The 46,628-nt window shown below is 70.9% G+C and carries 43 protein-coding genes and 1 pseudogene; 33 read left to right on the forward strand and 11 right to left on the reverse strand.

All coding sequences use genetic code 11. The annotated features are described in order from the left end of the window. Nucleotides 1-112 precede the first annotated feature (112 nt). On the reverse strand, nucleotides 113-826 hold the full coding sequence (gene trhA / locus ABTY20_RS21580) for a PAQR family membrane homeostasis protein TrhA (RefSeq protein WP_351998632.1): 714 nt from the start codon (nucleotides 824-826) through the stop codon (nucleotides 113-115). A 327-nt stretch (nucleotides 827-1,153) separates the two neighbouring features. Here trhA and ABTY20_RS21585 point away from each other — a divergent pair, with 327 nt between their 5' ends. Beyond that, nucleotides 1,154-2,974 (forward strand): phosphoenolpyruvate carboxykinase (GTP), encoded by a 1,821-nt coding sequence (locus tag ABTY20_RS21585; protein ID WP_351998633.1) that lies wholly within the window; start codon nucleotides 1,154-1,156, stop codon nucleotides 2,972-2,974. A gap of 486 nt (nucleotides 2,975-3,460) precedes the next feature. On the opposite strand, the gene ABTY20_RS21590 is transcribed toward ABTY20_RS21585, so the two are convergent. The 3 genes from ABTY20_RS21590 to ABTY20_RS21600 form a co-directional block, all read right to left on the reverse strand. Further along, the gene (locus tag ABTY20_RS21590) at nucleotides 3,461-3,994 is read right to left on the reverse strand and encodes a hypothetical protein (protein ID WP_351998634.1); all 534 of its coding nucleotides are present in this window, start codon (nucleotides 3,992-3,994) and stop codon (nucleotides 3,461-3,463) included. A gap of 161 nt (nucleotides 3,995-4,155) precedes the next feature. Further along, nucleotides 4,156-4,581: an SCO4983 family protein gene (locus tag ABTY20_RS21595; RefSeq protein ID WP_351998635.1), complete on the reverse strand. Its 426-nt coding sequence runs from the start codon at nucleotides 4,579-4,581 to the stop codon at nucleotides 4,156-4,158. 115 nt (nucleotides 4,582-4,696) lie between these two features. Beyond that, on the reverse strand, nucleotides 4,697-5,908 hold the full coding sequence (locus tag ABTY20_RS21600) for a pyridoxal phosphate-dependent aminotransferase (RefSeq protein ID WP_351998636.1): 1,212 nt from the start codon (nucleotides 5,906-5,908) through the stop codon (nucleotides 4,697-4,699). Between the two features lie 300 nt (nucleotides 5,909-6,208). On the opposite strand from ABTY20_RS21600, the gene ABTY20_RS21605 reads away from it, so the two are divergent. Continuing rightward, complete coding sequence (locus tag ABTY20_RS21605; protein ID WP_351998637.1) at nucleotides 6,209-7,141, forward strand: S1 family peptidase; 933 nt, start codon at nucleotides 6,209-6,211, stop codon at nucleotides 7,139-7,141. A 25-nt stretch (nucleotides 7,142-7,166) separates the two neighbouring features. On the opposite strand, the gene ABTY20_RS21610 is transcribed toward ABTY20_RS21605, so the two are convergent. Further along, nucleotides 7,167-8,777 carry an N-acyl-D-amino-acid deacylase family protein gene (locus ABTY20_RS21610; RefSeq protein ID WP_351998638.1) on the reverse strand — a complete coding sequence of 537 codons (1,611 nt, stop codon included), beginning with the start codon at nucleotides 8,775-8,777 and terminating at the stop codon, nucleotides 7,167-7,169. Nucleotides 8,778-8,788: 11 nt separating this feature from the next. After that, a complete protein-coding gene (locus ABTY20_RS21615) occupies nucleotides 8,789-10,054 on the reverse strand; it encodes an amino acid deaminase (protein WP_351998639.1) in 1,266 nt (421 codons plus the stop codon). Between the two features lie 136 nt (nucleotides 10,055-10,190). On the opposite strand from ABTY20_RS21615, the gene ABTY20_RS21620 reads away from it, so the two are divergent. The 5 genes from ABTY20_RS21620 (at nucleotide 10,191) to ABTY20_RS21640 (ending at nucleotide 14,714) form a co-directional block, all read left to right on the forward strand. Beyond that, on the forward strand, nucleotides 10,191-11,267 hold the full coding sequence (locus ABTY20_RS21620) for a sugar kinase (RefSeq protein WP_351998640.1): 1,077 nt from the start codon (nucleotides 10,191-10,193) through the stop codon (nucleotides 11,265-11,267). Continuing rightward, nucleotides 11,264-12,022: an IclR family transcriptional regulator gene (locus ABTY20_RS21625; RefSeq protein ID WP_351998641.1), complete on the forward strand. Its 759-nt coding sequence runs from the start codon at nucleotides 11,264-11,266 to the stop codon at nucleotides 12,020-12,022. Before ABTY20_RS21620 ends, ABTY20_RS21625 begins: the two co-directional genes overlap by 4 nt. Before the next feature lie 13 nt (nucleotides 12,023-12,035). Then, entirely contained in the window at nucleotides 12,036-12,446 is a 411-nt protein-coding gene (locus tag ABTY20_RS21630) for a RidA family protein (RefSeq protein ID WP_351998642.1), read from the forward strand. Between the two features lie 123 nt (nucleotides 12,447-12,569). Continuing rightward, nucleotides 12,570-14,057: a GntP family permease gene (locus ABTY20_RS21635; RefSeq protein WP_351998643.1), complete on the forward strand. Its 1,488-nt coding sequence runs from the start codon at nucleotides 12,570-12,572 to the stop codon at nucleotides 14,055-14,057. 84 nt (nucleotides 14,058-14,141) lie between these two features. Then, nucleotides 14,142-14,714 (forward strand): hypothetical protein, encoded by a 573-nt coding sequence (locus ABTY20_RS21640; protein WP_351998644.1) that lies wholly within the window; start codon nucleotides 14,142-14,144, stop codon nucleotides 14,712-14,714. A 9-nt stretch (nucleotides 14,715-14,723) separates the two neighbouring features. Here the strand turns inward: ABTY20_RS21640 and ABTY20_RS21645 are convergent, their stop codons facing one another. Next, nucleotides 14,724-16,064 carry a M14 family metallopeptidase gene (locus ABTY20_RS21645; protein WP_351998645.1) on the reverse strand — a complete coding sequence of 447 codons (1,341 nt, stop codon included), beginning with the start codon at nucleotides 16,062-16,064 and terminating at the stop codon, nucleotides 14,724-14,726. A 184-nt stretch (nucleotides 16,065-16,248) separates the two neighbouring features. Here ABTY20_RS21645 and ABTY20_RS21650 point away from each other — a divergent pair, with 184 nt between their 5' ends. Further along, complete coding sequence (locus ABTY20_RS21650) at nucleotides 16,249-17,577, forward strand: Nramp family divalent metal transporter (protein ID WP_351998646.1); 1,329 nt, start codon at nucleotides 16,249-16,251, stop codon at nucleotides 17,575-17,577. Nucleotides 17,578-17,650: 73 nt separating this feature from the next. Here ABTY20_RS21650 and ABTY20_RS21655 read toward each other — a convergent pair whose 3' ends face one another. Next, a complete protein-coding gene (locus tag ABTY20_RS21655; protein WP_351998647.1) occupies nucleotides 17,651-19,360 on the reverse strand; it encodes a chitinase in 1,710 nt (569 codons plus the stop codon). A gap of 403 nt (nucleotides 19,361-19,763) precedes the next feature. On the opposite strand from ABTY20_RS21655, the gene ABTY20_RS21660 reads away from it, so the two are divergent. From ABTY20_RS21660 to ABTY20_RS21725, 14 genes are all read left to right on the forward strand, one after another. Further along, nucleotides 19,764-20,597, forward strand: a complete 834-nt coding sequence (locus tag ABTY20_RS21660; RefSeq protein ID WP_351998674.1) for a hypothetical protein — start codon at nucleotides 19,764-19,766, stop codon at nucleotides 20,595-20,597. An 81-nt stretch (nucleotides 20,598-20,678) separates the two neighbouring features. After that, a complete protein-coding gene (gene cpaB / locus ABTY20_RS21665; RefSeq protein WP_351998648.1) occupies nucleotides 20,679-21,386 on the forward strand; it encodes a Flp pilus assembly protein CpaB in 708 nt (235 codons plus the stop codon). Nucleotides 21,387-21,395: 9 nt separating this feature from the next. After that, nucleotides 21,396-22,649 carry a CpaE/TadZ family protein gene (locus ABTY20_RS21670; RefSeq protein WP_351998649.1) on the forward strand — a complete coding sequence of 418 codons (1,254 nt, stop codon included), beginning with the start codon at nucleotides 21,396-21,398 and terminating at the stop codon, nucleotides 22,647-22,649. 4 nt (nucleotides 22,650-22,653) lie between these two features. Further along, nucleotides 22,654-23,046 carry a pilus assembly protein gene (locus ABTY20_RS21675; protein WP_351998650.1) on the forward strand — a complete coding sequence of 131 codons (393 nt, stop codon included), beginning with the start codon at nucleotides 22,654-22,656 and terminating at the stop codon, nucleotides 23,044-23,046. 1 nt (nucleotide 23,047) lies between these two features. Then, entirely contained in the window at nucleotides 23,048-23,431 is a 384-nt protein-coding gene (locus ABTY20_RS21680) for a TadE/TadG family type IV pilus assembly protein (protein WP_351998651.1), read from the forward strand. 12 nt (nucleotides 23,432-23,443) lie between these two features. Then, complete coding sequence (locus ABTY20_RS21685; RefSeq protein WP_351998652.1) at nucleotides 23,444-24,781, forward strand: TadA family conjugal transfer-associated ATPase; 1,338 nt, start codon at nucleotides 23,444-23,446, stop codon at nucleotides 24,779-24,781. 11 nt (nucleotides 24,782-24,792) lie between these two features. Continuing rightward, the gene (locus tag ABTY20_RS21690; RefSeq protein ID WP_351998653.1) at nucleotides 24,793-25,737 is read left to right on the forward strand and encodes a type II secretion system F family protein; all 945 of its coding nucleotides are present in this window, start codon (nucleotides 24,793-24,795) and stop codon (nucleotides 25,735-25,737) included. Nucleotides 25,738-25,759: 22 nt separating this feature from the next. Next, nucleotides 25,760-26,647, forward strand: coding sequence for a DUF5936 domain-containing protein (locus ABTY20_RS21695; RefSeq protein WP_351998654.1), 888 nt, complete (start codon nucleotides 25,760-25,762; stop codon nucleotides 26,645-26,647). 18 nt (nucleotides 26,648-26,665) lie between these two features. Further along, nucleotides 26,666-28,171 carry a sensor histidine kinase gene (locus tag ABTY20_RS21700; RefSeq protein ID WP_351998655.1) on the forward strand — a complete coding sequence of 502 codons (1,506 nt, stop codon included), beginning with the start codon at nucleotides 26,666-26,668 and terminating at the stop codon, nucleotides 28,169-28,171. After that, nucleotides 28,168-29,031, forward strand: coding sequence for a response regulator (locus ABTY20_RS21705; protein WP_351998656.1), 864 nt, complete (start codon nucleotides 28,168-28,170; stop codon nucleotides 29,029-29,031). Before ABTY20_RS21700 ends, ABTY20_RS21705 begins: the two co-directional genes overlap by 4 nt. A 187-nt stretch (nucleotides 29,032-29,218) precedes the next feature. After that, nucleotides 29,219-29,416, forward strand: coding sequence for a Flp family type IVb pilin (locus ABTY20_RS21710; RefSeq protein ID WP_351998657.1), 198 nt, complete (start codon nucleotides 29,219-29,221; stop codon nucleotides 29,414-29,416). Continuing rightward, a complete protein-coding gene (locus ABTY20_RS21715) occupies nucleotides 29,416-30,015 on the forward strand; it encodes a pilus assembly protein TadG-related protein (RefSeq protein ID WP_351998658.1) in 600 nt (199 codons plus the stop codon). The genes ABTY20_RS21710 and ABTY20_RS21715 overlap by 1 nt, the downstream gene beginning before the upstream one ends. A 34-nt stretch (nucleotides 30,016-30,049) precedes the next feature. Next, nucleotides 30,050-30,631, forward strand: coding sequence for a hypothetical protein (locus ABTY20_RS21720; protein WP_351998659.1), 582 nt, complete (start codon nucleotides 30,050-30,052; stop codon nucleotides 30,629-30,631). 8 nt (nucleotides 30,632-30,639) lie between these two features. Then, complete coding sequence (locus ABTY20_RS21725) at nucleotides 30,640-31,287, forward strand: OmpA family protein (protein ID WP_351998660.1); 648 nt, start codon at nucleotides 30,640-30,642, stop codon at nucleotides 31,285-31,287. 11 nt (nucleotides 31,288-31,298) lie between these two features. On the opposite strand, the gene ABTY20_RS21730 is transcribed toward ABTY20_RS21725, so the two are convergent. The 3 genes from ABTY20_RS21730 to ABTY20_RS21740 all read right to left on the reverse strand — a co-directional run bounded on the left by ABTY20_RS21730 (nucleotide 31,299) and on the right by ABTY20_RS21740 (nucleotide 33,914). After that, the gene (locus ABTY20_RS21730; protein ID WP_351998661.1) at nucleotides 31,299-31,679 is read right to left on the reverse strand and encodes an ASCH domain-containing protein; all 381 of its coding nucleotides are present in this window, start codon (nucleotides 31,677-31,679) and stop codon (nucleotides 31,299-31,301) included. 270 nt (nucleotides 31,680-31,949) lie between these two features. After that, nucleotides 31,950-32,318, reverse strand: a complete 369-nt coding sequence (locus ABTY20_RS21735) for a DUF192 domain-containing protein (protein WP_351998662.1) — start codon at nucleotides 32,316-32,318, stop codon at nucleotides 31,950-31,952. A 72-nt stretch (nucleotides 32,319-32,390) separates the two neighbouring features. Further along, nucleotides 32,391-33,914: an alpha-1,2-mannosidase gene (locus ABTY20_RS21740; protein ID WP_351998663.1), complete on the reverse strand. Its 1,524-nt coding sequence runs from the start codon at nucleotides 33,912-33,914 to the stop codon at nucleotides 32,391-32,393. Between the two features lie 719 nt (nucleotides 33,915-34,633). On the opposite strand from ABTY20_RS21740, the gene ABTY20_RS21745 reads away from it, so the two are divergent. From ABTY20_RS21745 to ABTY20_RS21795, 11 genes and pseudogenes are all read left to right on the forward strand, one after another. Next, entirely contained in the window at nucleotides 34,634-35,290 is a 657-nt protein-coding gene (locus ABTY20_RS21745; protein WP_351998664.1) for a hypothetical protein, read from the forward strand. Beyond that, complete coding sequence (locus tag ABTY20_RS21750) at nucleotides 35,278-36,306, forward strand: hypothetical protein (RefSeq protein WP_351998665.1); 1,029 nt, start codon at nucleotides 35,278-35,280, stop codon at nucleotides 36,304-36,306. Before ABTY20_RS21745 ends, ABTY20_RS21750 begins: the two co-directional genes overlap by 13 nt. Before the next feature lie 208 nt (nucleotides 36,307-36,514). Beyond that, the gene (locus ABTY20_RS21755) at nucleotides 36,515-36,835 is read left to right on the forward strand and encodes a hypothetical protein (RefSeq protein WP_351998666.1); all 321 of its coding nucleotides are present in this window, start codon (nucleotides 36,515-36,517) and stop codon (nucleotides 36,833-36,835) included. Further along, nucleotides 36,832-38,133, forward strand: a complete 1,302-nt coding sequence (locus ABTY20_RS21760) for a hypothetical protein (protein WP_351998667.1) — start codon at nucleotides 36,832-36,834, stop codon at nucleotides 38,131-38,133. Before ABTY20_RS21755 ends, ABTY20_RS21760 begins: the two co-directional genes overlap by 4 nt. 891 nt (nucleotides 38,134-39,024) lie before the next feature. Next, nucleotides 39,025-39,513 (forward strand): hypothetical protein, encoded by a 489-nt coding sequence (locus tag ABTY20_RS21765; protein WP_351998668.1) that lies wholly within the window; start codon nucleotides 39,025-39,027, stop codon nucleotides 39,511-39,513. 16 nt (nucleotides 39,514-39,529) lie between these two features. Next, a pseudogene (locus ABTY20_RS21770) lies at nucleotides 39,530-39,715 on the forward strand (LLM class flavin-dependent oxidoreductase); the annotation flags it as partial. A 137-nt stretch (nucleotides 39,716-39,852) separates the two neighbouring features. Then, on the forward strand, nucleotides 39,853-40,662 hold the full coding sequence (locus ABTY20_RS21775) for a methyltransferase domain-containing protein (protein WP_351998669.1): 810 nt from the start codon (nucleotides 39,853-39,855) through the stop codon (nucleotides 40,660-40,662). A gap of 789 nt (nucleotides 40,663-41,451) precedes the next feature. Further along, nucleotides 41,452-42,225, forward strand: a complete 774-nt coding sequence (locus ABTY20_RS21780; protein ID WP_351998670.1) for an isoprenyl transferase — start codon at nucleotides 41,452-41,454, stop codon at nucleotides 42,223-42,225. Nucleotides 42,226-42,530: 305 nt separating this feature from the next. Then, the gene (phoH2, locus tag ABTY20_RS21785) at nucleotides 42,531-43,856 is read left to right on the forward strand and encodes an RNA 5'-3' helicase PhoH2 (protein WP_351998671.1); all 1,326 of its coding nucleotides are present in this window, start codon (nucleotides 42,531-42,533) and stop codon (nucleotides 43,854-43,856) included. Nucleotides 43,857-44,275: 419 nt separating this feature from the next. Continuing rightward, entirely contained in the window at nucleotides 44,276-44,974 is a 699-nt protein-coding gene (locus ABTY20_RS21790; RefSeq protein WP_351998672.1) for an aggregation-promoting factor C-terminal-like domain-containing protein, read from the forward strand. A gap of 144 nt (nucleotides 44,975-45,118) precedes the next feature. After that, a complete protein-coding gene (locus tag ABTY20_RS21795; protein ID WP_351998673.1) occupies nucleotides 45,119-46,546 on the forward strand; it encodes an AI-2E family transporter in 1,428 nt (475 codons plus the stop codon). The last annotated feature ends 82 nt before the right edge of the window (nucleotides 46,547-46,628 follow it).

The raw sequence follows: 46,628 nt of genomic DNA on the forward strand, positions 1-46,628 counted from the left end.
CCGGATTCTCCAGCAACCCTCAAACCCCACCCCCAAAACACCGGGGGGGGGCGCCGGGGGGCCGCCCCCGCCCCGCGGGGCCGGCCCCGTCCGGAGGGGCCCGGGGGAGTCGCTACCCGTGCTGGTACGCCACCAGCGAGATGCCGATGTAGTGGGCGATGAAGGCGGCCAGGGTGAGGGAGTGGAAGACCTCGTGGAAGCCGAACCAGCGCGGTGACGGGTTGGGCTTCTTGAGGCCGTAGATCACTCCGCCCACGCTGTAGAGCAGCCCGCCGACGACCACCAGGACGAGCACGGTGACGCCGCCCGTGCGCATGAAGTCCGGCAGGAAGAAGACGGCCGCCCAGCCCATCGCGATGTAGCAGGGCGTGTAGAGCCAGCGGGGGGCGCCGACCCAGAACACCCGGAAGACGATCCCGGCGGCCGCGGCGGCCCAGATGCCCCACAGCAGCCACCGCCCCTTGGAGTCCGGCAGCAGCAGGATGGTCAGCGGGGTGTAGGTGCCCGCGATGATCAGGAAGATGTTGGCGTGGTCGAGGCGGCGCAGCACCCCGTCCATGCGGGGGCTCCAGTCGCCGCGGTGGTACAGCGCGCTCACGCCGAACAGCAGGCAGGCGGTCAGGGCGTAGACCCCGCAGGCCAGACGGCCCCGGGTGGAGTCGGCGAAGGCGGTCAGCGCCAGTCCGGCGACCAGGGCGGCGGGGAACATGCCCAGGTGCAGCCAGCCGCGGAGCTTGGGCTTGACCGGATGCGGGAGGGAAGTCGCCACCGGACCGCGGCCGTCGGCCGGCGGGTCCGTGGGCGCGTCGGGGGCGAACGCAGTCATGTCTCGCATGGTACCTACGGAGCCGTAAGTTATGCCCCGCGGTGACCGGTTGGCTCCGTCGGGCGGCCATCATCTCACGCCGCTCCGCCGGAGCGTCACGCAAAGAAATCGTCAGATGTACCCAACGTACGCGTAAAGAGCCACGAAAAACCGTGGTCATCGTCACGTTGCTCACCTGTGCGGCCCTCTGGACAGATGGGCGCTCTCGTCGGATGATCAAATGAGTGCGGTCGACACCGGATGAGCGCGCAGCGCACCACCGTGAAGCATCCGGGTCGCAGCCCCCACGGGGCCTCCAAACAAAAAATCCCTCATCTAGGAGCAAACGTGGCGCGCGACATCGCGGAACCCGGCGTCCCCACCACCCACCAGGGACTGATCTCCTGGGTCGACGAGATCGCAGACCTGACGCAGCCGGACAACGTGGTCTGGTGCGACGGCTCAGAGGCCGAGTACGAGCGCCTGTGCGAGGAGCTCGTCGCCAAGGGCACCTTCCGGAAACTCGATCCGATCAAGCGCCCGAACTCCTACTACGCGGCCTCCGACCCCACCGACGTCGCCCGCGTCGAGGACCGGACCTTCATCTGCTCCGAGAAGGAGGAGGACGCGGGCCCGACCAACCACTGGAAGGCCCCCGCCGAGATGCGGGAGATCTTCCGGGGCGAGCAGGGCGTCTTCCGCGGCTCGATGCGGGGCCGCACCATGTACGTCGTGCCCTTCTGCATGGGCCCCCTCGGCTCGCCGCTGTCCGCCCTCGGCGTCGAGATCACCGACTCGGCGTACGTCGCCGTCTCCATGCGCACCATGACCCGGATGGGCCGGCCGGTCCTGGACGAGCTCGGCTCCGACGGCTTCTTCGTCAAGGCCGTGCACTCGGTCGGCGCCCCGCTGGAGCCCGGCCAGGAGGACGTCCCCTGGCCCTGCAACAGCACCAAGTACATCTCGCACTTCCCCGAGGACCGCGAGATCTGGTCCTACGGCTCCGGCTACGGCGGCAACGCCCTGCTCGGCAAGAAGTGCTACGCGCTGCGCATCGCCTCCGTGATGGCCCGCGACGAGGGCTGGCTGGCCGAGCACATGCTCATCCTCAAGCTGACCCCGCCGCAGGGCGAGTCCAAGTACGTCGCCGCCGCCTTCCCGTCCGCCTGCGGCAAGACCAACCTCGCCATGCTGGAGCCCACGATCCCCGGCTGGACGGTCGAGACGATCGGCGACGACATCGCCTGGATGCGCTTCGGCGAGGACGGCCGCCTGTACGCCATCAACCCCGAGGCCGGCTTCTTCGGCGTCGCCCCCGGCACCGGTGAGCACACCAACGCCAACGCCATGAAGACCCTGTGGGGCAACTCCGTCTTCACCAACGTCGCCCTCACCGACGACGGCGACGTCTGGTGGGAGGGCATGACCGAGGAGCCCCCGGCCCACCTCACCGACTGGAAGGGCAACGACTGGACCCCCCAGTCCGGTACGCCCGCCGCGCACCCCAACGCCCGCTTCACCACCCCCGCCGCGCAGTGCCCGATCATCGCGCCGGAGTGGGAGGACCCCAAGGGCGTGCCGATCTCCGCGATCCTCTTCGGCGGGCGCCGCGCCAGCGCCGTACCGCTGGTGACGGAGTCCTTCGACTGGAACCACGGCGTCTTCCTCGGCGCCAACGTGGCCAGTGAGAAGACCGCCGCCGCCGAGGGCAGGGTCGGCGAGCTGCGCCGCGACCCGTTCGCCATGCTGCCGTTCTGCGGCTACAACATGGGCGACTACATGGCGCACTGGATCGACGTGGCCAAGGACAAGGACCAGTCCAAGCTGCCGAGGATCTACTACGTCAACTGGTTCCGCAAGAACGACGAGGGCGCGTTCGTCTGGCCGGGCTTCGGCGAGAACTCCCGCGTCCTGAAGTGGATCGTGGAGCGCCTGGACGGCCGCGCGGAGGGCGTCGAGACCCCCATCGGCGTCCTCCCGGCCAAGACCGCCCTGGACACCGAGGGGCTGGACCTCTCCGAGGCCGACCTGGACTTCCTGCTCACCGTCGACAAGGACGTGTGGCGCGAGGAGGCCGCCCTGGTCCCCGACCACCTGGGCACCTTCGGCGACCACACGCCCAAGGAACTGTGGGACCAGTACCACGCGCTGGTGGAGCGCCTGGGCTGACGCCCGCACAGACCCCGCGGCCGGTCGGTATGAGGATGCCCTGACCAGCGATCGTCACGACACGACCGGCCGCGGAACACACCGGCGGGCCCCCGCACAACGGCGTGCGGGGCACCGGGTCCGTCACCGCCCCCCGTCCGCCCCGACGGGTACGGCGGCGACCGGCCCGCACCCGCCCTCTTCGGCACGGCCCGCCCCGCGGGCTCACGAACGTGCCGATGGGGTGCTGAGCGCTCCGGACGGCGGACCACGCCGGCCGGAGCGCTCAGCCCTTCAGCGGCACCGGGTCCGTGCCCGGCGCCGGTTCGGGCAGGCGGCGCCAGGGTCCGGGGGCCGCTCCTCCAGCAGGAGCGGGGCTGCCACGAAGGGGCCGCTCCGACGGCCGCGGTCGACGCCGGGGGGATCGGCCCGGGCATCGAGCCGTGCGGCGACGACGGCGGGCCGGTCGCCGGCGCGAGGACCGGGACCGCCGGGCGCGACCGGCCGTCAGCAGTGGATGCGCAGACGGACGACCATGGTTTCGGGTGCCAGGTCGTCCAGGTAGGCGTTGGCGAGGTCCGGGAGGCCCGTCCCGGACCGGGGGTCCACCGTGACACGGACCCATGCTCCGTCCAGGGTGAGCAGGTGGTCCGTGGGGACCGCCCACTCGGGCCGCCTGTGCCGGTACGGGGTCGGCCCGGCGCGACGGGGGGCGGGGTGTGCGGCCGACCGCGCCGCCCGGGTGCGCATGCCCTGGAAGTCGAGCAGGCCGCGCGGGCCTCCGTCGCACTGCTCCCGTGTCCAGTGACGGGGTCTCCCGGAGGCGTCCCGCGGCGCCCGGACGAGACGGGGGTCGGCCCCACGGCCGGGGAGCACGTCGAACTCCTCGCCCGGCCGGCCGAGCCACCACTGGTCCCATTCGCCTTGGTAGGGCTCGTGGTCACCGTTCATGTCGAAGGGGGCCATGGCGGTCTCGATCGCGGCCCGCAGGTCCCGGTGGGCGTCCGGCGGCAGGCAGACCGTGACCATCTCGTTCGCCATGGGACCCTGTCCTCCGCTCGGTGGTACGGCACGCCGGCGGCCGGGGCGCCGCGCCGGGTGGGCGCCGGGCCCCACCGGGGGCGACGGCTGATGGCGCCCGGTCCGCGCGTCGCTGCGGGTGCACGCGGACCGGGGCCGTTCGGGGGAGCCCCCGCGGGGGCTCAGTGGGAGGACGCGAGGGGGCGCGGCTCCAGGGCCGCGGTGTGCGCGTCCATCCGCTCGGCGGCGAGGATCGCCACCGCCGTGTCGGCGCGGGAGGCGGCGACGACCAGGGCGCGGCCGGCGAGCGCGTGCGCCCGCCGGTGCAGGGCCGCCGCGTTCGGCTCGCGGCCCCTCGTGGTCGCCGACGCGCGGGCCGGCGTACGTCCTCCCCGCAGGCGGGCGACCTCTCCGGCGAGCCGCTCGGCCGCGGTGTCCAGATCGGCCGAGGGCGCCGCCACGCGCAGCTCGTCGGTGACGGCGAGCAGTGCGGCGAGGTGCCCCGCGAGCTGGATGTCCAGCTCTTCCTCGCGGGAGCGGTGGGGGAAGTCGTGGGGGGTGCCGGCCATCGTGCTGTGGACCGACTTGGCACGGATCGGTTCGTACATGGATGGCCTCCTGTGGTGCAACAGGAAACCATCCTAGCTTAGATCCAGTCTAAAGTTGAGTCGCTCATAAGAGGGCCGCCCGCGAGGGGGCCTCAGGGCCGCCCGCGAGGGGGCCTCAGGGCTGGCCGTAGCCGTCCAGGAAGCGGGCGATCCGCCCCACCGCGTCCCGCAGGTCGGTGACCGACGGCAGGGTCACCACCCGGAAGTGGTCCGGCTCCGGCCAGTTGAAGCCGGTGCCCTGGACGACCATGATCTTCTCGCGGCGCAGCAGGTCCAGGACCATCCGCCGGTCGTCCTTGATCTTGAAGACGTCGGGGTCGAGGCGGGGGAACAGGTACAGCGCCCCCTTCGGCTTCACGCAGCTCACGCCGGGGATCTGGGTCAGCAGCTCGTACGCCGTGTCCCGCTGCTCGCGCAGCCGCCCGCCCGGCAGCACCAGGTCGTTGATCGTCTGGCGTCCGCTGAGCGCCGCGACCACACCGTGCTGGCCCGGCATGTTCGCGCACAGCCGCATGTTCGCCAGGATCGTCAGGCCCTCGATGTAGGAGTCGGCGTGCGCGCGCGGGCCCGAGATCGACATCCAGCCCACCCGGTAGCCGGCCACCCGGTACGCCTTCGACATGCCGTTGAAGGTGAGGGTGAGCAGGTCGGGGGCGACCGAGGCGGTCGGGACGTGCTTCGCGTCGTCGTAGAGGATCTTGTCGTAGATCTCGTCCGAGCAGACCAGCAGGTTGTGGCGGCGGGCGATGTCGGTGAGCCCCTTGACCACCGCCTCGTCGTAGACGGCGCCGGTCGGGTTGTTCGGGTTGATGACGACGATCGCCTTGGTGCGGTCGGTGACCTTGCGCTCCACGTCGGCGAGGTCCGGCATCCAGTCCGACTGCTCGTCGCAGCGGTAGTGCACCGCCGTGCCGCCGGAGAGCGAGACGGCCGCCGTCCACAGGGGGTAGTCGGGCGCGGGGACGAGCACCTCGTCGCCGTCGTCCAGCAGGGCCTGCATCGCCATCACGATCAGCTCGGAGACGCCGTTGCCGATGTAGACGTGCTCGACGTCGGTCTCGATGCCGAGCGTCTGGTTGTGCATGACGACCGCCCGGCGCGCGGCCAGCAGGCCCTTCGCGTCGCCGTAGCCGTGCGCCGTCGACACGTTGCGGAGGATGTCCTCCAGGATCTCGGGCGGGCACTCGAAGCCGAACGCCGCCGGGTTGCCGGTGTTCAGCTTGAGGATGCGGTGTCCGGCCGCTTCCAGCCGCATCGCCTCCTCGAGCACCGGGCCCCGGATCTCGTAACAGACGTTGGCGAGCTTGGTCGACTGGATCACCTGCATGCTGGGAGCATACGGCCCGGTATGGCCCTCCGGGCCGTGCTTTCCGCCACGTGGGACGCGTCGTTTCGGGTGGTTGTGTCCGCGGTGGACGTGTCTCCATCACCCTCCCACCGGCCCTCCCGCCGTGCCCCCCGCTTTCTCCCCGGGTCCGGGCGACCCCGGGAGCCGCCGCGCCGCGCCCGGTCGCCGGTCGGGAACGGAGCCTTGCCCCCTCGCCGTCCACGTGCTGACAATGCGCATGACAAAACTGTGGGCGGCCGGAGGTCCTCCGGCCGCCCGACGCCGCAAGAGGGGACCCCCATGAGAAAACCTCTCGTCGTCGCGCTCTGCGCCCTGGCCCTCGCCGGGGCGGGCGCGGCTCCCGCGGTCGCTTCCGCGCCTTCCCCCACGGGCGCGGACACGGCCACGGACGCGGCCCCGACCACGCTGACGGATGTCGTCAACGGCGTGGCCGGGACCGCGGCGGACGCCCTGTCCGGGCTCACCGCCCCCCGGGAGGGCGCGGCGAACTTCGCCGGCGCCGTCTCGCTCAGCAACTGCTCCGGCTCCGTCGTCCGCATGCCCGGCTCGGCGGCCGACGACCCGGCGCTCGTACTCACCAACGGCCACTGCCTGGAGAGCGGCTTCCCCGCGCCCGGCCAGGTCCTCGTCGACCGGGCGTCCAGCCGCACCTTCGGACTGCTGAACTCCTCCGGCTCCAAGGTCGCCACCCTGCGCGCCGACCGGCTGGTGTACGCGACCATGACCGACACGGACGCCGCGATCTACCGGCTGGGCACGACGTACGCGCGGATCAGGAGCGCGTACGGCATCGACCCGCTGACCCTGAGCGCCACCCGCCCGGCGGCCGGCGCGTCCATCAGCGTGGTGTCCGGGTACTGGAAGCGGATCTACACCTGCTCCGTCGACGGGTTCGTCCACCGCCTGAAGGAGGGGAACTGGACCTGGAAGGACTCGGTCCGCTACACCTCCGCCTGCGACACCATCGGCGGCACCTCCGGCTCACCGGTCGTCGACGGCGCCACCGGCCAGGTGGTCGCCGTCAACAACACCGGCAACGAGGACGGTGAGCGCTGCACGGTCAACAACCCGTGCGAGGTCGACGAGAACGGCGCGGTCACGGTCCGCCGGGGCGTCAACTACGCCCAGCAGACCCATCTGTTCCCCGCCTGCTTCGGCGTGGACAACAAGCTCGACCTGAGCGCGAGCGGCTGCGCCGTCCCCAAGCCGTAGGGACGGACGGGGGAGGGGCGGGCGGTCAGCGGGGAGTCCTGCGGACCGCCCGCCCCGCGAGCACGTCCGTGCGCCGCCCGTCCTCGATCACGAACCGCCCGTCGACCAGCACGTGCGGGATGCCGGTCGGCAGCGTCCGCGGCTCGGCGAAGGTCGACCCCGCGGCCACCGTCCTCGGATCGAAGAGCACCAGGTCCGCCCTGTACCCCTCGCGGACCAGCCCCCGGTCCGGCAGCCGCAGCCGCGCCGCCGGACGCGCGGTCAGGTGCGCGACGCACTCCTCCAGCGACAGCACCCCCAGCTCCCGCACGTAGTGCCCGAGGTAGTGCGGGAACGTCCCGTACGCGCGCGGGTGCGGCTTGGCGCCCCGCAGGATGCCGTCCGAGCCGCCGGTGTGCGCCCGGTGCCGCATGATCGTCCGGACGTTCTCCTCGTGGCCCACGTGCTGGAGGATCGTCGGGGCGAGCCTGTCCTTCAGCAGCAGCTCCCGCGCGACCGTCCAGGGCGACGCGCCGCGCGCCCGCGCCGACTCCAGGACCGTGCGGCCCACGTACTCGCCCAGCGCGGGATCCCCGACGCCCGAGATCTCGATGGTCCCCCACTCCACGGGCACCCCGTGGCAGCCGTCCGAGCCGGTGACCTCCAGATGGTGCCGGATCCGCTCGGCGGTCCCCTCGTCCGCGAGCCGCCGCAGGGTCTCCTCGGGCCCGCCCTCGCTCGCCCAGCCGGGCAGCAGCGCCACGAGGGTGGTGCAGCCCGGGGTGTAGGGATAGGTGTCGAGCGTGATGTCGGCCCCGGCGTCGAGCGCGTCGTCGAGGAGGGACAGCAGCTCGGGCGCGCGGCCCTTGTTCACGCCGAAGTTCATGGTGGCGTGGGCGAGGTGCAGCGGGCAGCCCGCCTCCCGGGCCAGCGCCACCATCTCCTCGTACGCCTCCAGCGCGCCGGCGCCGTAGGAGCGGTGGTGCGGGCAGTAGTAGCCGCCGTACGACGCCACCACCCGGCACAGCTCGGTGAGTTCGGCGTCCTCGGCGTACATGCCGGGCGTGTACGTCAGCCCCGACGACATGCCGACCGCGCCCTGCTCCATGCCCTCGGCGACCAACCGCCGCATCCGGTCCAGCTCGCCGGGCGTCGCCCCGCGGTCCTCCCAGCCGACGACGAGCGCGCGGACCGTGCCCTGCGGGACCAGGTACGCGGCGTTGACCGCGATGCCCCGGTCCAGCCGGTCCAGGTACTCGCCCACCGACCGCCAGTCGAAGTCGACGTCGTCCCCGGCGCCGTTCCACCCGGCGATCGCCCGGCGCACCTCGCCGAGCGTCCGGTCGTCGACCGGCGCGTACGACAGCCCGTCCTGGCCGAGGACTTCGAGGGTGACGCCCTGGGCGGCCTTGGCGCTGTGGTCGGGGTCGCGCAGCAGCGCCAGGTCGCTGTGGGCGTGCATGTCGATGAAACCGGGCGCCAGCACCAGCCCCTCGGCGTCCAGTTCGCGGCGGGCCTTCGGACGCTGACAGCCCGCGTACGCCGCCTCCTTCACGATGGAGACGATCCGGCCGCCGTCCACCACCACGTCCGCGCGGTAGGAGTGGTCGCCGGATCCGTCGACGACGTCCGCGTCCCTGATGACGAGCTCTTCCATGCGCCGGCCTCCTAGAAGAACGTGCGGACGTAGTCGACCACCGTGCCGTCCGCCTCCGCCACGGGGATGAGCGCCCACTTGTCGAAGGACGTGCACGGGTGGGACAGCCCGAGCCCCACCCAGTCTCCCACCTCCAGATCGGCCTCCCCGGTGGTGCGCAGCCACGCGTGCTGGTCGGACAGCCCGGTCACCGAGATCCCGGTGGCCGGACGCTCGGCCCCGTCCCGGCGCACCACCCGGGCGAACGGCAGGTCGAGGTCGTGGGCGGCGTCCCGCTTGCCCGCGTTGGTGAACGCCTGCTCGGCGGAGGGGCGGGACACCACCTGCGTCCACAGCCGGAACGCCGGTTCCAGCGCGCCCTCCTCCGGGACCCGGTTGAAGGGGGTCAGCCTGCGGTAGTGGCCGTCGTCGTGCGAGACGTACGCCCCGGAGCGCAGCAGCTTCAGGACGGGGGAGGAGAGCCCGGGGATCCCGGCGAAGACGTCCGCCACCGCGTCGAACCAGGCGCTGCCGCCCGCGCTCACCACGATCTCGTCCAGCCCCTCGAACCGCCCCGCCCCGTCGAAGTCCACGGCGAGCGACACCAGCCTCCGCAGCCAGGCCCGCACCCGCTCCGGGTCCGCCCGCGGCACCTCGCCCTCGTACCCGGCGACCCCGACCAGCCGCAGCCCGCGCGCCCCCGCGACGGCGTCGGCGACCGCGGCGCACCCGGCCTCCGTGCGCACACCGGTGCGGGCCCCCTCGCCGGCGGCGAGCTCGACGACGACGTCCACGGGGCGCGAGGCCCCGCCCAGCGCCGCGTCCATCAGCTCGACCCCGCGCACGGAGTCGACGTAGCAGACGAACCGGAAGCCGGGGTCGGCGTCCAGCTCGGCCGCGATCCAGCGCAGGGCCGCCGCGTCGACCAGCTCGTTGGCGAGGAAGACCCGCTGCACACCGAAGGCCCGTGCCACCCGCACCTGGTGCGGCACGGCCAGCGTGATGCCCCACGCCCCGTGCGCGATCTGGCGGTGGAAGAGCTGCGGGGCCATGGACGTCTTGCCGTGCGGGGCGAAGGCGAGCCCGTGCCGGGCGGCGTACGTCTCCATCAGCTTCAGGTTGTGCTCCAGGCGCTCCGCGGAGAGCGCGAGCACGGGGGTGGTGAAGCCGTCGGTGAAGAGGTTGCGGCGCTGGGCGGCCAGCTCGCCGACGGTCAGCCCCGCGGCGTCCGGCGGGAGGCCCTTGAAGCGGTGGTCGACCCGTTCCTCGGCGAGGTGGGTGAGAGCGTCGAGGGCCATCAAAGCCTCCCTGGTCAGCCGCGTTGCACATATTGCAACACGCGTTGCGTATATCGCTTACCGCTGTCTAACATCTCGGCCACGCGGGGTCAACGGACACCGCCCCGCCCCGCAGCCGACGAGGAGCCCCGTCATCGTGACCGCCACCGGCCCCCGCAACGCCCCCGACGTCGTGGACGTCGTCGCGCTCGGCGAGTCCATGGTGACGTTCCTGCCCTCCCGGCCGGGCCGCCTCGCCGACGTCCCCTCCTTCGACCGGGGCATCGGCGGTGCGGAGTCCAACGTGGCGTGCGTGCTCGCGGCCGCCGGGCACACCACCCGGTGGGTCAGCGCCGTCGGCGCCGACGGCTTCGGCGACCACCTCGTCGAGACGATCGGCGGACACGGGGTGGACGTGGCACACGTCCGCCGCGACCCGGCCCGCCCGACCGGCGTCTACTTCCGCACGGCCGGCGACCGCGCCACGGACGCCCACGAGGTCGCCTACTACCGGGCGGGCTCGGCGGCCTCCGCGATGACCCCGGCCGACGTGGACCTGGACGCCGTACGCGCCGGACGCGTCCTGCACCTGTCCGGCATCACGGCCGCGCTCTCCTCCGGCTGCCTGGACCTGCTGCGGGAACTGACCGCCCCCCGCCCCGGCCGCCCCCTGGTCTCCTTCGACGTCAACCACCGCCCGTCCCTGTGGCGCGGCCCCCACGGCCCGGAGGTCCTGCTGGAGCTGGCGCGCGGGGCGGACGTCGTCTTCGTCGGGGACGACGAGGCGCGCGAGGCGTGGGGGCTGCACGGTGCCCGTGCCGTCCGGCAGGCGCTGCCCGAACCGGAGATCGTGGTCGTCAAGCAGGGCAGGGGCGGAGCGGTCGCCTTCGACAAGGACACCCGCGGCCTCCCGTGCGGGGACGCGGACGGCACCGCGACCTTCGTGCGCGCCCTGAACGTCGACGTCGTCGCCGCCGTCGGCGCCGGCGACGCCTTCGCCGCCGGCTTCCTCTCGGCGACCCTCCGGGGCCTGCCCGTGCGCGACCGCCTCCGGCACGGCCACCTGACGGCGGCAGCCGTCCTCACCGCCCCCGGCGACCTCGCCGCGCCCCCGGCCCGCGCCCACGCCGACCGCCTCGCCGCCCTCGACGACACCGCGTGGGGGAGACTGCGACTCGGCCCCGGCTGGACCCGAGCCGACGAAGAGGCCGACGAGGAGGCACGCACCCCATGAGCCAGACCGTAGACCGCGCCCTGAGCATCCTCCCGCTGCTCGCGGAGGGCCCCGCCGACCTCGGCCGGGTCGCCGACCGCCTGGGCGTGCACAAGTCCACCGCGCTGCGCCTCCTGCGCACCCTCCACGAGCACGGCCTGGTCTACCGCCAGTCCGACCAGCGCTACCGCCTCGGCGCCCGCCTCTTCGCCCTCGCCCAGGAGGCGATGGAGAACCTCGACGTCCGCGAGATCGCCCACGCCCACCTGGTACGCCTCAACGAGCAGTGCGGACACACCGTCCACCTCGCCGTGCACGAGGAGAACGAGGTCCTCTACATCGACAAGGTGGAGAGCCGCTACCCGGTGCGCATGTACTCACGGATCGGCAAGCCCGTCGCCGTCACCGTCGCGGCCGTGGCCAAACTCCTCCTCGCCGACCTGCCCGAACACGAGCGCCGCGCCCTCGCGGAGAAGCTCGACTACCCCATGTACACGCCCCGTTCGACACCCCACGCCGCCGCGTTCCTCCAGGAACTGGCCACGGTGCGCGAACAGGGCTGGGCCACCGACCTCGGCGGCCACGAGGAGTCCATCAACTGCGTCGCCGCGCCGATCCGCGGCGCCGACGGCCGGGTGGTCGCCGCGATGTCGGTCTCCGCGCCGAACGTCGTCGTCACCGCCGACGAACTCCTCACCCTGCTCCCGCTGGTGCGCCGCACGGCGGACGCGATCAGCGGCGAGTACTCCGGCCGGACCCCGGCAGAACCCCAGTGAAGGAAACACCCGCATGACCGAGAAAGTCGCGCTGACCCCCGCCACCCACACCACCCCGCCCGCGAAGTTCTCCCACGGCGTCCGCAAGGGCAACATCCTCCAGGTCGCCGGCCAGGTCGGGTTCCTGCCCGCCGAGGAGGGCAGGGCCCCCACGCCCGCCGGTCCGACCCTGCGCGAGCAGACCCTCCAGACCCTCGCCAACGTCAAGGCGATCCTCGAGGAGGGCGGCGCGGGCTGGGACGACGTGATGATGATCCGCGTCTACCTCACCGACGTGGACCACTTCGCGGAGATGAACGAGATCTACAACGCCTACTTCGAGGAGCAGGGCCTCACCCAGCCGCCCGCCGCCCGCACGACCGTCTACGTCGGTCTCCCCGCCGGCCTCCTCATCGAGATCGACGCGCTCGCCGTCCTCGGCTGACCCGCGCCTCCCCCCCACCCGCACGCCGTACGTCGTCACGGCACGGCGTCCCGCACCCCCGGGACGCCGTGCCGCGGTCCCCCCTGCCCGAAAGCCCCATGCCCTTACCCAGAGGACCCCCGCATGTTCCGTCCGTCCCTCCCGCTCGCCGCCCCCGCAGCCGCGGAGGCGCCCCCGCACACCGGAGGACTGCTCCTCCTCCTCGACGGCACGGCGGGCCTGCTGACCGTCGCCGCCCTCGGCATCGCGCTCCTCCTCTTCCTGATCATCAAGGTCCGGCTCCAGCCCTTCGTCGCGCTGCTCGCCGTCTCCATAGCCGTCGGCCTGATGGCGGGCCTGTCGGTCACCGAACTCTTCGGCACGGTCCAGCGCTCGGACGCGGTGTCCACCCTCGAGTCCGGGATGGGCGGCATCCTCGGCCATGTCGCGATCATCATCGGCCTGGGCACCATGCTCGGCGCGATCCTGGAGGTCAGCGGCGGCGCGGAGGTGCTGGCGGGCCGGCTGCTCGGCCTGTTCGGCGAGAAGCGGGCGCCCCTCGCGATGGGCCTCACCGGTCTGATCTTCGGCATCCCGGTCTTCTTCGACGTCGGCATCTTCGTCCTCGCGCCGATCGTGTACGCCGCCGCCAAACGCTCCGGCAGGTCGATCCTCCTCTACTGCCTCCCCCTCCTCGCCGGCCTGTCCGTCACCCACGCCTTCCTGCCCCCGCACCCGGGCCCGGTGGCCGCCGCCGGACTGCTCCACGTGGACCTGGGCTGGGTCATCCTGATGGGCGTCGTCTGCGGTCTGCCGGCCGTCGCCGCCGCCTGGGCCTACTCCGCCTGGATCGGCAGGCGGATCTTCGTCCCCGTGCCGCAGGACATGGTCGAGGCCGCCCAGGAGGCCAGGGACGCCGTCGTCGCCGAGCAGCGCGCCGGCGGGATCGAGCCGAGGGAGGCGCCGGTGCCGCTCGGCACGGTCCTCGGCATCATCGGTACGCCGCTCCTGCTGATCCTCGCGGCGACCTTCTCCTCGATCGCGCTGGACCCCTCCACCCTCCGCTCGGTCGTCGAGTTCTTCGGCCACCCCTTCGTGGCCCTCACCCTCGCCCTGTTCCTGGCGTACTACCTGCTGGGCATCCGGCGCGGCTGGTCCCGCACGTCCCTGGAGACCGTCTCCACGTCCTCCCTCAAGCCGGTCGGCAACATCCTGCTGGTGGTCGGCGCGGGCGGTGTCTTCGGCGCCGTCCTCAAGGCCAGCGGCGTCGCCCAGGCGCTGTCCGACACCTTCAACGGCGTCGGCCTCCCGGTGATCGTCCTGTCCTACCTGATCTCCGTGGTGCTGCGGGTCGCACAGGGCTCGGCGACCGTGGCGATCGTGACGACGGCGGGCATCGTGGCCCCGCTGCTCGCGGAGGGCGACCACTCGCAGGCGTTCGTCGCGCTGGTCATCATGGCCGTCTCGGCGGGCTCGATCTTCGCCTCGCACGTCAACGACGGAGGCTTCTGGATGGTCGCCAAGTACTTCGGCATCAGCGAGCGGGACACGCTCAAGTCGTGGACGGTGCTGGAGAGCGTGCTGTCCGTGGCCGGTTTCGCGGTCGCCGCCGCGCTCAGCCTCGTCGTGTGAGCCGTGGCGCCCGTGTAGGCGTCCGATAACGAAGTTGGGGGCTGACTGTGTCCGGCACAGGTTTATCGACCATACTCCTGCGGTGTGGAGCAGCGCATAGGTTCGAGCAGCCAGCCCCTGGAAGGCGCCGGATTCGACCCGGCATTCGTCCCCGGGCTCACCTCGCCCGCGTCCGGCCGGGAGGAGGACGCGAAGCCGGAGCCGGAGGACGCGGTCCCGGAGGAGGACGCCGCCCCGGAGCCGGAAGCCGAGGCCGGGGCGGAGCCCGCCCCCGAGGCCGACGAGGTTCCCGACGGCCCGGTCTTCGAGGCGTCCGACCGCCGCGCCCGGATCGTCGCCGACCACAGCGGCGTACGCCTGCGCCTGGACGACCAGGAGTGCGAGTTCCGGTGGGACGAGATCGGCGCGGTGGAGACGGAGACCGCCCGCTTCGGCAAGCGCTGGACGGTCACCGTCCACACCCCCGACCGCCGTTGGTACCCCCTGGAGGTCGAAGCCCCGTCCAGGAGCCGGTTCGCCGAGTGGGACACCGCGCTGGACGCGGTCCTGGACGAGTACTTCGAGGAGGGCGCCGACGGCTCCGCGGAGGCGTCCGGGGAGGACGCGGAGCGGACCGGGGCCGCGACGGAGGACACCGGGGACGACGCCGGGAAGTGAGGGGACGCGCTAACCGCAGTACTGCGCCGCCTTGCCGATGGAGCGGTACATGCAGTCCGCGTTCTCCAGGAGCTGCAGGACGGCGTCCCGGTTGCGGGACGTCTCCCGCTCGATGACCTCGTCGGGCGGGTAGAAGCCGCCCCCGGAGCCGGACCGCGGGTACATCTCGAAGGTGTAGCCGAAGATCCTGTGCGCGCCCCACAGGTAGTCGTCGATCGACCCGTCCGTGATGTACAGGTCGCTGGACTGCTGGGGCGTGTAGCCGTTGCTGGCCGCCATCTTCTGGCCGACCGCCTTGAACGCGGCCTGGTCGTCGGCCGTCATGCCGGTCGTGGTGTCGGAGTAGGTGTAGCCGAACGGCCACAGCACCAGCTCGCTGTAGGTGTGGAAGTCGACGCCGGCCTTGATCTGCTGCACCCCGCCGACGACCCGGCTGCGCACGAAGTCCGCCACGACCTTCACCTCGGTCGCGGACTCCGGGGCGGAACCCCGGTACGTCTCGGAGGACTTGGAGCTCGACGAGCCGCCGCAGCAGCCCCAGCGGTAGTCCCAGTTGCGGTTCAGGTCGGTGCCGACGTACGAAGAACCGGAGTTCGGCTGGCGGTTCTTGCGCCAGGAGCGGTAGGAGCCGGAGGCGATGTCGTACTCGCCGCCGTCCGGGTTGAGGTCGGGGACGATCCAGATCTCCCGGCCGTTGACCATGCTGGTGATCCGGGAGTCGCTGCCGTATCCCGCGCCGAGCTCGCGCAGCAGGTACAGGGCCATCTCCACGGTGAGGTGCTCGCGGGCGTGCTGGTGGTGGGTGAAGAGGACCTCGGGCTCGCTCTCGTCGGCCGCCACGTTGTCGCTGACCTTGACGGCGACGATGTCCCGGCCCTGGTAGGACCTGCCGATCACCCGCTTGCTCATGATGTTCGGGTACGCCGCCAGCCGCTGGTCGATCTCCGCGTTCATCTCGGCGTAGTTGTGGTAGCGGGAGTCGGCCGAGGGGAAGTCGAACAGCCGCAGCCCGTCGGCGGCGGAGGAACGGTCGGGAGCGGATCCCAGGGGGGTGACCTCGTACCCCTGCCGCCGCAGTGTCCGGATCTGGTCCGCCCGTCCGGAGACCACCACGGTCTCCTCGTCGGCCTCGTCCACGGTGACGCCGGAGCGCTGGATCGCCGTACGGGTCACGGGAGTCGTGTGCTGGTGGATCTCGTACTGGCGCACGTCCCCGGCCGAGGGCGCGGGGCGGTCGGCGCCGTCCGCGCCGGCCGGGGCCGCCGTCAGTGACAGCGGTGCCGCGAGGGCGAGGGCGAGGAGGGGGGCGAGCGCGGCGGAGCGCCGTCTGCCGCGGATGCGGAGTCGCATGAAGTCTCCTTGTGGGAGGTGGGGTTGTTCATGGCGACGTACGTGGTGCGGTGCCGACATCGTCATGGAATGGCATGACCCGGTCAAGGTAGGGGTTCCGGCCCGTCGCCCGACCGGGCGCATCGCGTGGAGGTCCCCGCACGCCCTCTTGTCCGACCGGCGGTCATCGGCTTTCTTGACCCCCATGGCGGACACCACGGGCAACACCCAAGACGTCGGCGCACCACGCGGTTCCGGGGCCGGTCCGGCTCCCCGCAGGTCGGGTTGGCGCCACATCGGTCCCGGCATCGTCGTCGCCGCGACCGGTGTCGGCGCCGGCGACCTCGTCGCCACCCTCATCGCGGGCGGCAACTTCGGCTACACCCTGCTGTGGGCCGCGATCGTCGGCTGCCTGGTGAAGATCTCCCTCGCGGAGGCCTGCGGCCGGTGGCACCTGTCCACCGGGCGCACCCTCTTCGACGGCTGGGCGAGCCTCGGCCGCTGGACCACCTGGTTCTTCGCGGTCTACGCCGTGGTCTGGGGCTTCGTCTACGGCGCGGCGGCGATGTCGTCCAGCGCCCTGCCGCTGCAGGCCCTCTTCCCGGACGTGATGGGCCTCGAGTGGTGGGGCATCGCCTGCGGCCTGGTCGGCCTGACCTTCGTCTGGTTCAACAAGTACAGCGTCTTCGAGAAGGTCATGACGGTCCTGGTGGGCGTCATGTTCGTCGTCACCGTCTACCTGGCGGTCCGCGTGACCCCGAACCTCGGCGACGCCTTCGCCGGTCTCCTCCCGGTCCTCCCGGACGAGGAGGACTCGGTGCTCAACACCCTCGGGCTGATCGGCGGCGTGGGCGGCACCATCACGCTGGCGGCGTACGGCTACTGGGTCAACGCCAAGGGCTGGACGGACACCGGCTGGATGAGGGTCATGCGGCTGGACAACCGGGTCGCCTACGCCACCACCGGCGTCTTCGTCATCGCGATGCTGTTCGTCGGCGCCGAGCTGCTGCACTCGGCGAACATCGCGATCGCGAGCGGCGACAAGGGACTGATCCAGCTCGGTGACGTCCTGGAGCGGGAGTACGGCACGGCCACCGGCACGCTCTTCCTGATCGGCTTCTTCGCCACCTCCTTCACCTCCCTGATCGGTGTCTGGCACGGCGTGAGCCTGATGTTCGCCGACTTCCTGGCCCGGCAACGCGGCGAGCGCGAGGCGCGGGGCGACGAGCTGGCCTCCGGGCGCCGCGAACGCTCCTGGGCCTTCCGCGCCTATCTGCTCTGGCTCACCTTCCCGCCCATGATCCTGCTCTTCCAGGACGAGCCCTTCCGCCTGATCATCGTCTACGGCGTCCTGGGCGCCGCCTTCATGCCCTTCCTCGCCCTCACCCTGATGTGGCTCCTCAACTCGAGCCGCACTCCCCGGGAATGGCGCAACGGCCCGCTCAGCAACGCCATGCTCGCCGTCGCCGGCCTGCTGTTCCTGGTGCTGTGCGTCAAGCAGGCCTGGGACCAGCCCTGGTCGGAGTTCTTCTGACGCCGCACGCCCCCGCCCCCGCCCACGATCACGTGGGCGGGGGCGGGGCTGGCGTCCGTCCGCGCGGGACCGGTCACGGAAGCGCGTGGACGTGCGGACCCACCGCGTTGGACCAGGCGTTGCCCGCCGTGGCGTCCCAGTTGGTGGACCAGGTCATCGCCCCCCGCAGGGACGGGTACGTCCGCGACGGCTTGAAGGAGCCGCAGCCGGTGCCCCTGGTGAGGCAGTCCAGGGCGTTGTTCACCACCGACGGGGAGACGTAGCCGCTGCCCGCGCCCCGCGTCGAGGCGGGCAGGCCCAGACCCACCTGGGACGGGTCGAGACCGCCCTCCAGCTGGATGCAGGCGAGCGCGGTGAGGAAGTCCACCGTGCCCTGGCTGTAGACCTTGCCGTCACAGCCCAGCATGGAACCGCTGTTGTAGTACTGCATGTTGACGACCGTGAGGATGTCCTTCACGTTCAGCGCGGTGCGGAAGTACGAGCCGGACGTCGACTGCATGTCGATGGTCTGCGGCGCCATCGTCAGGATCATGTCCGGGCCCGCCTTCGCCGACAGGGCGCGCAGGGCCTGCGTCATGTAGGTCGGGTTGAGGCCGTTCTCCAGGTCGATGTCGACGCCGTCGAAGCCGTACTCCTGCATCAGCGCGTACACCGAGTTCGCGAAGTTCGCCGCGGAGGCGGAGTCGTTCACCGAGACGGTGCCCTTCTCGCCGCCGACCGAGATGATGACCTTCTTCCCGGCCGCCTGCTTGGTCCGGACGTCCGCCTTGAACTGGGCCACGGTGTAACCGTTCAGGCCCGCCGAGTCCAGGTTGAAGGTGACGGCGCCCGGTGTGCCGGTCGCGTCCGCGAAGGCGACCGCGATGATGTCGTAGGCGTTCTGCACGTCCGAGAGGCGCTGCACCGCCGCGCCGTTGTCGAAGTTCTGCCAGTAGCCGGTCACGGCGTGCTCGGGCAGGTCACCGCTTCCGCCGCCGTCCTTCTGCTTCGTGCGGGCGGTCACCGCCGCCGACTTCGGCGACTCGCCCGCCGCGTTGACCGCGGCGACCTGGAAGGAGTACGAGGTGTCGGCCGCGAGGCCGGTCACCGTCGCCGACGTGCCCGACACGGCCGTCACCTTCGTGCCGTCGCGGTAGACGGTGTACCCGGTCGCCCCCGACACCGCGTTCCAGGCCAGCGACACCGACGAGGACGTCGTGCCGGAGACGCCGAGACCACCCGGCGTGCCCGGCACCTCGGGCTCCTCCTCACCGCCGCCGCCCCCGTCGGGCCCGAACACCGACAGGTCGTCCGCGTAGTAGGCGGCCTGGCCGTACCAGCCGTGGGTGTAGACCGTCACCGAGGTGGTGGAGGAGCCGGTGGTGAAGCTCGTCGACAGCTGCTTCCAGCTGCCGGAGTCCGGGGTCCAGGTGGACACGTCCGTGGTACCGGTGCCGTTCACGCCCAGGTAGGCGTACCCGCCCCGCACCCAGCCGGTCAGCCGGTACGTGGAGTTCGGCCTCACCGCGACGGTCTGGGTGCAGCGGGCGTTGTCCTGCCCGGCGGGCGTGGCCCTGAGCGCGGCCGTGCCGCCGTGCACCGGGGAGGAGACGGTCGTGCCGCTGTTCGCCGAACAGGTCCAGTCGCCCAGGCCCGCCTCGAAACCGGCGTTCCTGACGTTGTTGACGTCCGCCGCGGACGCCGGGCCGGCGCCGGCGAGGGGAAGGGCGAGGGCGAGGGCGCAGACGAGGACTCCGGCCCGGAGTCGTCTGCGGCGAACGGCCGTTCCTGGTGCGCGGTCCACTGGGGCCTCCGGTGGGGGAGAGGGGTGGGGAGGAAGTGCGGGCGACGGTGGCCACCGTGTGCAGCACAAGTTGGTCCAGACCAATCTCGTTGTCAATAGGTCCAGACCGAAATCGACCGGCGGGCCGGCCCCGGGCCGTCGTCCGGCGTCAAGGCGGTGCACGGGATCCACACCTCCGGGGCTCGATCGGGACCGGCGAGATGCTGGACGTGTCCCGTTTTGGCGCATCTTGTGCCCCGGTAGTTGCCGTTCGGCTGCACAAAGGCTGTTCTCCGGCCACAGACCCGTGGATACAGTGCTGACGTAGTCACGCAGTGAAGTCGCCAGGGTGTGTCGGAGTGACGCCCGACGGGCCGAGGGGCCTGGGGAGAACGGGGAACAGCGCGTGCCAACCGCCATCGCCGTGACCGGCGCCGACATGGCGCTGCCGGCCCAGGACGAACGAACCCTGCCCGCCGCCGTGCTGCGGGACGTCGACACCCGCCCGCTCGAACAGGTCCTGACCGAGCTGCAGAGGCTCGTCGAGCACCACGGGCACGTCATCGTGGTCTGCTCCCGGGCCGCCCCCACCGCCGTCCAGCGGCGCCTGCACACCCTGCGCTCCCTGCTGGAGAGCGACCGGATCGCCCTCTTCCGTCCCGACCTGCCGCCCCTCGGGCTGGCCGTCCTGGCCCGCCAGTTGCGGCAGCTCGCCTCCTGCGACCTCAGCCCCGGCGTCCTCGCCTCCGCCGGCCGATTACTGATCCACTACATCCACTCCGGAGCCCTGCTCGGCTCCGTCGCCCGCCTCGACCGCGTCCCCGTCGACCTGAAGCAGCACGCCAGGTCCTGGATGCCCGGCAGCCAGTTCGCCGTGCTCGCCCACCCGCAGCCGCACCTGGTCCGCCTCGGCCCCGACGCCACCCTCCCCGGCCCCGAGTTCGGCACCTGGATGCTCGTCGCCAGGGGCCAGCTCCAGTCCGACTGGGTCACCACCGCCCTGGCCCCCTCCTGGAAGGTCCAGGGCCTGCGCGAGACACCGCTGCCCGCCGAGTCCCCGGGCTGGTGGGGGACCGGCAGACTCGTCGAGTTCTGCACCTACCTGCCCGACCTGTCCGTCCTGTACCAGCTGGTCACCTCCGTACGGCGCGGCGTCTGCCACTGGTGCGGCATCGACGTCATCGGCGACCGGTGCGTGTTCTGTTCGGCCGTACCACCCGCTCCCGAGGACACCCCGGCCCTCACCCGCGGCGTCTGACCCCGTCCGCCCCGCCCCACGACCCAGCCCGCCCCCGCCCGAGTCCGCTCGACCGATATCCCCGATGAGGTTGCCCGGTTCATGAACTCCCGTCAGCGCCGCGGCGTGATACTCCTGCTCCTGTCGGTCCTGTGCGCCCTGGGCGCGTTCGCCGGCGTGCTCTCCGTCATCAGCGACGTGGAGTCCAAGGTCGGCCCCGAGGTCGCCGCGTACCGGCTGAGGACGAACGTGGCGCCCTACACCCCCCTCAGCACGGGCCAGTTCGAGAAGATCGAGATGCCCGAGCGGTGGCTGTCGAAGAACGCCGTCACCGACCTGGACGAGATCCGGGGAAAGATCGCCGTGACCGATCTGCGGGAGGGCTCCCTGCTGCAGAGCGACATGATCGTGGACCGGCCCGCCCTGCGGCCGGGACAGCAGGAGGTCGCCATCATGATCGACGCGGCGACCGGTGTCGCCGGCAAGATCACACCGGGCTCCTCGGTCAACGTCTACGCCACCTTCGAGGGCGAGCGCGAGGGCGACCCCGACCAGTCCCGGATCATCGTGACCAACGCCAAGGTCCTCGACGTCGGAAAGCTCACCGCCCTCCGGCCCGACGAGGACGACCGCGGCCGGGAGCCCACCGACGCCGTCCCGATCACCTTCGCGCTGTCCGCCGTCGACGCCCAGCGCATCACCTACGCCGAGTCGTTCGCCCAGCGGGTCCGCCTCGCCCTGGTCGCCCCCGGAACCGACGGCACCGTCCCGGAATCGCAGCGGACGTACGAACTCGCGAAGGACAAGTGAGAGGCCCGCATGCCCACGAGGATCCTCCCGGCAGTCGGCGACGCGGACGCGGTCCGGTCCCTCACCACACTGCTCAGCCAGCTCCCGGACGCCGAACCGGTCGCCCCGGTGGCCGACTCCACCCAGCTCGTCGACACCCTCGCCCGGCTGGCCGCCGAGTCCGTCGACGAACTGCCCGAGGTGGTGGTCGTGCACGAGCGGATCGGCCCCGTCCCCGCCCTGGAGCTGATCCGCGAGGTCGCCCTGCGCTTCCCCGCCGTCGGCGTCATCCTCGTCACCTCCGACGCGAGCCCCGGCCTCTTCCAGGCCGCCATGGACTACGGCGCCCGCGGCCTGGTCGCCCTCCCGCTCGGCTACGAGGAACTCGCCTCCCGCGTCCAGGCCGTCGCCCAGTGGTCCGTCGGCGTACGACGCCACCTCGGCTCCGGCGGCGACGTGTTCACCGGCTCCGGGGGCACCGTCGTCACCGTCAGCGGCGCCAAGGGCGGCGTCGGCGCGACCCTGACCGCCGTCCAGCTCGCCCTCGCCGCCCAGGCCTCCGGCCGCACCACCGCCCTCGTCGACATGGACCTCCAGACCGGCGACGTCGCCGCCTACCTGGACGTCCAGTTCCGCCGCTCCGTCGTCGACCTCGCCGCCATCACCGACATCTCCCCGCGGGTCCTCGCCGACGCCGTCTTCCGCCACGACACCGGCCTCGCCCTGCTGCTCGCCCCCGGCGAGGGCGAGCGCGGCGAGGACGTCACCGACCGCGCCGCCCGCCAGATCGTCAGCGCCCTGCGCTCCCGCTACGAGGTCGTCGTCATCGACTGCGGTGCCCAGCTCGGCGGCGCCGGCGCGGCGGCCGTGGAGATGGCCGACACCGCCCTGCTGGTCACCACCCCCGACGTCGTCGCCGTGCGGGGCGCCAAGCGGGCGGTGCGGATGTGGGACCGGCTGCAGATCCGCAAGGCCGAGGAGACCACCGTGGTCGTCAACCGCCACACCCGGTCCACGGAGATCCAGCCCCCGCTCATCCGGAGGATCACCGGCACCGTCGTCGCGGCCACCGTGATCCCCGCCCACTTCAAGGAACTCCAGGCCGTCGTGGACGCCGGCCGGGTCCACGAACTGGAGAACAGGAGCGCCGTGAAGCAGGCCCTGTGGGGCCTGGCCGGCGAGCTCGGCCTGGTCAAGGCGGCACAGGGCGAGCGGAAGGCGGGCCGGCCGCGCGGCGACCGCGGGTCGGTGAGCTTCCGGCGGCGCAGGGACTCGGGGGGATGAGGCGATGACGACGACGGCGGCACGGCGGCCGGACGACCGGGGCCAGGTGACCATCGAGTTCCTCGGCATGACCCCCACGATCCTCGTGACGCTGGTGGTGCTGTGGCAGCTCGTCCTGGTGGGGTACGCGTTCACGCTCGCGGGGAATGCTGCGGACGAGGCCGTACGGGCGGCCACGGCGGCGGCACCGGGCGCGCGCCAGGGCGCCTGCCGGGCGGCCGGGCTGGACAAGCTGTCGGGAGCGTGGGCGGGGGGAGCGACCGTGAACTGCACGACCTCGGGAGGCTTCGTCACCGCCGACGTGAGGATCGGCGTCCCCCTCCTCTTCCCCGGCACCGTCTCCCTCCCCCTCGACGTCGAGGGGCACGCGGGCGCGGTCGAGGAGGAGCGGGACTGACATGCCTCACGCGCCGTCCACGCCTCACGCGCCGTACGCACGTCGACCCCGCGACCGCGGCCAGGTCGCCCTCGAGTACCTCGGCTTCCTCCCGGTGCTGCTCGTCGTCGCCCTGGCCGCCGTGCAGCTCGGCCTGGTCGCCTACACCGCCCAGCAGGCCGGCACGGCGGCCCGCGCGGGGGCGCGCAGCGCCTCGCTCGACCGGGCCGCCGGGCCGGCCTGCACGGCGGCGGTCAGCGACTGGCTGGCCGGGCGCACCGCCTGCGCGGTGGCGGAGGGCGGCGACGAGGTCACCGTCACCGCCACGATCCGCATCCCGTCGATCGTCCCCGGCTGGGACTTCGACCCCGTCCGCAAGTCCGCCACGATGCCGCGAGACCACTGAGGAGCGAGCGACATGAGCCTGCGGGCACGCATCAACTCCCCCGAGGAGACGGCCGGCCGGGGCGAGGACGGCCGCCTGGTCGCCTCCTACCGCGCCAAGCTCCTGGAGGAGATCGACCTCGCGGAGATGAGTTCGCTGGCCGCGGCCGAGCGCCGGGCCCGGCTGGAACGCGTCCTCGGCCACATCATCAGCCGCGAGGGCCCCGTCCTGTCGACCGTCGAGCGCTCCCAGCTGATCCGCAGGGTCGTCGACGAGGCACTGGGGCTCGGCATCCTGGAGCCCCTGCTGGAGGACGCGTCCATCACCGAGATCATGGTGAACGGACCCGACGCGATCTTCGTGGAGCGCGGCGGCCGGGTCGAACAGCTCCCGCTCCGCTTCGCCTCCGCCGACCAGCTGATGCAGACGATCGAACGCATCGTCTCCACGGTCAACCGCCGCGTCGACGAGTCGAACCCCATGGTCGACGCCCGCCTCCCCTCCGGCGAGCGCGTCAACGTCATCATCCCGCCGCTCTCCCTGACCGGCGCGACCCTCACCATCCGCCGCTTCCCCCGCTCCTTCACCCTCCAGGAGCTGATCGGCCTCGGCTCGCTGGACGAGCCCACGCTCTACCTGCTGGCCGGCCTGGTGCAGGCCCGCTTCAACGTCATCGTCTCGGGCGCGACCGGCACCGGGAAGACGACCCTGCTGAACGCCCTCTCCGGCCTGATCCCCGAACGGGAACGCATCATCACCATCGAGGACTCCGCCGAACTGCAGCTCCAGCAGCCGCACGTCATCCGCCTGGAGTCCCGCCCGCCGAACGTCGAGGGCAAGGGCAGGGTCACCATCCGCGACCTGGTCCGCAACTCGCTCCGCATGCGCCCCGACCGCATCGTCGTCGGTGAGGTCCGCGGCGGCGAGTCCCTGGACATGCTCCAGGCCATGTCGACGGGCCACGACGGCTCCCTCGCCACCGTCCACGCCAACAGCGCCGAGGACGCCCTGACGCGCCTGCAGACCCTCGCCTCCATGTCCGACGTGGAGATCCCCTTCGTCGCGCTCCACGACCAGATCAACAGCGCCGTCGACGTCATCGTCCAGCTCACCCGCTTCGCCGACGGCGCCCGCCGCATCACCGAGGTCGCCCTGCTGGAGAGCCACGGCTCGGAGCCGTACCGGCTGGCCACGGTCGCCCGCTTCCACGCCCGGCCGATGACCGCCGACGGCCGCGTCCACGGCGTCTACGAGCACTACCCCCTCCCGCGCCGCACCGCCGACCGCCTCTACATGGCGAGCCAGCCCGTCCCCCAGGCGTTCGGCGTCGCCCAGTCCTACGACCAGCTCGCCACCCGAGAAGCCAGGTAGGAACCGCCCCCATGGAGCTGCAGAACCTGATCACGCTGACCACCGGCATCACGCTGCTGACCTGCGTCCTCGCGGTCGTCGGCGTGCACGCGTACGCCACCGGCAGGGCACAGCGGCAGGCGCTGGTGGACCGGCTGTCGGCCACCGGCCGGATCCCCGCCGCCGGCCGCCGCCGCCACTTCCCCGGCCTGGACCGTCGCCTGCGCCGCACCGGACTCGGCAGGAAGCTCGAACTGCGTCTGCTGGCCACCGGACTGGACATCACCCCCGGCGAGTTCTTCGCCTGCATGCTCGCCACGGTCGCCGGCCTGTGGCTCGTCGGCCAGGCGACCCTCGCCCCCTTCTTCGGGCCGATCGCCGGCCTGCTCGGCATCGGGGCGGCGCTGCAGTTCCTCACCTGGCAGCGGCAGAAACGCATCGAGAAGTTCATCAACCAGCTCCCGGAACTGGCCCGCATCCTCGCCAACGCCACCCAGGCGGGCCTCGCCCTGCGCACGGCCGTCGGCATGGCGGCGGAGGAGCTGGAGGCCCCGGCCGGCGAGGAACTGGCCAAGGTGGCCAACCAGCTGGCGGTGGGCGCGTCGATGGACGACGCCCTCGGCGAACTCGCCGACCGCCTCCCGTCCCGCGAGCTGGTCGTCCTGGTCACCACCCTGGTGCTGTCCAACCGGGCGGGCGGCCAGGTGGTGAGCGCCCTGCGGAACCTGACCGAGACGCTGGAGGAGCGCAAGGAGACCCGGCGCGAGGTCCGCACCCAGCTCTCCCAGGTCAGCATGACGTCGTACGCCGTGCCCGTCCTCGGCGTCGGCTCGCTGTTCCTGATGAACGGGGTGAAGGACGGAGCCCTGGAGCGCATGACCGGCTCCCCGGCCGGACAGGCCGCGGTGATCGTCGCGTTCGGTCTGTACGCCATCGGCTTCGTCCTCATCCGCCGCCTGTCCCGCATCGACGTCTGAGCGGCGAGGAGGACCGACCGACATGGCACTTCTGCTCGCCCTCCTGATGGGCCTCGCCGTCTACGGCGTCTTCGCCGGTGTCCGCATGTACCGGGCGGAGGTGAAACTCCCCGGCGACCTGGCCCTGGCCCTGGAGGTCGGCTCCACCCGCACGGGCGCGGTCGACTCCCTCGTCGACCGCCTGGGCATGCGCTACGCGCCCGCCGTGCTGCGCCTCATGGGCCCCAGGCAGGTCGCCCGGTACCGCCGCAGGATCGACCTGGCGGGCAACCCCGGCGGCCTCACCCTCGACCGCTACGCCGCCCGCCGCGCGGTGTACGGCTTCCTGGGGGTCGTGGGCTTCCTGGCCTTCCTGATGCGCGGCCAGCTCCTCATGGCCCTGCTGCTCCTCGCCTTCGGCGCGTTCTGGACGGAGGTGGGCATCTGGTCGGCGATCCGCGTCCGCAGGGACGTCATCGAGCGGACGCTGCCGGACTTCCTGGACGTGCTGGCGGTGGTGGTGAGCGCGGGCCTGGGCTTCCGGCAGGCCCTGGACCGGGTGTCGTCGAAGTACGAGGGCCCGTGGGCGGACGAACTGCGCATCACGCTCCGTCAGATGGACCTGGGCATGAGCCGCAGGCAGGCGTTCGCGGAACTGCGCCGCCGCAACGACTCGGAACAGGTGGCGATGTTCGTCACGGCGCTCCAGCAGGGCGAGGAACTGGGCGCGCCGATCGTGGACACGCTGGTGTCCCTGGCCAAGGACATGCGCCGCACGGACGCGCAGAACGCCCGCCGCAAGGCGGCCCGCGCGGTCCCGAAGGCCACCATGATGATCACCACGTTCATGGTCCCGGCCACGATGATCCTCCTCGGCGCCGGTCTGATCCTCGGCTCCGGCATCGACTTCGGCGCGGTCACGGGCGAGTAGGGCAGGGGGCGGGGTGCGATGACGACGAGCGGGGAACGCACGGGGCCGTTCCGCCGCGCGCCCGGACCCTCGGAGATCACCACCCCGCCGACGGGCACGGTCCTCCCGCCCCACACCAGGACGGGCGCCCCGGACGTCCCGGTGACCTCGGCGACCCCGGAGCCGCCCCCGGGCCGGGAACCGGCGGCGGGTCCTGAGGAGGGGGGCTCGGACAGCCCGTTGCACGGCGGGAACGCCGCCGACGGTGCCGGGCCCCCACCGGGGCCACCCGCACCCGCACCGGCGCCGGACGTCCAGATCCAGATCAACGCCCTCCAAGCCCTGTGCCGGCAGGCGTTCGGCTTCCGCCTGGCGATGATCGCCCTGGCGACCCCCTCCGCCCTCCTCAACGCCGCCCCCGGCTGGAGCACCCGCCTCGTCGCCCTCGCCGTGGTGGCCACCTTCATGGCCTCCTACGTCCTCTTCAGGGACTGGGAACGCTTCGGCCCCCTCCTCCTCCGCCACCCCACCCTCCTCGCGGCGGACACCCTCTTCGGAGCCCTGCTCCTCATCTCCGCGGGTCCCGACACCACCCTCGCCTACGTCAGCGTCTGCACCCCCCTCCTCGCGGGCCTGATCTACGGCTGGCGCGGGGCGGCGGTCTTCGCCTCCCTCCAGGGCCTGATCCTCCTCCTGGTCCACGCGGCCCTGGACAACCCGCACACGGACCCGGCGGAATCACTCCTCCTCCCCGGCCTCTGCGTGATCGCCGGCGCGGTCGGCTCCAGCCTCCGCAACCTCATGCTCCGCCTGGGCACGGCGACCCGGGCCCTGACCACGGTCCAGGCCCGCCTGGCCGTCACGGAGGCGGTCGGCGCCGAACGGGCCCGTCTGGCCCGCGAGATGCACGACTCGGTGGCCAAGACCCTCCACGGGGTGGCCCTGGCCGCGGACGGCCTGGCCGGCACGGCGGACGCCCCGCACCCGGACCCGGCCCTGGTGAAGCGACAGGCGGAACTGGTGGCCCGCTCGGCCCGCAGAGCCGCCGCCGAGTCCCGCGAACTCCTGGCCGACCTGCGCAGGGAGTCGGACCCGGACCGGGGCACGGACGTCCTGGCGGAACTGGCCTCCCGCACCCGCGACTTCTCCGCCCGCACCGGTCTCCCGGCGACCTGCCGCCCCACCGGTGAACGCGCGGTCCCGCCCGTCCCGCCCGCCGTGGCCCGCCAGCTCCTCACCATCGTCTCGGAGGCCATGGAGAACGCCCACCGCCACGCGCGACCGGCCAGGGTCGACGTCCACGCCGGCGTCCACGGCGACCTGCTCCGCATCAGCGTGTACGACGACGGCACCGGCCTCCCGCCCGGCACCGACCTCGAACAGCTCCGCCGCTCCGGTCACTTCGGCCTGGTCGGCATGGTCGAGAGGGCGGCCTCGGTCGGCGCCCGCATCCGCATCGGCCGGGGCGCCCACACCCGAGGCACAGAGGTCCGCCTGGAGCTCCCGCTGGCGGCCGTGACGACCCCCACGGAGGCCACCCCATGACGACACCGCCCCACCCCTTCGCACACGTTCCGCCGCCGGCCCCCCTCCGGGTCGTCGTGGCGGACGACAACCCGGTGGTCCGCGCCGGCCTGACCGCCCTCCTCACCGGCCGCGAGGGCATCACGGTGGTGGCGGAGGCGGCCGACGGCCGGGAGGCCTGCGAGGCGACCCGCGCCCACCGCCCCGACGTGGTCCTCCTGGACGTCCGCATGCCCGGTGTGGACGGCCTCTCGGCACTCCCGTACCTGGTGCGGATCGCTTCCGTGGTGATGCTGACGTACAGCGGGGAGTCGGAGATCGTCCAGGAGGCCCTGCGCAGGGGAGCGGGCGGCTACCTGGTCCACGGCGAGTTCACGGCGGACCAACTGGTGGCGGCGATCCGCGACATCGGAGAGGGCAGGCCCCACTTCACCCCCACAGCGGCCGGAGCGTTGCTCTCGCAACTCCGTCAGAGTCCGCACCCCTCCGGGAAACTGCCGGAGGGGCTGGGCTCCTTACGCACAACTGGCCCCGCATCAAACGAACTCTACTCCTCCGACGTCCCGTCCCCGTCCACTTCTGCGGAAAACCTTTCGCAACTGCAATCGGATGTGGCACGATCGACGTCTGGCTGGACAGGCGGCCGTCCGGCCGCTTCCGACAGGTCGAGGTACCGACTCAGCGCGAGGGAGGCGGAGATCATGGACCTCATCGCATCCGGCATGACCAACCGGCAGATCGCCGCCATGTGCTTCATCAGCGAGAAGACGGTCAAGAACCACATCAACCGCATCTTCGCGAAGCTCCACAGCACGAGCCGTTCCGAGGCCGCGGCGAAGTGGCTCGGCACGGCACCGGGTCCGGGCCGAGGGGTGGGGTGACCTCGGGTGACGACGAGGACGACGAGGACGACGAGGACGACGAGGACGACGAGGAGCCGGTCCCGCACTTGGGCCCGGGATTGGGCCCTGGGGCCCTCCGGCGGACGGGGCTCCCACCCGTACGGTGCGGATGCCGAAGGCGGCCCCACGAGACAGGCCGCCACCGCGTCAGCCGGAGGGGAACACCATGAGCAACTGGATCAACACGGCGGTCAGGTACCTCCAGTCCCGCGCGGCCCGCAACGACAAGGGCCAGACCGCAGTGGAGTACCTGGGCATCATCGCGGTGGTCGTGGCGATCGTGCTGGCGATCACGGGTACCAGCCTTGGCCAGTCGATCTACGACGCGATCACGACACAGATCGCGCGGGTCACCGGCGGCTGATGCGACCACGCGGGTACAGCGATGCAGGGCAGGCATTCCCCATCTACATCACGGTGGTGGGGGGCCTGCTCTTTCTTGCGCTCGCGTACTTCGCGGTCGGCCAGGCTGCGGCGAACCGAAACAGCGCGCAAACCGCCGCTGATGCGGCCGCGCTCGCGGCAGCCCAGGAGCGGCGGGATCAACTCGCAGACGCGTGGGTGCGGAGCCTCCTCGATCCGACCAAATGGCAGGGCATCTTCAACGGAAATACGGAAGGGATCACCCCGTCGTGCTGGAGGGCGGATCAACTGGCGACGCAGAATGATGCCGTTGTTCTGAGCTGCCTTCCGGACGGATTGCTGGGTTACACGGTGGTGGTGGAAACGAATGACACTGTCGGGGAGTCCATAATTCCCGGCACGGAGAAAATGAAGTCTCAGGAAAAGGCCACTGCCGTGATCGAGCCTCGCTGCGAGTTTGAGCTTCTGACGGAGGAAGCAGGAGAGGAAAAGCTGCCGCTGCTGACCTGTAAGGGGAGGGAGTGGAAGCTGGACCCGGAGGACTCCGATGAGCTGCTCCCGAAACCTGAAGACCTCTTCGATGTCAACCTGGCCGACTGACAAGCGAACGACGAGTGACTAAGGAAGCAGAGGCATGAGTATTCGGTTCACAACGAAGGCCCGTAGGGGGGTGGCCGCGATGACTGTCGTGACCGGACTGGCCCTAGGCGTGGCCGCCTGCGGTGGTGGAGGAGAGGATGATAAGAAGCCGGAGGTCTCGTCATCGACATCGCGGGGCAACGGGTCCGACCCAAGCGCACAAGAGAACCAGACGAACGATCCTCTGACGGAACTGAGGGGATCGAACGGACTGCTTCTGCAGATCTCATCTGCACAACGTGACGCTGGTGGGTTCGTCACCGTCAATGGCACTCTGAAGAACGATGGAGCCGAGAGCGTTGTAATCCCTGCAGCTCTGAGTGGCAATGAGACTGAGATCGTGCGAAATGGTCGATCGCTTGGTGGTGCCACGCTGGTCGACTCAAAGAGCAAGAAGCGGTACTACGTACTGCGCGACACAGACGGTCGACCATTGACCACGGCTGGTTTCTCGACCGTTAAAGCGGGGGATAGCCTTCCTGTCTTCATGCAGTTCCCCGCGCCACCAGATGGTACAGTCGAAGTCACTTTCCAATTGCCAACGTTCGCCAGCGGCACCATCCAGATCTCTGGGTGAGGTCGGCCATGACATACACGCGTATGCACCTGGTGCCGCCTCGGCTCACCTTGGCACTCACTGCCGCCACTCTTCTGGTCGCCATGAACCTCTGCTGCGCCACAACTGTCGCGGCTGACGATGGCCCCAGCGTTCCCCCAGGAACCGAAGCCATGGCCTCAGCCCCCGTAGAAATCGATCCCAACGACCCGGACCTCAAGCTCCCGGAGGGGGCGAACCTTGCTGAGCCGAAGGTTCTGGACATCAAGCAGGTCGTAGAAGACCAAAGCGGCGACGAACGCCGCGAGGACACCAACTCCGACGTGACGTTCGCGCTCCAGGCCGAGGTCCTGTTCGGCAAGGACAGCGCGAAGCTCGGCGCGGAGGCGAAGGCCCGCATCGTCACGATCGCGGGCGAGATCAAGGCGCAGAACGCGACGAAGGTCCGCGTCTTCGGCTTCACCGACAACCTGGGCTCGTCCGCGCACGGCGACGTCCTGTCCCGTCGGCGCGCCAACGCCGTACAAGCCGTCCTGGGCCAGCAGTTGCGCGACGCGAACATCACCTACGAGGTGCGCGGATACGGCGAGCAGTACCCGATCGCCGACAACTCGACGGAGGCCGGCCGCAAGAAGAACCGCAGGGTCGAGATCACCTTCCCGCGCACGGCGAGCTGAGCCGACTCAGGTCATCCGGAAGGCGTGACGAGCCGGAACCGCAGGCACACCAGCGGCGTGTCCTCATCCACGGGAGTGCCGACGCCTTCCCAGAAGCGCCTGTGTCCGGTCCGCCACTCGTCCAGCGATCGGTCGCCCTCTCCTTCGGCGGCGGCGTGTTCCCACGTGACACCGCCGAAGGGAGCCAGCCCGACGCCGGTGATCTCGATCGTGGCGACGTGGTCTCCGTCGTTCCCGAGAAGCGCCAGGCGCTCACCCTCGAACTCCAGGCCCTCCGTCTCCTCGACGTACTCGGCCAGCAGCCCGGTGGTGGCGGTTTTCCTCCCGGCCAGGACGAGAGCGTTGAGTCGCTCCCGCATCTCACCGGCCGTGCCGAGTTCCAGTGCCCGCATGCCGTTCACCCGTGGCCACACGGTTCCGTCCCCCCTTCCGGCACCTGCCCGGCACCGATCGTCCCGCACGGACCGCACGGACCGCGGACGTCAGCCACCGCGCCGCTCACCGATCCTACGATCCGGTCACAACGGGTGGTGTGCTGAGCCCCGCCCGCAATCGGTCGTGGCCGCCCGGAGCCTGCCGCACGCCCCTCCTGCGACGCGCACCCTCACAGGGGCGGTCCTGCCCGGGGAGGCGCACGGATGGACACGGAAGGCGGCGGCGCGCTAAAGGTCCACTTCCACCAGGGCCCCGACCCGCAGCCCCCACCCCTCCATCGTCCCGGCCTCGGCCTCCAGCACGTGCCGTGCCCGGAACCGGGGCCGACCGAGCCGTCCCGGGGGCATGGTGCGGACGGCGACGACCCGGAGCCGCCGGTCGAGGTAGGCGACGTCGATGGGCATGCGCATGCGGAAGGTGTGCACGCTGTTGGCGGGGGAGAGCAGCAGGGCCCCGTCGAGGGAGTCCCGCCCCAGCAGCCCCTTCGTGCGGGCCCGATAGGAGGCGGCGATCTCCAGCGGAACGCGCACGCCCGTCCGCTCTCCGCCCTCCCCCCGCACGATCAGCTCCCCACGCCCGTCCCGCCAGCGCCCCATCCCCGACCGCCCCCTCGACCACCCACCGACGAACCGTCCGCACCGAACGTATCTCCGCAGGCCCCCCGGGCATCAGTGCGCGCGCAGTTGCTCCGCCAGCGCGGTCAGCGTCCGGGCCGTCTCGGACAGGCTCGCGACGGCGGCCTGCAGCTCCGAGGCGACGCGGGGAGCGGCGGGAAGGGCGGCGGACGCGGCGACGGCCGGCGTGCCGCGGTAACCGATGGGGCCCTCGTTCCAGCGCTGGTAGTAGCCGGTGAACGCCTGCCCGGCGGGCGCCTCCGCGAACCGGACCCGGGCGAGCTGGACCTCGGTCCCGCCGGAGTTGCGGGTGATGTCGAGACGGTAGTGGCGGTGGGCCCGGGCGGAGGAGCGGAGGTGGAACGTGCGGGTCTGGAACCGCTCGGTGAACTTCTCACCGCTGCGCGTGTCCAGCGGCGTCCACGTCTGACCGTCGTGGGAGCCGAGGAGGGTCCAGTCGCGGGGGTCGCGCTCGGCGAAGTCGTTCGCCGACGTCAGGGAGTAGGAGGCGACGGCGGCGGGACGGGCGAGGGTGAAGTCCAGGTGGGCGGTCTCCTCGAACGTCAGCCACTTGCTGCGCTCGTCCTCGAGGAGGTTGTCGGCTCCCTCGCCCCCGTCCTCGAACTCGTCGCTCGCCTCGACACCGGTCACCTCGACCTCGGAGGCGGCGGCGTGCAGCACGACCACCCCGGAGTTGCCCCGCTGGTCGCGCCAGGTCACCCGCTCGACGGGCGCCCCGCCGTCGTCGACCAGCAGCCGCAGCTCGTGGGAGGTGTGCCAGCGGCCGCCCCACCCCTCCTCCGTGTGGAAGCGGTGCAGGGGGGACGCCGAGAGGTTCTCGGCGTCGTCCGAGAACGGCCGGCGGTCGGTGAGCCGACCCCGGTACTCGTACGCCGTACCGTCCGCGGCGCGGTACACACCGTGGAAGTCGGACATGTTGGACTGGAAGCTGATGGCCGACTCGGCGCCGTCCTCACCGCGCCAGCCGAGCTGGGCGGGCAGGGAGTGCTCGTCCCGGTCGATGTGGAAGAGCAGCCGCGGTGCCGCCTGCCAGGGGGCGGAGGCGGCGTGGGCGGGGCGGAACTCCGTACGGTAGGCGAAGACCGAGTCGCGGGCGGCCTCGGCGACCCGCGCGCGCTCGGAGCGGCCACGTTCCCAGACGGGGTCCAGGGTGATCCGGTACAGCCAGAGCATGCTGGCGGACTTGGCCGAGGAACGTATCTCCAGGGTGTTGGTGCCGGGCTTCAGCAGGCGCCCGGGCACCGCGAAGACGTTGTCCTGCGGAAGGTCTCCGCCGCCGGGCACGGTGAGGTCCTCGGCCACCACCTCACCCTGGACCAGTACGTTCATCGGCGCGTACCCGAGGTCGGAGCCGAGCTTGGAGACGAGGGCCGTGACGGTGAGCGTCACCTGGGGGACGTCCTCCGGGTCCTCCACCTCGAAGTCCAGCGTCACGCTCCCGCCCGCGCTCAACGCCACGTGCGACCCGGCGAACCGGGCCCCGTGAAGCCTGACTTCGGCGTTGGCCAGCCGAGTCGGATCGACGGAGAAGTCGGCGTAGGTGGCCTCAAAGCCCATGAGTGCTCCAGATGGTGACGTGACGTCAGCGAAAGGGCCGCCATGCGATGGCGACGGTGATCCAGGACCCTAGTGGGCCGGACCGACAACGCCGCTCAGGGGGAGGGAACCGCGTCCGCCGGAGGGACCGGGGCGGGGTCGGCGTCACCGACGCCGACGATGATGCTGTCCAGTTTCCTGCCGCCGTTTCCGCCCTGCTCCTCGGAATCACCCCGGCGGAGGCGGTGGTGCTCCCGCTCGACTCGACCTGCTCACCGACCGCCTGCTCCGCGGGACCGGCCCGGGTGCCGTCGGAACCGAACGCCACGGTCGGCAGCGCGACGGTCGGGCGGCAGGCGATTCCCGACTTCGCTCTCGCCACGACCAGGAGGTGTCCGCCGGCCCGGGTCCCCGACTCGGGGCTCCAGGAGACGCCGTTGGCGCCGCAGGTCTGCTCGACCGCCGCCCGAGTGGGAACCGGCGGTCCCGCGCTCACCGTCCACCACTCACCACGCGACCGCTCCGGCTGACGGATCCAGACCCGGTGGGCACTGCTTTGGGCCCACGGGCCCATCCCCTGACACCTGCCCCTCCCTATCCTCACGCTCCTCACCACCGACCATCCGCTCAGGGAGCCGAAGGACCCCGCACGTTGACCCCGTCCACTCTGGTGCCTCGACTTACGCACCGGATAGCTTTGACTTCGCTGAAGCCAAGCCTCGCCCCACTGGGAGCCGACCGTGAACCGCCGCCCCACCCTGCTCGCAGCGCTCGCGCTGACCGCCACCGCGGCCCTGACGCTGTCCGCGTGCGGAAGCGACGACAGTCCGACCAAGGACAACGACAAGATCGCGGGCGCGGACACCGGGGACAAGAAGTCCCCCTCCCCGAGCGAGTCGGCCTCCGCCTCGGCAGACCGCCCGAAGATCGAACTGCCCTCCGATCTCTCCTACACCTTCGACTGGCCGAAGACGGGCGACAAGGAGAAGGACGCGGTCCTGGCGGACAGCGAGCAGTCCATCAAGGCCGTTGACCTGGCGATCGTGAACCAGGACGCATTGGACAAGGCGTACCTCTACTACTACGAGGGCGAGGCGGCGGCCGGGACCGAGAAATTCATTCAGAACTACGTGGACCACAAAGCCGGCCTTACAGGCTCCTACCGCTTCTACGCCCCCGAGGTGACCGTCGGTAAAGATGGCACCGCGTCCTTCAGTTACTGCGAGGACCAGGGCAAGGCGTACGTGAAGTACCTGGAGAGCGGCAAGATCAAGAAGACCGAGGTCACTGCCAAGAGCTACGTGATCTACCACACGTCGCTGAAGAAGAACAGCGAGGGTGTATGGATGATCCAGAAAATCGTCTCGCAGAGTGGGAGCGCCAAGTGCCAGCCGTGACTCACGCTTCCCGGACGATCGCCACTCTTGGTGTGGTCGTTTCCTTGTTGGCTTTGCCGAGCATTGCCCGTGCCGACGACACCTTGGGCGGCGCGACCCAGGGCACTGAACAGAGCGCAAAGACCGGCGATGACGGCACTGTTTCCGTCACCGTCGGCGGCGTCGTCTTCGACCGTTCGAAGAACGGCAGTGGCGGTTCCACGGGAGCGCTGACGTCGTCCACGTCGTGGAGCCCGCCTCCCTGCTGGTACGCCCCCAAGTACACCCCCGAGCAGCTGCAGAAGTACCTGGAACCGATTTGGGAAGCCGGCTCGACGGGCTACGAGTGGGACGCCAAGCAGCGGGAGAAGTACAACGCCGACGACGAGGAGAAGGGCTTCAACAAGGACAAGTCCGGCAAGGGCTACTGGTGGGGCTCGTACGTCAACAAGAACTACCCGCCGGGCTGGGACTCCTGTGACGAGGACTACTTCTGGGTCGACACGGGCGACGCCCCGCCCGCGAACATCGAGAACGCGGTCACCCCTGAAATCCTCGCCGAACTCGCCTACGCGGAGATCCGCGTCCCGGGCACCGAGGTGACGCTGGCCCCCGCGGAGGCCACCAAGGTGAACCTTCCGACGTGGGCGTGGCTGGACGGCGCGGAGTTCAAGCCGGTCTCGGTCACGGCGTCCGTACCGACGATCGGTATCCAGGCGACGGCCACGGCGGAGCCGGTCGCGCTGGAGATCAAGCCGGGCACCCCGGACGCGGAGACCTATCCGGCCTCGGGCGTCTGCGAGATCAACGACGGCCGTATCGGTGAGCCGTACGCGCAGGGCAAGGCGGACAAGACGCCTCCGTGCGGGGTGAAGTACCTGCGTTCCTCGGGCGACGGTACGTTCCCGCTCCAGGCGACGGTCACCTGGGAGATCCACTGGACCGGCACCGGCGGCGCGGGCGGCGACCTCCCCGACGGCGAGTTCGGCGCGACGCAGGACGTCGTGGTCCAGGAAATCCAGGCCATCAACCGCTGACCCGGAGCCACGCCTCACCAGGAGCCGACTGTGCAGCGCCGCCAAGGGCAGCGACACGGTCACGGACGTAGGGGGTGAGAAGTCGGCACCCCTGACCGAGTCGGCCCCTGCCTCGGTGGAGCATGTCCGCCGGCTCCGGAGCGTCACGGATCGCGTGTCGTGTCGTTCATTCCATCGGTGGTGTCGTGCGGGTGGAGGGGACGAGCGTATGGCGGAGCGGTTGGCGGTGGACGGGGGCGAGCTGGGGCGGTTCATGAAGTCCCTGCGCAAGTCGTCGAGTTCCCTCAGAGGCGTGCGCAAGGTTCTCGCGGACGCGACCGTCACCGGGCTCGGTACCGATGATCTCGACAGTGCCTGCGAGGACTTCCAGGAGGACTGGAAGTACGGGGCCGAGGAGATCGGCAAGCAGACGGACGACCTGGCCGAGATCATCGGCAAGAGCCGGGACAGCTACCTCGAGGTAGACAAGGCTCTGGAGGAGGCGCTCCGGCAGGCCCGGGAGGGCAGGGGCGGGGGCGGTGGGAAGTGACTTTCACTCCGGGCACCGATCAGGCCGGCGCCGTTCTGGATCCGCAGTCGCGGGCCGATCTCCTTCTGCCCCAGGGACTCAAGTCGGCGCCGCGCATCCCCAACCCGGATCATCCCCACCTGGGGTTCAACCCGGTGCCTGGGGACACGGAGGCCGTCCGTCGGCTGCACAAGAAACTGAGCGGGTGTGCGGAGGTGCTGCAGGACGCGCACGACTTGGTCACCAAGCTGCTGGACGGCAGCTACTGGAAGGGGGACGCCGCCGTCGCCTTCCGCGAGCAGCTCGACGGCGGGCCGCTGCCCTTGAACTTGAAGAACGCTGCGCATTCCATTCGCAAGGCGGCCAGGCAGTTGAACCGCTGGGAGGACGAGCTGGATGAGTTTCAGCGGCGTGCGAAGCGGTTGGAGGGCGAGGCGGAAGAGGCGCAGGCCGCAGTCGACCGGGCCGAGGGGCGTGCGGGAAAGGCGGCGGGGGAGCGCAGGGACGGGGCTGTCGAGGAGGCGCAGGCCGAGCTCGACAAGGTGATTCGCAAGGCGAAGCAGCTGGCTGGGGAGCATGAGCGGCAGGCGAAGCACCGTGCGAGCAGAATCCGCGACGCGACGAAGAAACTGGCTCCGCACGAACCAGGCTGGTTCGACGAGGCCCTCGACTGGCTCACCGACAACCTGCCGGACATCCTGAGCTTCGTGGCTGGTGTCGTAGGAGTTGTGGCGATCATTTTTGCAGGTCCGCTCGGCTTGACGGCGGTAGCCGCACTGATGTTCGTGGCGTCCGGGCTGAGCGTGACAGCGCTGGGGCTGAGGCTCATTGCGAATCCAGAGACCCTGGAGTCCTTGAAGGATGGCTTCAGTAAAGGTGAACTTGATGCGGATTTCTGGAGCAACTTGGTGTCAGTGGGGGCAGATGCTGCCGGGGTGATTCCCGGTATCGGGGCGGTCGCCGCAGGAGCCAAGGGGGCAACGAACGCAATTCGTGCTGGAGGGGAAACGCTCAGCTTCACGCAAAAGGCGGCGTTATTCGGTGCCAATTCCATGGAAAGTATGCAATCGATTGCCCAGTTGGAAAACCCCTTGGTTGTGCGGGCGGTGAGGAGTCTCAGCAACCCTGACGCGGCAGCCAAGGCAGTGGCTGCGACCTCAGGTTTGGCTGGGGTTGGTACTGGCGGCTTTGGGATCTACAACAAAATTGTGGACGCGGAGGACGACGGAATCAAGGATGGCGCCGTGGCGGGTGTCGACGGAGCGAGGCTTATCTTGGACAATGCCGGAATTTTTGATGTAGCTCGTTACGCCTTCTGATGTTCGAGCAATAGTAGGGGTTGTGAGTGAATCCTGAACGCTGTCGAGTGGCGTGGGACCATCCGCATACTCGCTTGTCCTGGTCAGGGTGCATGCTGAAGTGTGTTATTGGACTACTGTGGTGGATCGCTTCATGGTTCGGCCTGCTCTACTTCCTGGCTGCTCATCTTTCTCCGAAATTTTCCCTCCTCTTTGTGATTCCGCTCTGCTACTGCCTCTATCGAGCAGTGGTGCAGTTGTGCCATTTTCGCCCAATTCTTCGCATGCGACGCATCATGCAGAACTATCCATGGCGAGTGTTCCGGGGAGTTCCATACGGATTAAAGGAACACTCTGAGGTGCCGAACAGGCACTATGGATGGTTCGAGTTTCCCAATCCAGCCCATCCTCGACAACGACTACCTCTTGTCTTTCTGTGGCATTATCGTACGGAGTGGTGGCACCGCAGGATGGCTCCCCGTGCCAAGTCGGAGTTAAAGGGCGAGATCGAGACACTTTGGTTTGCTGGTGATCCCCGCTTCATTGGACTCATTGCTGTACCCGGTCGACGCGGCAGTGCGCCCCGGCGGCTACATGTACTCGAACAGCGAATGACGCAGCACGTTGGCCAGCTATTTGCGGACTGGGGTGTCACTGCGGAGGACGTGGAGCGTGGTCGACGTGTCGGAATTTCCCCTACCCGCCCCTGACTCACTGCATGGAATCCCTTTGTTCAACTCGGCGATCATTCTTCACGACTCATTCAACGACCCTGATGCGACGCTTTGGTTCGCCGAACCAGCTGGCTTCACGGCTCTTCCCTTGGAAGCCCTACTCCCTCCTTCTGGCTCTGCGGCAGCGGAAGATTTAAGAGCGGCAGTTGCTCCGATCCTGGACACATCTCCAGATGAAATGCTGCGCCAGCAGCTCATCTCCCAGTTCGCCACGGCTCAACAACTCCTGGCCGCCCTACGCGAAGCAGGCACCGTGCATTGCTCCGTCGGGCTTCATCGAGACGACGTCGCCGACGTGGCCGGTGTGAGCAGCCCGGCGCCGTTGTTCTCTCTCTTCACCGTCTCCTGGCGGGAGACCGCCACCGCCCCGCGTGGCGTCACCGCCGCACGGGCGGTGACGGCCGGGGTGGGGCACACCGGTGTGGAGTTCGCCGAGCTTTCCTGTGGGCCCGCGGCGTTCAGCGAGTCGGTGTCCGTGCCGGGGGACGGCAGTGGGCTGCCGCAGTTGCCGCTTCTCCAACTGCACGCGCACCTGCCCCATCCGGACTGCAGGCGCCTGGCCGTGCTCACGCTCACCACGACGGCCCCGGCGCGACGGGACGAGTACCGGGCGATTCTGCGGATGATCGCCGCGAGCGTCAGTTTCAAGGGTCCGTCCCACGTGTAGGGCCCATCCCTGACCAATCACCACACCAGGCGCGGTCTTCCGTCTCCGGCTCGCTCCCGAGCGGCTCCGGTCCGTTGCCCGGCTCGCCGATGAGACGGGGCTCGAGGAGCTCTGGTTGTGGGAGGACTGTTTCAGGGAGGGTGGGATCTCCACCGCCGCCGCCGCGCTGGCGTGGACCGAGCGGGTCCGGGTCGGGGCCGGGGCCGACTCGGTGATCCTCCAGCCGACCAGTGACGAGCCGGACCGGAAGGGTTCGTGCGGTTCGTGGCGGAGGAGGTACGGCCGTCGGTGCCGTGAAATCGGAGGACGGTGCGGGGCCGCGCCGGGCATGATCGGTGCATGACGGACAGGACGGGCCGCCGTACCTTCGAGGACCTGGTGGCGGAGGGCGCCTCCGTGCCCACCGGGGGGTGGGACTTCTCCTGGTTCGAGGGACGGGCCCACGAGGCCCGGCCCTCGTGGGGGTACGCCATGAGGACGGCCGAGCGGCTGGGCCGGGCCGACGCCGTGCTCGACATCCAGACCGGGGGAGGTGAGGCGCTGGACTTCGCCCTCGCCCACGCCCCCCGCCAGCCCCGGCTCGCCGCCGCCACCGAGGGCTGGCCGCCCAACGTCGCCAAGGCCACCGCCCTGCTCCGGCCGCGCGGTGTGACCGTCGTCGCCTCACCCGAGGACGCCCCGCTGCCCTTCGCGGACGGGGCCTTCGACCTCGTCGTCAGCCGGCATCCCGTGGAGGCCCCGTGGGCGGAGATCGCGCGGGTGCTCGAGCACGGTGGCGCCTACTTCGCCCAGCACGTCGGGCCCGGCAGCGTCCACGAGCTCGTCGAGCACTTCCTCGGGGCGCAGCCGGACGAGCGGCGCTCCGCACGGCATCCGGACCGTGAGCGGCGCGCGGCCGGGGCCGCCGGGCTGGAGGTCGTCGATCTGCGGGCCGAACGGCTGCGGGTCGAGTTCCACGACATCGCCGCCGTCGTCCACTTCCTGCGCAAGGTGATCTGGATGGTCCCCGGTTTCACCGTCGAGGCGTACCTGCCGCAGCTGCGCGCCCTGCACGAGAGGATCGAGCGGGAGGGGGCTTTCGTGGCCCACAGCACCCGGCATCTCCTTCACGCCCGCAAGAGCGGAGCCGTCCGCACCCCGCGTCCCTGAGTCTCCGCACCGTTACGGACACGGCCGGCTTCCGGAGCACGACCTCGCATAGGCCCGCACCAAGGTGATGCGCGTCAGCAGAGCTGCGCGGGGCGGCGGTACCGGGCAGCGGAGAGGGCTGCGCGGTGCCCGACCCCGCCTTCGCGGGGTCAATCCGGCGCCCGTGCCCGGGTCACCCGTCGGAGGGACGGCCGAAAGTGTGCTCACCCGGTTGGCGGGTGGCGCCACGGTCGGCGTGGGGTCCCCCCAGTGCCCGATTTCCGCGAGATGTCGCCTGGTTTCGGCCAATCAGGGGTCCTGAGCAGTGTCTTCCGCGACCCTTGGCGCGTTGTCATTCGACTTCGGAGAGTAGTTGTGGCGCGCCGATGTACGCAGCATCACTTACGAAGGGTTATGGTGGAAACCCCCCCCTCGGGCCGGTCCGTCTCCCCCCCCACGGACCGGCCCGTTTTTTCTTGCCCCGGCTCAGGTGCCCGACGGGACGTCGGTCCGGGCGGGTCCGGGCGGGTCCGGGCGGGCCCCGGGCGGCCCCGGACAGGGGGCCGGCGACGGGGCCCGGTGGCGGCTCCTGGTGGCGGGCGGACCGCGCGTGCACCGCGTGCGGCCGCTCCGTGTCCGGCGAACGCACCCCCGGGGCTTTGGGGGCCCCCGCCCCGGCAGGGGTACGCTTCGCCTTCGGGGACCGCCATACGGACAGGGGCCGCCCGCGGCCGAGACCGGGCCGCCCGCCGCGCGACGCGGCGGGGCGCGCCGCGCCTGTCCGATCCGTACGGAGGGGCTGATGATCACGTGAACCTGCGCGACAAGCTGCGCGGCCTGTTGGTCAGGCTGTACGCACGCCGGGTGGAAGGTCACCTGGACACCGCTCAGGTGCCCAAGCACATCGGCGTCATCATGGACGGCAACCGCCGCTGGGCGAAGGCCGCGGGTTCCAGCACCGTCCACGGCCACCGGGCCGGCGCGGACAAGATCGGCGAGTTCCTCGGCTGGTGCAGCGAGACGGACGTCGAGGTCGTCACCCTCTGGCTGCTGTCGACGGACAACTTCGACCGGCCGAAGGAGGAGCTCGTCCCGCTCCTCGGCATCGTCGAGGACGTGGTGCGCACCCTGGCCGCCGACGGGCGCTGGCGGGTGCACCACGTCGGCACGCGCGACCTGCTGCCGTCCGGGATGCAGACCACCCTGAAGGAGGCCGAGCAGGCCACCGCGGACGTCGACGGCATAGTGGTCAACGTCGCCATCGGATACGGCGGACGTCAGGAGATCGCCGACGCGGTGCGGTCCATGCTGCTGGACGCCCACGAGCAGGGCACGTCGATGGAGGAACTCGCCGAGGCCGTCGACATCGACATGATCGGGCGTCACCTCTACACCCGTGCCCAGCCCGATCCGGACCTGGTCATCCGCACCAGCGGCGAGCAGCGGCTGTCCGGATTCATGCTCTGGCAGACCGCGCATTCGGAGTACTACTTCTGCGACGTGTTCTGGCCGGCCTTCCGCAAGGTCGACTTCCTGCGCGCGATGCGCGACTACGGAGCCCGCCACCGGCGCTACGGCGGCTGAGCGCCCCGCGCGTCCACCGCAGGTCACACGGAGTTCACCGGCGCGCCGTCATATGCCGTGGCATGGCGGCGCTCGTTCGAGGGCATAACCCAGACAGCTCGACACCCGAACCACGGGTGTCGGATCTCAGCGGACGGCACAGGCGTCGTCCGCCCGGGAGGCCCTTTGCACCAGCCCGACCGTGCGGTCACGGCACGGAAGAAGCGGCGGAGGGCCGGTTTCCGGCCCGTTGTGCACGGGGGCCGTCGACCGGTCCAGCTCCGCCTCGTCGCTCCCCGACCTCATCCGAGGGGGTACGTCCTTCCGTGGTGACCAGCGCAAAGCGCCACAAGCCCGACCGGCGCACCTATGTTCTCGACACCAGTGTCCTGCTGGCCGATCCCAAAGCCCTGAGCCGCTTCGACGAGCACGAGGTCGTGCTCCCCATCGTCGTGGTGACCGAGCTGGAGGCCAAGCGGAACCATCCCGAACTCGGCTATTTCGCCCGTCAGGCGCTGCGCCTGCTGGACGACTACCGGGTGCGGTACGGCCGTCTCGACGCCCCCATTCCGACCGGGGACCTCGGCGGGACCGTGCGGGTCGAGCTCAACCACTCGGACCCCAGCGTGCTGCCCAGCGGCTACCGCCTGGGGGACAACGACTCCCGCATCCTCGCGGTCGCCCGCAACCTGCAGGCCGAGGGGTTCGACGTCACCGTCGTGTCGAAGGACCTCCCGCTCAGGATCAAGGCGTCCTCCGTGGGCCTCCTCGCCGAGGAGTACCGCGCGGAACTCGCCATCACGGATTCCTCCGGCTGGACCGGAATGTCCGAACTGACCCTGCCCGGCGAGCAGGTGGACGTCCTCTTCGAAGAGGGGCACGTGTACGTGCCCGAAGCCGCGCACCTGCCCGTGCACACCGGGCTGACCATCCAGTCGGAGCGCGGCAAGGCGCTCGGGCGGGTCACCGCCGACGGCGAGGTGCGGCTGGTGCGCGGCGACCGGGAGGCCTTCGGCATCAAGGGCCGCAGCGCCGAGCAGCGGATCGCGCTCGACCTGCTGCTCGACCCGGACGTCGGGATCGTGTCCCTGGGCGGCCGGGCCGGCACCGGCAAGTCGGCGCTGGCCCTGTGCGCCGGGCTGGAGGCGGTGCTGGAGCGCCGTCAGCACCAGAAGGTGATGGTCTTCCGTCCGCTGTACGCGGTGGGCGGGCAGGAGCTCGGCTACCTGCCGGGTTCCGAGGCGGAGAAGATGAGCCCCTGGGCGCAGGCCGTCTTCGACACGCTGTCGGCGGTCACCAGCCGGGAGGTCATCGAGGAGGTCACCGCGCGCGGCATGCTGGAGGTCCTCCCGCTCACCCACATCCGGGGCCGCTCGCTGCACGACGCGTTCGTGATCGTGGACGAGGCCCAGTCGCTGGAGCGGAACGTCCTGCTGACCGTGCTGTCCCGGATCGGGGCCGATTCACGGGTCGTCCTGACCCACGACGTGGCCCAGCGGGACAATCTGAGGGTCGGCCGGTACGACGGTGTGGTCGCCGTCGTCGAGAAGCTGAAGGGGCACCCGCTGTTCGCGCACGTCACCCTGACGCGCTCCGAGAGGTCCCGGATCGCCGCGCTGGTGACCGAAATGCTCGAAGACGGGCAGATCTGACCCACGGCCCCCGGAGGAAGTCGGACACCCCGTCATCGGCGCCGTCCGGAAAGGCGTAGAGCCTAGCCGGGCGGCGTCGACGCGTGTGCGGACTTGCGGAATTCCCTGGGGCCAAACGGGATGTGAGCTTTCACACGCAACGGAGAATTGCCTTGCGGCGCCGGGTTACGGCAGAGTCTCACTCCTGTCAGGCCCCGCATACGACACACCTGTACCCCCAGCGGTATGGCACCACAGCACCACACAGTCCCAACTCCATAGCGTCGTCGTATGCCGCCCGAGCACCACGCGGCGCTCCTTCCGTAGGAGTTGCCCACCGGGCCCGTGCCTCCCGTGACCCGCAGTTGGGGAGGCCAGTGCCAGGGGCACGATTGCGTCCGCGAGGGTCACCGAAGCGGGCGATGCTGGAAGGAAACCGTGTGAGCCGGATCTCGGTCCGGGGATTCGCAGTGGCCTCGGCCACGGCGGTCACCGCTGTCGGAAGCGTCGTCGGTGTGGCCTCGGGCAGCACCGCGCAGAACAACGACGTCGAAGCGACGGCAAGCGGCACCACGCTGCTCGCGGACATCCCCGCGGGCCAGCAGGCCCAGGTGCAGACCGCGTCCCTGACGCAGCAGGCCGAAACGATGGCCATCGCCGCGGACGCGAGCGCCAAGAAGGACGCGGAGGAGGCCGCCCGCAAGGCCGCCGCCGACACCGCGGTCGCGAAGAAGGAAGCCGCCGAGAAGGCGGAGCGGGAGGCCAAGGAGGAGCGTGCGGAGGCCAAGGCCGCCGCCAGCCGTTCCGCGACCCGCGACGCCTCCACCTTCGCGGTCCAGTCCTCCTACACGGTCGCCCAAGTGCAGGCGATGGCCCGGCAGATCGTCCCGGCGGACCAGTTCCAGTGCTTCAGCAACATCGTGGACCACGAGTCCAGCTGGAACTACCGGGCCGACAACCCCACGTCCGACGCCTACGGCCTGGTGCAGGCGCTCCCGGGTTCCAAGATGGCCTCCGCCGGAGCCGACTGGATGACGAACCCGGCCACCCAGATCAAGTGGGGGCTCGGCTACATGAACGACCGCTACGGCAGCCCGTGCGGCGCCTGGAACTTCTGGCAGGCCAACCACTGGTACTAGAGGCACCGGAAGCCCTTCGGCCCCGGCCCGCTCAACCCCGGCACAGCCCCGCACCGTCCTACGGTGCGGGGCTTTCGCCATGTACGGTCTGACCGACGACTCCAGAGGTGAGTGGTGGGGAGATACGGGGGAAGAGGACGGATCATGTCGCGAGTGCCAGGGTGGCTCGGCCGGGTCGGAGCCGGACTGACCGAGGTCAGCAAACGGCTGGAGGAGCGCCGCGCCGAAGCGGAGCGGGGCTCCCTGCCGGACCCGGACCCGGTCCCCGGAGCGGAACGGGGAGGTCTCCCGCCCCCCGGTCACGAGCCGCCGCTCGAGTTCACGACCGCCGTCGTCCCGGCCCGCCCCGACCCGGCGCAGGCCGTGCCCTGGGGGGTACGGGTCGCGGCCGAGGCCGGCTGGCGGCTGCTGGTGCTGGCCGGCACGGTCTGGGTGCTCATGCGGGTCATCAGCGCCGTCCAGCTGGTGGTGCTGGCGTTCGTGGCCTCGCTGCTGATCACCGCGCTGCTGCAGCCGACGGTGGCGCGGATGAGGCGGCTCGGCGTGCCGCGCGGGCCGGCCACCGCGCTGACGGCGCTGTTCGGGTTCGTCGTGATCGGCCTCATCGGCTGGTTCGTGACCTGGCAGGTCATGGAGAACATCGACCACCTCTCCGACCAGATCCAGGACGGCATCGACGAGCTGCGCAACTGGCTCCTCAACAGCCCCTTCCACGTCACCGACAAGCAGATCAACGAGATCGCCAAGAACCTGCGGGAGGCGGTCGGCGCCAACACCGAGCAGATCACCTCGGCGGGCCTGGAGGGCGTGACCGTCGTGGTCGAGGCGCTCACCGGCATACTGCTGGCGGTCTTCTCGACGCTGTTCCTGCTCTACGACGGCAAGCGGATCTGGCAGTGGACGCTGAAGCTCGTCCCGGCGGCGGCCCGTCCGGGCGTCGCCGGCGCGGGCCCGGCCGCGTGGCGGACGCTGACGGCGTATGTGCGCGGCACGGTGATAGTGGCCCTGATCGACGCGATCTTCATCGGTCTCGGCATCTACTTCCTCGATGTGCCGATGGCGGTGCCGCTCGCCGTGTTCATCTTCCTGTTCTCGTTCATCCCGCTGGTGGGTGCGGTGGTGTCGGGAGCGCTGGCGGTGGTCGTCGCGCTCGTCACCCAGGGGGTGTTCACGGGCGTCATGACGCTGGTGGTGGTGCTGGCGGTGCAGCAGATCGAGGGGCACATCCTCCAGCCGTTCATCCTGGGCCGCGCGGTGCGGGTCCATCCGCTGGCGGTGGTGCTGGCGGTCGCCTCGGGCGGCATGGTGGCCGGCATCGGCGGGGCGGTGGTGGCCGTGCCGCTGGTCGCGGTCACCAACACCGTCGTCGGCTATCTGCGCGCGTACTCCCACGAGACGGTCTCGGTGCAGGCGCCCCGGCCGCGTGGCGCCACGGCGATGTCCGAACCGGGCGCCCCGCTGCCGGCGGTGCCGGACGCGGCACCGGCGCCGCCGGCTTCGGCGCCGCAGGCCCCGGCGCCGGACGCGGACGCGGACGCGGGGAAGCGGCCGGGGGGCGCGGGCGAGGAGTAGTACGCGGGCGCAGCGGTCACCGGCGGGCGGTGCCGGCGCGGGCGGGGCGGCGCGCGACCCGGCGCTCACGGGGCGCCGGGTC

Origin of the sequence: Streptomyces sp. NPDC126497 (assembly GCF_040302425.1) — a bacterium.
Taxonomy (GTDB): domain Bacteria; phylum Actinomycetota; class Actinomycetes; order Streptomycetales; family Streptomycetaceae; genus Streptomyces.

Coding starts and splice junctions, on each gene's coding strand:
- trhA (WP_351998632.1), bottom strand. CDS start 826: ATGACTGCGTTCGCCCCCGACGCGCCCACGGACCCGCCGGCCGACGGC.
- ABTY20_RS21590 (WP_351998634.1), bottom strand. CDS start 3,994: ATGGCGAACGAGATGGTCACGGTCTGCCTGCCGCCGGACGCCCACCGG.
- ABTY20_RS21595 (WP_351998635.1), bottom strand. CDS start 4,581: ATGTACGAACCGATCCGTGCCAAGTCGGTCCACAGCACGATGGCCGGC.
- ABTY20_RS21600 (WP_351998636.1), bottom strand. CDS start 5,908: ATGCAGGTGATCCAGTCGACCAAGCTCGCCAACGTCTGTTACGAGATC.
- ABTY20_RS21605 (WP_351998637.1), top strand. CDS start 6,209: ATGAGAAAACCTCTCGTCGTCGCGCTCTGCGCCCTGGCCCTCGCCGGG.
- ABTY20_RS21610 (WP_351998638.1), bottom strand. CDS start 8,777: ATGGAAGAGCTCGTCATCAGGGACGCGGACGTCGTCGACGGATCCGGC.
- ABTY20_RS21615 (WP_351998639.1), bottom strand. CDS start 10,054: ATGGCCCTCGACGCTCTCACCCACCTCGCCGAGGAACGGGTCGACCAC.
- ABTY20_RS21625 (WP_351998641.1), top strand. CDS start 11,264: ATGAGCCAGACCGTAGACCGCGCCCTGAGCATCCTCCCGCTGCTCGCG.
- ABTY20_RS21630 (WP_351998642.1), top strand. CDS start 12,036: ATGACCGAGAAAGTCGCGCTGACCCCCGCCACCCACACCACCCCGCCC.
- ABTY20_RS21635 (WP_351998643.1), top strand. CDS start 12,570: ATGTTCCGTCCGTCCCTCCCGCTCGCCGCCCCCGCAGCCGCGGAGGCG.
- ABTY20_RS21645 (WP_351998645.1), bottom strand. CDS start 16,064: ATGCGACTCCGCATCCGCGGCAGACGGCGCTCCGCCGCGCTCGCCCCC.
- ABTY20_RS21650 (WP_351998646.1), top strand. CDS start 16,249: ATGGCGGACACCACGGGCAACACCCAAGACGTCGGCGCACCACGCGGT.
- cpaB (WP_351998648.1), top strand. CDS start 20,679: ATGAACTCCCGTCAGCGCCGCGGCGTGATACTCCTGCTCCTGTCGGTC.
- ABTY20_RS21670 (WP_351998649.1), top strand. CDS start 21,396: ATGCCCACGAGGATCCTCCCGGCAGTCGGCGACGCGGACGCGGTCCGG.
- ABTY20_RS21675 (WP_351998650.1), top strand. CDS start 22,654: ATGACGACGACGGCGGCACGGCGGCCGGACGACCGGGGCCAGGTGACC.
- ABTY20_RS21680 (WP_351998651.1), top strand. CDS start 23,048: ATGCCTCACGCGCCGTCCACGCCTCACGCGCCGTACGCACGTCGACCC.
- ABTY20_RS21685 (WP_351998652.1), top strand. CDS start 23,444: ATGAGCCTGCGGGCACGCATCAACTCCCCCGAGGAGACGGCCGGCCGG.
- ABTY20_RS21690 (WP_351998653.1), top strand. CDS start 24,793: ATGGAGCTGCAGAACCTGATCACGCTGACCACCGGCATCACGCTGCTG.
- ABTY20_RS21695 (WP_351998654.1), top strand. CDS start 25,760: ATGGCACTTCTGCTCGCCCTCCTGATGGGCCTCGCCGTCTACGGCGTC.
- ABTY20_RS21700 (WP_351998655.1), top strand. CDS start 26,666: ATGACGACGAGCGGGGAACGCACGGGGCCGTTCCGCCGCGCGCCCGGA.
- ABTY20_RS21705 (WP_351998656.1), top strand. CDS start 28,168: ATGACGACACCGCCCCACCCCTTCGCACACGTTCCGCCGCCGGCCCCC.
- ABTY20_RS21710 (WP_351998657.1), top strand. CDS start 29,219: ATGAGCAACTGGATCAACACGGCGGTCAGGTACCTCCAGTCCCGCGCG.
- ABTY20_RS21715 (WP_351998658.1), top strand. CDS start 29,416: ATGCGACCACGCGGGTACAGCGATGCAGGGCAGGCATTCCCCATCTAC.
- ABTY20_RS21720 (WP_351998659.1), top strand. CDS start 30,050: ATGAGTATTCGGTTCACAACGAAGGCCCGTAGGGGGGTGGCCGCGATG.
- ABTY20_RS21725 (WP_351998660.1), top strand. CDS start 30,640: ATGACATACACGCGTATGCACCTGGTGCCGCCTCGGCTCACCTTGGCA.
- ABTY20_RS21730 (WP_351998661.1), bottom strand. CDS start 31,679: ATGCGGGCACTGGAACTCGGCACGGCCGGTGAGATGCGGGAGCGACTC.
- ABTY20_RS21735 (WP_351998662.1), bottom strand. CDS start 32,318: ATGGGGCGCTGGCGGGACGGGCGTGGGGAGCTGATCGTGCGGGGGGAG.
- ABTY20_RS21740 (WP_351998663.1), bottom strand. CDS start 33,914: ATGGGCTTTGAGGCCACCTACGCCGACTTCTCCGTCGATCCGACTCGG.
- ABTY20_RS21755 (WP_351998666.1), top strand. CDS start 36,515: ATGGCGGAGCGGTTGGCGGTGGACGGGGGCGAGCTGGGGCGGTTCATG.
- ABTY20_RS21765 (WP_351998668.1), top strand. CDS start 39,025: ATGCTGCGCCAGCAGCTCATCTCCCAGTTCGCCACGGCTCAACAACTC.
- ABTY20_RS21775 (WP_351998669.1), top strand. CDS start 39,853: ATGACGGACAGGACGGGCCGCCGTACCTTCGAGGACCTGGTGGCGGAG.
- ABTY20_RS21795 (WP_351998673.1), top strand. CDS start 45,119: ATGTCGCGAGTGCCAGGGTGGCTCGGCCGGGTCGGAGCCGGACTGACC.